Here is a 47,487-nt window from a genome sequence, read left to right as displayed (position 1 = left end):
CGGCCGCACGGTCGGTGACGAGCTCGGCGTGGCTTACCTGCGTGTAGCCGATGTCAGGACCGCGCCGCGTCAGCGTTGAGGTCCGGGCTCATGGCGATGTCGGCTTGCGGCCCCAACAGACAGCGGTGGCGAATGCCAGCTCGAAGAACTCCGGCCGGTCCAGGAGGCGCAGGGCTTCGTCGACCGCCGGCCGGGCCCGGGGCATGTGCTCAAGGATGCGGGGGCGCAGCTGAGCGAGGGTGTGCGACCAGCATCGCGCCGATGCGTTGCGGCCTCCGGTCGCCGGGACGTGCACCGAGGCCGATACTCCGGTGAGGCCGTGCGCCAGCAGGGGCGCGGGAAAGGTCCGCGGCCATCTCGCGTCCGTGCCGATGGTCGCGGCCAGCGTCGATTCGATCGCGTGCATGGCGTCGCGGAACGCCGGGGTGCCGCCGGAGGCGATCGGGAAGCTCGCGATCGACTCGATCACCAGCAGGCCCCCAGGTCGCAGGGACCGGCACAACTTGGCCAGGACCGCATCGCGTTCGGGCAGGTGCTCCAGCACGAACCTGGCATGGACGAGGTCGAATGCCGACTCTGGCAACGGGTCCAAGACGATGTCGTGCTCGGTGACGTGCAGGGCGGGCACGCCGATCGCCCGCAACCATCGGGTGTCGATGTCGGTCGCCAGGACGCTGCCGTCGGGCACCTGCCCGGCCAGCCACGCCGCGATCGTGCCGGCGCCGGCGCCGACTTCCAGACAGTCCCAGTCCGGGCCGAGCCCGAGATCCTGCAGTATCCGGATGGTCGTGGCATCGGCCACCTCGGCCATGGCGACGAGTCGTTCCCGCTCACCGTGCCACTCCGGGCTGAGAACCGATTCACCGTAGCGCTCAGGTGCCGTCATGACCGCAATTCAACCCCATGAGCAGCGGACCGAAGGCAACAGCCAAGCGTGCACCACCACCGCCAGAACGCGTGCGCGGGCTGGACGAACGTTGTCGCAGTTGGTAACCGCGCAATTGTGGCGTCAGGTGGCCCGGCTTGCAGGCAAGACGTGGACTTTCGGAAAGCCGGGGATCTGCACGCGGTAGAACTGAGAACGTGGGCAAGGTCAGCTGCGAGCGGCGCCTGGATCTTGACGCGGGGGCGTGCGGCCGGATCTGTCGTCGATTACGGTCTCATCTGTCGCCGTCGTGAACCCCTACGCCAGCACCGCGAACCACGACGGCGAGCCGGGAGAGCTTCGCCATGGCGAAGTACGAGCCTTTGACCGCCTTCCTCCTGCGACAGGGTGGAGGCACGATCCGGATGTCGTTCCAGCGGCTTGAGGCGATCATCGGCGCGTCGTTGCCGCCGAGTGCGCGGTCTGACCGCACCTGGTGGGGCAACACCTTCAACCGAACCCGTGTCCAGGCGCATGCGTGGTTGAACGCCGGGTGGAAGGTCGACCGCGTCGACCTGGCGCAGGAGTCGGTGACCTTCAGGCGTGGCCGGTCGTGATCGAACGCCGCAGCAGCCGGGCGATCCACGCGTTGCGGGCCTCGGCGGCCTGTCTGGCCATGGGTGACTGCGGGACCAGTTGGTCCCAGCCGTGCGTGCCGCCGGGCCACACGTGCAGTTCGGCGACGCCGCCGTCGGCCCAGATCCGGGTGGCGAAGGCGACGTCCTCGTCCCGGAAGACCTCGGCCGAGCCCACGTCGATGAACGTCGCCGGCAGGCCCCCGAGGCTGGTCGCCCGGGCCGGGGCGGCGTAGATCGGCACGTCCGCGGTGCCGTGCCGGTCGCCGAGCAGCGCGGTCCAGCCGGTGCGGATGCTGCCGCGGTCCCACGCGCCGACGCCGTCGAACTGTCGCATCGACACGGTTCGGTCCCGGTCGTCGAGCATGGGGCAGATCAGCATCTGCCCGAGCGGCGGCGGTCCCCCGCGGTCGCGGGCCAGCAGTGCCACGCCGGCCGCCAGGCCACCCCCGGCGCTGGCGCCGACGAGCACGATGCGGGCCGGGTCGATGCCGAGCTCGGCGGCGTGCCCGGCGATCCAGAGCAGCGCCGCGTAACAGTCCTCCACCGGAATCGGGTCCGGGTGTTCGGGGGCGAGCCGGTACTCGACGGTCACCGCCACCACACCGTGCTCGACCACCCAGGGCAGCACGGCCGACATGCCGGCGAAGCGGTCGCCGAGCATCATGCCGCCACCGTGGATGTGCAGTACCGCTGGCGCCGATTTGTCCACAGTGGACCCGCGGAACACCGACACCTGCAGCGCCGCGCCCTGATAGCCGGCGATGGTCAGGTCCCGGCGGTCGACCGGGAACGCCGAGAGGTCCTCCGGGACGGCGTTCGCGCGACGCCCGGCGATCTGGTCCGCGGTCATCGGGACCAGGGTGCCGTCGGCGCGCATCCGCTCGAGGACCGCGTCGACGGCAGGGTCGAAGGGGGGCCGCCGGAGCGGAGCCGGCGTCATCGGTCGGTCACCTCGGCGAACCTGCTGGTGATCCAGGCCGGATCGGTGATCGCGGTGCCGACGACCACGGCGGCGGCGCCCGCGTCCAGGGCCTGCCGGACGTGTTCGGGCCGGTGGTAGCGCCCTTCGGCGACAACCGGCACGGCGGGCAGCTCGGCGGTCAGTTCGCGCACGAGGGCGATGTCGGGCCCGGTCAGCTGCGTGCTGTACGAGGTGTACCCCGACAGCGTGGTGGCGATGAGGTCGGCGCCGCAGGCGGCCGCCGCGACCCCTTCGGCCACTGTGGACACATCGGCCATGACGAGGCCGCCGGCGTCGTGCACCGCCCGGACGGTGTCCTGCAGGGACGCGCCGTCCGGCCGGGGACGGGCCGTGGCGTCGGTGGCCACGACGCCCGCCCCGGCGGCCAGCACCTCCAGGGCGTCAGCGACGGTCGGGGTGATGAACACGCCGCTGTCGCCGCGCTTCGTCAGCCCGACGACCGGCACCGTGACGGCGTCGGCGACGGCGCGGATGTCGGCCAGGCCGCCGACCCCGCCGCACCGCACGGCGGTGGCGCCGCCGAGCACGGCGGCCTCGGCGAGCCGGCGGATCGTGGCCGTGTCCCGCAGCGGATGCGCGGGACCGGCCTGGCAGGACACGACGAGTCCACCGCGGATCGCCGTCATGAGGTCGGTGAGGTTCATGGTTGCTCCTGTATTTTCAGTGATGCCCGGCCACGGCCGTGCGGGCCAGGTGCGCCGCCCCCAGCAGGACGGTGTCGGCGCCGGTGGCCGGCACCAGGACGGGCACGGAGCGCAGCGGTGGGAGCGCCTCCTCGCGGAACGCCTCGCCGACGGCACCGCTGAACTCGGCGACGTTGAGCGCGACCCCGCCGCCGAGGGTCACCGCGTCGACGTCCACGGCGGCGACCAGGCCGGCCAGGGCCCGGCCGAGCGGGCGTCCCGCGCCGCGGACCACGCTGTCCGCGGCGCGGTCGCCCGCGCGCAGCCGCGCCACGACCTCGGTGAGCGGCAGCACGTCGACGCCCAGCTGCCGCGCGTACACCGCGGCGATGGCCGGGCCCGCCACCGCCGCCTCGAGGTGGTCCAGGCGCCCGCAGCCGCACGGGATCGCGCCGTGCGCGGGGACGAGCAGGTGCGCCAGCTCGCCGGCGCTGGCGTGCGGGCCCGCGACTGCGGCGCCGTGGCGCAGCAGGGCGCCGCCGACGCCGGTGCCGATCGAGACGTGCAGGACGTCCCGGAACGGCGCGATCGCGGGGTCCCGCGCCACGCCCATGGCGGCCACGCGCACGTCGTTGGCGACGGCGGTCAGCAGCCCCGTCCGGGCGGACAGCTCGGCGCCGACCGCGGTCCCGGCCCAGCCGGGCACGATGTCGGTGGCCGAGCGCACCGTCCCGGTTGCCGGGTCGATGACGCCGGGGGCGCCGACGCCGGCGGCGCCCACCTCGATCCCGCGCCGCTCGGCGTGCTCGAGCAGCCCCCGGACGAGCCGCGCGGCGGCGTCGAGGATCGCCGGGCCGCCGCTGGGCGTGCCGACCTGGACGCGTTCCAGGACCCGGTCGGTGTCCTCGACCAGCCCCGCGAAGATCTTCGTGCCGCCGATGTCGACCGCGATCCACGCACGGCGCCGGGCAGCGGTGCCCCCGGTCACAGCAGTCCCGTCGCCACCAGCGTGCGCCGCACTGCGTCGATCTCGGCGGCGTCGAGCTGGATCTGCGGCGGTGCCGTGACCGCATGGTCGATGACACCGCGCAGCTGCAGGGCCGCCTTGAACGCGCCCAGCGCCGAGGAGCCGCGGCCCATCCGCGCCGACGAGCCCACGTGCACGATCCGCATCAGCCGCAGCAGCCGCTCCTGCTCCCGGGCCGCGAGGTCCCACTCGCCCGCGACGGCGTGCCGGTAGAGCGTCGCGTAGCCGTGCGGATCGACGTTGCCCAGGCCGGGGACCACCCCGTCGGCGCCCATCCGCAGCGCGTTGTCGACGGTGAGCTCCGAACCGGTGAGCACGCTGAAGGTCGACAGGCCGGCGTCGTTGCGCGCGGTCAGCAGGTCCCGCAGCCCGGCGTCGTCGCCGGTGGAGTCCTTGAGCCCGGCGAGGACGCCCTCGGCGGCGAGCCGCAGCACCATCTGCGGGTCGAGCCTGGTGTGCACGGATACCGGCAGGTCGTAGGCGTACACCGGGGTCTGGCACTGCTCGGCGATGCGTCGCAGGTGCAGTTCGACCTCCGCCGGATGGGTCCGCGTGTAGAACGGTGCGGTGACGACGATGCCGGCGCAGCCCGCGCGCACGGCCCGGTGCGCGTGGTCGAGCACCCGCAGGGTTGTCATGTCGATGGCCCCCACCAGCACCGGCACCTGCCCGGCGACGTGCCGCACGACCGCGTCGACGACCGTGGCGCGGTGCCGGTCCGGCAGGAACGCCACCTCGCTGGAGGAGCCGAGCACGAACAGCCCGTCCACGCCGCCGGCCAGCTGGAAGTCGACCAGGCGCAGCAGCGACGGGACGTCCACCTCCAGGTCCGGGGTGAGCGGGGTGCACACCGGCGGCACCACGCCGGTCAGTCCCCTGGGCACCGCGGGTGCCGCGGCGGTCGTGGAGGTGACGGTGCTGGTCATACGTGCTCCTCAGTGGATCGATCCGGGCCGGACACCGATTCGGCGGCGCGGTCCAGATCCGAGTAGTCGGTGACAGGGTGGTAGCAGCGGTACCGCTGGGCCGGGTCGGCGCTGTCCTCGGCGTACGGCGGCATCGCGGTGGCGCACGTGTCGGTGGCGCGCCAGCACCGGGTGCGGAACGGACATCCCGACGGCGGACGCACCGCGGACGGGACCGGGCCGGTCAGCGGGATCGGGCGCATCGGTCGCAGCAGTCCGGGTGTGGCGGAGAACAGCGCCTGCGTGTACGGGTGCCGCCCCCGCTCGATGTGCGCGACCGGCAACTCCTCGACCACCCGGCCGAGGTACATGGTGACGATCCGGTCCGACACCCGCCGGACCGTCTGCAGGTCGTGCGACACGAACACCATGGCGAGCCCGAGCCGCTCGCGCAGATCCATGAGCAGGTTGAGGATCTGCGCCCGCACCGACACGTCCAGCGCCGAGGTGGGTTCGTCCGCGACGAGCAGCTCCGGCTCCAGGGCGAGGGCCCGGGCGATCGCCACCCGCTGCCGCTGCCCGCCGGACAGGTGCGCGGGCAGCGCGTCGCGCGCCGAGGACGGCAGGCCGACGAGGTGCAGCAGCTCCCCGACCCGCTGCAGCCGCTCCCGCGGGCTGCGCCACCGCTGCACGTCCAGCGGATCGGCGATGATCCGTTCGACGGGCAGGCGGCGGTTGAGCGACGTCGACGGGTCCTGGAAGACCATGCCGACGGTCCGGCCGATGTGCCGGCGGCGCTCGGTGGTGCTCAGCCGCCAGATGTCGCGGCCGCCGAGCAGGACCGTGCCCTCGGTCGGCCGCTGCAGGCCGACGAGCACCTTCACCAGGGTCGACTTGCCGCAGCCGGACTCGCCGACGACGCCGACCGTCTCGCCGGGCGCGACGGTGATGTCCGCGCCGGTGAGGGCGTGCACCCGGTCCCGGTTGAGCAGCGAGCCACCGGGCGCCCGGTGTTCGACGCTGACCTCGCGCAGCTCCGCCAGGCTCCCCAGGTTCACGGGGGACGGTGCAGTCATTGGACAGCCACCTTCACATCGTTGTCGCGTGGTGCCGGGTGGTGGCAGGCCGCCAGGTGACCGTTGAGCTCGGCGAGCACCGGGCGCTGCCGTTCGCAGCGGTCCGTCGCGCTCGGGCAGCGGTCAGCGAAGCGGCAGCCGGCCGGGAAGTCCGCGGGCGACGGCACCGTGCCGCTGATCTGCACCAGCCTCGGTGCCTGCGACTCCAGCGACAGCACCGAGCCCAGCAGCCCGCGGGTGTAGTGGTGGGCCGGTGCGGCCAGGACCGCCGCGGTGGCGCCGTGCTCGACGATGTGTCCGCCGTACATCACCGCGATCCGGTCGCAGACGTCGCTGACCAGTGCCAGGTCGTGCGAGACGAGGACGAGTGCGAACCCGAGCTCGGCGCGCAACCGCAGCAGCAGCTCGATGACCTGCGCCTGGACCGTGACGTCCAGCGCCGTGGTCGGCTCGTCCGCGACGACCAGCTTCGGGTCGCGGGCCAGCGCCATCGCGATGACGACGCGTTGCCGCTGCCCGCCGGACAGCTCGTGCGGGTAGGACGACAGCGTCCGGGCGGGATCCAGCCCGACGAGCGTCATCAGCTCCGGCGCGGTCCGGGTGCCGCCGCGGCGGATGATCTGCTTGAGCTGCGCCCGGACGGTCATCGACGGGTTGAGCGCCGACAACGCGTCCTGGTAGATCATCGCGACCTGCCGGCCGGTCACCGCCCGCCGGGCGGCGCCGCGCAGGGTGAGCAGGTCGCTGCCGGCGAAGTCGATCCGGCCGCCGACCCGGGCGCCGCGCGGCTGCAGGCCCATCACCGTCAACGCGGTGAGCGACTTGCCGCAGCCGGACTCGCCGATGAGTCCGAGCACCTCACCGGGGCGCACGTCGAAGCTGACCCCGTCCACGATGTCGACGCCGTTGTGGCTGCCGGGGAAGCCGACCCGAAGGTCGCGCACGGACAGCACGGGCGCCGCGGTGATCGGCGGACGGGCCGTGGCGGCGATCCTGGCCGCCGCCTGGGCCAGGCCCGGCAGGGCGACCGGCGTGCGGTCCCCGGCGACCGGCCGGTCCAGCGGCTCGCCGGACCCGCTGCGGCGGCGGCCGGCCGGCGCCGCCCAGGCGTCGGAGATGCCCTCGGCCAGGATGTTCAGGCTCAGCACCGTGAGCAGGATCAGCAGGCCGGGGAAGAACGTGGCCCACCAGCCCTTGCTGGCCAGCATCTGCTGCCCGTAGGCGATGACGCTGCCCCAGGACGACGGACCCGCCTCCGGTTGCAGACCGCCGCCGATGAACGACAGCGACGCCTCGAAGACGATCGCGTTGGCCACCATGATCGTGGCGTACACCAGGATCGGCGCCGCGCAGTTGCGGGCGACGTGCCGCACGACGATGTGCCAGCGCCCGGCGCCGATCACCCGCTCGGCGGCGACGTAGTCCTCGTGGTACTGGGCGGCGACGTTGGCCCGCACCAGCCGCGCGATCTGCGGGGTGAAGACGAACCCGATGGCGCCCACCAGCACCGGCAGGCTGTCGTTGCCGTACGCGACGACCAGGATCGCGGCGAGCACGATGGTGGGGAACGCCATCACGACGTCCAGCACCCGCATGATGATCTCGTCGACGGCGCGGCGGCTGGTGGCCGCGACCGCGCCCAGGATCGCGCCGGCGAGCAACGCCAGCCCGGCGGAGCAGAAGCCGACGATCAGCGAGCGCCGGGTGCCGGCGACCAGGCGGGAGAAGATGTCCCGGCCGAGCCGGTCGACGCCGAACCAGAAGTCGCCGTTCGGACCGGTCGACGGTGCGGCGAGGGCGACCTGCGTGGGGTCGTGCCGGATGAGCCAGGGCGCGGCGATCCCGACCGCGACGACCACCAGCAGCAGGCCGAGGCAGATCTTCGCCGGCAGCGGCAGCCGGCGGACGCCGGAGCCGACGGCGTGGACAGCACGCGCGATCAACTGTGCGCTCCTCGGAGTCGGGGGTTCGCCGCCAGGTACAGCAGGTCGACGACGAGATTCACGATGACGAAGCCGACCGCGATGACGATCACCAGTCCCCGCGCCAGCCCGATGTCGTTCTGCTGCACCGCGCTCATGATCTGCGTGCCCATGCCCGGCAGCGTGAAGATGGCCTCGATGATGATCGCGCCGCCGATCAGGTAGCCGACCTGCAGACCGAGGACGGTCATGGGAGTGAGCAGGGCGTTGCGCAGCACGTTGCGGCCGACCACCACGATCGGTGGCAGCCCGGCGCCGATCGCGGTGCGCACGTAGTCCTTGTCGAGTTCCTCCACCATCGAGGTGCGCACGACCCTGGCCAGTGCGCACCCGACCGGCACGGCCAGCGCGACGGCGGGCAGGACCATGTGCTGCAGCCACCCGCCGAACGACTCCGACGGTGCCACGTAGTGCCCGCTCGGCAGCGATCCGCCGCCGATCGTCGACAGCTGCTGGATGAGCAGGATCGCCAGCCAGAACGACGGGATCGAGATGCCCGCCATCGACAGCAGCCGGGTGAGCTGGTCGGGCCAGCGGTCCCGGTAGAGCGCCCCGGTCAGGCCCAGCGCGAGCGCCACCACGATCGCGCCGAGGACGCCGAGGAAGGTCAGCTGCAACGTGACCGGCAGCGCCTCGGAGATCACCGAGCTGATGGGCACGTTGAGGGAGAACGTGTTGCCGAGGTCGCCGTGCAGCAGCGACCACAGGTAGTCCAGGTAGCGCACCAGCAGCGGCCGGTCCAGGCCGTTGGCCTTGTTGAACGCGTCGATCTGCTCCGCCGTGGCCTGATTGCCCAGCACGGAGATCGCCGCGTTGTTCGGTGACAGCGCCATGACCAGAAAGATGAACAGGATGATGCCGAGCATCAGCGGGACGAGCGCCGAGAGCCGGCGCAGGACGATGCCGAGGATTGCGTTCACCCGCCGCTCCTTCCGTTGTCGGGGTGTGTCGCCGGGACCGCGGCCGGATCGGCAGCACCGCTCCGGCCGGCGTCCGATGGCGTTCGCTCGGGCCTCAGGGGGCGGGGGTTCACGCCCGCGACGCGTTGAGGAAGTACAGGCCGGTGGTTGAGGCGCCCTGGAAGTTCTTGAGCTTCTTGGGGTCGTGCGCGGTCACCATCTTGACGTGGAACACCGGGTACAGCGGGACCTCGTCGGCGATGATGTCCAGCGCCTGCTTCCAGATCGCCTTCTGCTCGGCGCCGGAGGCCTTCGCGGCCGACTCGATGAGCTGTGCGCACTGCTTGGCCGCGTCGTTGGTCCAGCGGTGCCGGTCCTTGGTCCACGTCTGGTTGAGGTAGAACCAGCGCAGCAGCAGGTCCACGTCCGGGCCGAAGGTCGTCGGGTCGCCGGAGGCGGCGAGGACGCGGAAGTTCGGGCCCGGCACGACGGTGCCGTAGATCGCCGAGGACGGCATGGTGTTGAGCGTCGCGTTCACGCCGATCGCCTTCCAGGCGTCGATGAGGATCGGGGCGCTGTCCTTGATGAACGCGGCGTCGGTGGTGTGCAGCTCGAACGACAGGTTGCTCGCGCCCGCCGCCGCGAGGAGGCTCTTGGCCTTGTCCGGGTCGTAGGTGTAGACGGTGCCGGCCTGCTGGTAGCCGGCGTTGCCCGCGTCGAGGTAGCTCGTCGCCGCCGTGCCGTACCCCTGCAGCGCGGTCTTGATGACCTTGTCCTTGTCGATGGCGTAGTGCAGCGCCTGACGCACCCGCTTGTCGCTGAACGGCGCGGCCGTGCAGTTGAACATCAGGAACATGTGGTTGAACGCCTGCTTCTCCTCGACCTTGCGGTCGCCGCCGCTGAGCGCCTTGACGTCGAGGTAGGGCACCGCCTCGATCGCCTGGGAGGACCCGCCCCGCAGGTCGTTGAGGCGGGCGGTGCCGTCCGGGCTGGTCCGCAGCGTGATCTTCTCGACCTTCGCCGGGCGCGGGCCGTTGTAGCTGGTGTTGATGCCCAGCACGACACCGGCGGTGGCGTTGGCGCTGACCACCGTGAAGGGGCCGGAGCCGATCGGGGCGGTGTCGAACGCCTTGGACGCCGCAGCGTTGCCGGTCTTCGCCTTCGGCACGATCTTGATGACCGCGATCCGCTGCGGGAACAGGCTGAACGGGTGCTTGAGGGCGAACTCGACGGTGCGCGGGTCCTTGGCGGTGACCTTGTCGACGAAGGTGATGAAGCCCGCCATGAGCGCCTTGTTCGCCGGGTCCATCGCCCGCTGGAACGACCAGGCCACGTCATCGGCGGTGACCGGCGTGCCGTCGGAGAACTTCGCGCCCTCGCGCAGCGGCACGGTCCAGGTCAGACCGTCCGCGCTCGGCGTCGGCTGGGCGCCGGCCAGGGCCGGGTACGGCTCCCGCGTGATCGGGTCGAGGTCGATCAGCGCCTCGAAGACGTGCTGGTTGACCGCCGTGGCCACCGCGCTGGAGGCGTTCATCGGGTCGAAGGCGCTGGACAGGGTGAAGGCGAGCGTGGCCTCGATCGTCTTGCCGGCCGGGCCGCTGTCGGCGCCGCTCGCGGTGTCGCCGTCACCGTCGCCGCAGGCACCGAGTCCGGCGGTGATCGCGGTGGCCGCGCCGAGGATGCCGGTGTACCGCAGAAGGTCGCGCCGGGACACGCCTTCGAAGCTGTTCTTCATGCCTACTCCCGAGGTTGTAAGACATCGTATGTCTGATCAATGTAGGCGGTACGCTAGAAGCCTGTCAGGGCTGAGTCAAGGCCGTGACGAGAACCATCTGTAACGGATGCGCATCATCGAATCCGGCGATGAGTTTCAGTGCCGTCCGCCCACTCGGCGACCGTCGGCAATGACGCAACATGCCTGGTAGCCGCACGTGCCGCCGCCTCGCGCACCGGGCGCCCGCAGACACGACGGTACCGCGCGACGCGCCCGACCGACGGGGCCAGCGTCACGCTGCGTGTTCTCGCCCCCCGAGCCACGGGCGACGGGCGACGGGCCACGGCACGTCCCCACACCGGCACAGCACCGGCGCGGCGACCGCCGCGGTCAGCCCGGATCGGCGGCGGCGATCCGCCGGCGGACCGGCGCGTAGTGCTGCACCACGGCGGCGGCGAACGCGTCCACGTCACGCCGGCGGGCGGCCTCGACCATGGCCCGGTGCGCGGCCATCGCCTCGGCGTCCTCCTGCGGGCTGGACATGCCCAGATACGGTGCCACGATGGCGTGCACGTCCCAGAACGCGGTGGTGAGCTGACTGACGAGCTGGTTGCCCAGCGGCTCCATGAGCAGCCGGTGGAACTGGCGATCGGCCTTGATCTGCGGCGCACTGCCGGGCGCGCACCGCTCCAGCTCCGCCGCCGCACGCTCGAGGCTGGCCACGTGCGCCTCGTCGAGCCGGTCGATGATCCGCCCTGCCATGCCCTCCTCGAACAGCTGCCGGACGTCGACGAGATCTCGCAGCGCGCGCACGTCGTCCCCGGGGCTGAGCAGGCCGCGAAACGTCAGGCTCTCCACCAGCGAGGACAGCGACAACCGCCCGACGAAGGTGCCCGAGCCGTGCCGGACCTCGACGATGTCCAGTGCGGAGAGCGTCTTGATCGCCTCACGGAGGCTGGACCGGCTCGCGTTGAGCGCGTCGCACAGCTCCGTCTCGGTCGGCAGGGAGTCACCCGGTCTGAGCCGGTTGTCGATGATGTACGTCTTGATGCGGTCCGTCACCGCCTGCCGCAGCAGGGTGCGGTCCGGACGAACCGGTTTGATGTCAGAGCGCATGAACAGGTGACCCTCCTCGACTCGTACCGGAGGGCATCCCCGCCACGACATCAGACATCATACGCCCGACATTCGGTGGGCCGGGGCGAGAGATTTCGCACGTCGGCGCCTCGACCTCAGCCCACTCGATCACACACGGTGACGGACGTCCGACGTCCGACGCTTGGTAGCATGGCCGACACCCCTGGCAACGGACGATCGGAAACGCAATGCGCACGGACATCAAGCCGGCACGCGCCAGCCGCGCGCTCCTGCAGCACGCGGTCACCGAGCAGATCAAGACGTACATCATCGAGAACCGCCTCAAGCCAGGCGACTCGCTGCCGACCGAGGCGGTGCTCAGCGAGGCGCTCAACGCGAGCCGGTCCAGCCTGCGCGAGGCGATCAAGACGCTCGCCGCGCTCGACATCGTCGAGGTCCGCCACGGCTTCGGCATGTTCGTCGGCCGGCTGTCGCTGTCGTCGCTGGTGGAGAGCCTGACGTTTCGCGGTCTGCTCAGCCCCGAGGACGACTTCCGGGTCCTGCTCGACCTGGTGGAGGTCCGGCAGCTGTTCGAGCAGGGCATGGCGAGCCAGATCATCGAGCGGCTCGACACCGGGCAGCTGTCCGAACTCGAGCGCCTCGTGGATCAGCTCGAGGGGTGCACCACCGGCGAGTCGCTCGTGGAGACCGACCGGGCGTTTCACAACCTGCTGATGGAGCCCCTGGAAAACCAGCTGATCACCCAGCTCAATGGCGCGTTCTGGGACGTCTACACGATCGTCGCGCCGTACCTGGGCGTCGCCAACCGCGAGGAGAAGGCCGACACCGTCGCGGCGCACCGGGCCATGGTCGACGCGGCCCGCGAGCGCGACGCGGCCGCATTCACCGCCGCCGTGGTGGCGCACTACGCGCCGGTCCGGCAACGGATCGCCGCCGCGACCCGGGCGGCCACGGAGCCCGCCGAGCACTGAGCACACCGCTCGACCAGGACCGACCGAGAGGCCGCCGGAACCATCCGGCGGCCTCTCGGCATCCCGGCGCGGGCCACCCATCGACGTCCCTTGACGGCGGATCCACCTCACCCTATGGTCATCGGACATCGTATGTCCGATGACCAGCCTCAGTGGTCATGCCCCCGAAGGAGCCGATGTGCCACATCCGAGAGGTTTGATCCGAGCCGCGACGGCGGTGCTCGCGGCGCTGACCTGCACCGCCCTGCTACCGGCCGCCTCCGCCCAGGCCGCCGCACCCGCCGGCGTCATCGCAGTCCCCGGCGCCGACTGCGCCGCCAGCCGGTTGACGCTGAACCTCGTCAACAGCAGCACCACCGACCAGACCTACACGGTCGCCTGGCCCGGCCGCACCGGCTCACCGTGGACGCGCACGGTCCCCGCCGGTGGCACCTACCTGCACTACTGGACCCTCGCCGCGGGCACCGCGTACGAGCTGCACACCACCACCCCGACCGGGCTGGACACCACAGCCGCCGGGATCTTCCACTGCGGCACCGGCATGTCCGCGCTGACCAGCATGGACTGCACCGCCGGCCGGCTGCAGCTCGTGCTGGAGAACCGGACGACCGCCGCGAAGACGTTCACCACCACGTGGCCGGGGCGCACCAACTCCCCGTGGACCACGACCGTGGCGGCAGGCGGCAACGCGCTGCTGTACTGGACCGTCGCGCCCGGCACCGCGTACGCCCTGCGCACGACCGCGGCCGGGTTCGACCTGACGAACCAGGGCACCGCCACCTGCGGTCTGGCCGCCGCCGCACCGCAGATGAACGCCGTCACCGTGCTCACCACCCAGAGCGTGATCCTCGGCCTCAACGGGCCGGGCGGCACCTACGACGGCACCGTGGCCTCGGTCCGGATCCCCGGCATGGCGGTGACGAACAACGGCACCGTGATCGCCGTGGCCGACGCCCGCGTCAACGGCAGCTACGACCTCGGCGGCGGCGACAACAACATCCAGATCGCGATGATGCGCAGCACCGACGGCGGCGCAAGCTTCGAACAGCCGCGCATCATCCACCACGCACCGACCACGAGCGAGGGCGTCGGTGACCCCAGCGTGCTCGTCGACCGCACCACCGGCGCCGTCTACGTCTTCTTCACCTACTCGCCGCGGCCCGGGATCAGCTACTGGTCGGCCGGATCGGGCGTCAACACCGCCACCGACCCCGACAGCCTGCACCTGCGCTACATCAAGAGCACCGATCACGGCGCGACGTGGGGCGCACCCGTCGAGCTCAACCCACAGGCCAAGGACACGGCCTGGAAGCAGGTCTTCTTCTCCTCCGGCCACGGCATCCAGACCAGTTCGGGACGGCTGATCCAGCCCATCTCGTACCGTGACGCCGGCGGCGTCAGCAACGCCGGCAACGTGTACAGCGACGATCACGGCGCCACGTGGCAGCGCGGCGGCTCGGCCGGCGCCGCCATCAACGAGAGCAAGGCCGTCGAACGCAGCACCGGCGCAGTGGTGCAGAACATGCGCCACGACAGCGTCCGCAGCCGCTACTACGCAACGTCCACCGACGGCGGCGCCACGTTCGGCCCGGCCACGGCGAGCAGCCTGCTGCCCGACCCGGGCTGCAACGCCGACGAGCTGAGCTACCTGCGCCCCGCCGACCTGGGCACCAACGGCGCACCGACCCGCACGAGCACCACGCTGTTCAGCAACAACGCGAGCACGAGCGCCCGCAACAACCTCACCGTCCGGCTGTCCACCGACAACGGCGCGAGCTGGCCGGCCCGGGCGCTGCTCAAGCCCGGCGGCGCCGGCTACTCCACGATGGCGGTGCTGGCCAACGGTCAGGTCGCCAACCTGTACGAGATCGGCAACACCGGCGGCATCGTCTTCACCCGGTTCTCCCTGGACTGGGTGCGCGGCGCCTGAACCACCACGCACCGCCGCAGGGGAGCGTCCATTGTGGACGCTCCCCTGCGGTCAGAATGTCGCGATCGGGTTGACCGGGCTGCCGGACGTGCCGGCCAGGCGGACCGGCGCGACGGCGAGCTGGAAGTCCCACTGGCCGAGCTCGGCCGCCGTCGCCGCGCACGCCTCCAGGTCACAGTTGTCGAGCAGCCACAGACCCATCGCGACGAGACCCACGGCGTGCACCGGCATCAGCACGTCGTCGTACCCCGACGGCTGCACGTCCTGCGGGGTGTCGGCGCCGATCAGCGCGACCTGCCGTTCATGCAGCCACGGCAGGCAGGACGCGTGCCAGCCGGCCTGCGTGAAACCGCCGGTCACACCCGCCTCGTGCCGGGCGCGGCCGTAGCCGGTCCGCAGGAGCACCGCGTCGCCGGGTCGCACCCGTACACCCTGGCGACGCTCGGCCTCCTCGAGATCGTCGGGGAACACGCCCTGCCCCGGCTCCAGCCACGGCACATCGCGCACCCCAGCGACGTCCAGCAGGACACCACGCGTGACGATCCCGTTCGCCGCCGCCGTCACCGCCGCCCACGCCGATCCCGTTGCGGCGTCCACCAACGAGTGCGGCCGCCCGTTGTACGTCGCGCCGTCCCAGAAGATGTGGCACGGCGAGTCGACGTGCGTGATGGTGTTGCCGTGGAACGTGATGCCGAGCCGCTCGGTCGAGAAGCCCCAGCGCCGGTCGTTGCGGAACCCCGGCGACGGCATGTGCTCAGCACCCGGCATGTCGGCGGCGCACGGGCACGTCGTCGTCGCGCGCTCCATCTCCTGCGGCGCCGCAACCTCCCATGCGCACGACACGCTCCGGCCGTGCCGCACCGCCCGCGCCGCCGCCACCCGGACGTCGTCGGTGATGTGGTTCAGCGTGCCGAGTTCGTCGTCGTCGCCCCACCGTCCCCAGTTCGACAGGGTGTCGAAGTATCCGAGCACCTCGTCCTGGGTGGGCATCGGTCGCCCTGCCGTCATTGCAGCATCGACTCCTCCGGTAGCGCGCTTCGAGGCATCGCAGGCACGGTATCCCGCCCCGTGCCTTCGACGCGCCAGGACCCGCTGGACCGGCGTCACACCCGGGGCTGTTTGTGGATTCGGACGCGGTGGTGGTGTGGTGCGGGTCGGCTGGTGGCCGCGACGCGGCACTGTTGGAGATCACTGATGCGCGGTGGACGGCTCCTGTCGTGTCGCCGGTGCGGTGGGGGCGGATGGTGACGAACCGGCCGGCCGGTCGAGCCGGTCCCGCACCCGCTGGGTTTCGGGGGCGTCGAGGTCGCCGTACGCGGCGAGCGCCTGCCGCCAGTGGTGGGCTGCCGTGGCCGGGTCGGCGGTGGCTTCGTGGGCATCGCCGAGACCGGTGTGGGCGCGGGCCTGGCTGAAGGGGCTACCGATCTCGACCGCCAGCGTGAGCGCCTCGCGGTGGCGGTCGGCCGCCTCGGTGGCCCGGCCCAGCCGGAGGGCGGCCGCACCGAGGGCGTTGAGCGCGGACGCGGTGGCGGCGCGGTCGCCGGTCTCGCGCAGGATGGCGAGCGCGGCGCCCGCCTCGCGGTACGCCGGCTCGTCGTCGCCGGCCTCGTGGTGGGCCCGGGCGATGTTGACCAACGCGATCGCCTCGCCGGTGCGGTTGCCGAGCTCGCGGTGGATCGCCAGCGCCTCACGGAGATGGTCGAGGGCCGCCGTAGGGTCACCGCTCTCGACGTACGCGACGCCGATGTTGCCCAGGACGCGGGCCTGCGTGGCCCGGCCACCGGCGGCCCGGGCGGAGGCGAGCGCCTCGGCCAGCAGGGCGAGCAGCTCCTCGTAGCGACCCTGCCGCTGGTAGATGACGCCCATGTTGTTGAGCGCGACGCTGACGGCGTTCTGATCGCCGGTCTGCCGCGCGATCCGCACCGCGTGCCGCATCTGGGTCAGCGCCTCGTCGTGGCGGCCCCGCTGGGCCAGCGCCCAGCCGAGCAGGTCGCGCCCGCGTGACTCGCCGAGGCGGTCGCCGGCCTCGTGGGCGATCGCGACCGCGCGGCGCAGTTGCTGGGCCGCCGTCTCGAAGTCGCCGAGGCGGTTGTGGCCGTTGCCGAGGTGCAGCATGATCCGCGCCTCCCACACCCGGTCGCCGGTCGCCCGGGCCGCCGGCAGCGCCTGCTCGGCGAGGGCGAGCATCGCCTCCGTGCGGCTCGTGACGTCGAGGTGGCGCCACACGGTGGCGGCGAGGTGCACGGCGTGTCCCGGCCAGCCAGCCGACCTCCGCGGTCAAGGTCTGGACCGGGGCCTACGGCGCCGAGTCCCTCAGCTACTTCGGCGACGACAGCAGCGCACCGGACACCCTCTTCACGCTCAGCGAACACCCGGGCTACCGCGGGGTGATCGCGATCCAGGCGGCCGACTTCGACTGATCGCCGCCGGTCAGGACGGGGCGGTGCTGATGACCGACCCGTCCTGACCGCGCGACGGTGGCGGTCGGCTCCGGCGATTCGGGTGCAGGCTCAGCACCCCGATGCGTGAGCAGGGACGTTCGCTGTTCGAGCGGAGGAGGTGGGATTCGAACCCACGGCGCCCGGTCGGGGCGCCCGCCATTTCCAGTGGCGGTTCCGAAGCCAGCCGGCTCCTCCAAATACGAGCGTCCCGTCGGCGCGAGTTGAACGCGCTGTCTCCTCGTTATCAGCGAGGTGCCTCTACCGCTTCGGCCTCGACGGGGTGCCGGGAGGGGCGACCGTGAAGGACGCCCCTCCCGTGGTGCGATGACGACCGGATTCGAACCGGCGACCTCTGCCGTGACAAGGCAGCGCTCTGGGCCTGACTGAGCTACGCCACCATGGGGTGGAACGAAAAACCGCCCGGTCCCTGTGCGGGGCGGGCGGCGTCGAGGGGTGGGGTTTCTACCCTCGGCGCCGTCGCGGCTGATCGCTGATGGAGTCAATGGACAGCACGGTGGAGCTGGCCGGCAACTGCCGGGCCTCCGTGGCGATCCAATTCCTCATGCCGTCGACGATACGAGCCGCACGCCATCGGCGAAACCGGTTTTCCGCCCTGCGCGGCGGGCCAGGCGCGCATACCCTCGAAAGAGGGCAAACCGAAAGAGGGCAAACCGGCGAAGGTGGGGTTGACGTGGCGCGGTTCGTGACGATCGGGTACGGCGATCAGGCGGGGTACGACCGCACCGACCCAGCGGTCCGCGAGGAGGCCCACAAACAGGATGCCCAGCTGGTCGCCGCGGGGGCCACGGCCGGGCGGGCCGGCCCGCCGGTGCAGGTGCGCAACCACGACGCCGCCGGGGTGAACGTGCAGCGCGGGCAGTACATGTCGGCCGGGTTGCCCATCGCCGGGTTCGGGATCATCGAGGCGGAGACCATCGACGAGGCCGTCGAACTGGCGTCGCGGATGCCGTGTGCGGTCGCTCAGGGTGTCGTCGAGGTCTGGCCGCTGTTGGAGTAGTTGGCCGAACGGCCGACCTCTGAGTAGACGGCCGGTACTGGATCGAGAACGTCCCTTTTGGTATGATGGTCGTGAATGTCTCCTATCGTCGGTGCGGAAACGCTGGCCGATCGATCGGAGACGTTCGTGTGTTACGACGCTGATGCCCGCCCGCCACAAGGCGACGGCAACACTGAGGTCGAGGCAGGGCCCGTCACCCTCGAGTCCGCCGACGGCGCGCGCTTCGCCGGATACCTGGCGACACCGAGAGACGGCAACGGGCCCGGGGTGCTCGTCCTGCCGGACAACCGCGGTCTGTCCGGCTTCTACGAGCAGCTGACGGCGCAGCTCGCCCGGCACGGGTACACCGCGCTCGCGATCGACTACTTCGGTCGCACCGCCGGGCTCGACCCCGCCGCCCGGGGCGCCGGCTGGGGTGAGATGGCGGACCTGATGCCGCACCTGATGAGGCTCCGCGAGGAAGAACTGTTCGCCGACTTCACCGCCGGAATCGATTACCTGCGGAACAGTGCGGAGCGGGTGGTGTCGCTCGGGTTCTGTCTCGGCGGCCGGTTCGCGTTCCTCACCGCCGCGGCGCGGTTCGGGCTGGCCGGCGCGATCGGCCTCTACGGGATGCCCGGTGCGCTGCTCGGCCGGCCCGGGCCGACGCAGCGGGCCGCCGAGCTCACGGCGCCGATCCTGGCCATGTTCGGCGGCGCGGACGAGGGCATCGGCACGGCCGAGGTCGACGCGTTCGACGCGGCGCTGACCGCGCACGGCGTGCCGCACGAGGTCGTGGTGTATCCGGGCGCACCGCACGGCTTCTTCGACGAGCAGCTCCCCGGGCACGCCGCCGCACAGGACGACGCCTGGCGGCGGATCCTGGCCTTCATCGAAGCGGGACAGGCCGCGGATGGAGGGCCGCGTGCAACGCCGGGCCGAACACCCGCCGCACCCGGGCGGCCGGCAGCGCCGCGATCGAGCGGACCGGGTGCAGGTAGCGGGTGAAGATGAGCCCGCCGATGACGCCGACGGCGGCGGTGGCCCGGTCGGTGGCGTCGGGGCCGCCGAGAAATTCAGCGATGCGGACGCGTAGGTCACAGTCGAGGTAGTCGCGCAGCACCCGCATCGTGGCGTCGTCCAGGGCGGCGACCCGGTGCTCGGACGGGTCGGTGGCGTCCCACAGGGCGGTGACGGCGCGCAGCAGCCGGTCGGCGAGGCCGGCGGGGTCGCCGCGCAGCGCCGCGTCCAGGGCGGTCGGCTCCACGCACAGCAGGTCCAGCGACGAGCTGAACAGGCCCTGCTTGGAGCCGAAGTGGTAGCTGATGAGCGCCTGGTCGACCCCGGCCGCGGCGGCGACCGCGCGGACGGTCGTGCCCCGGTAGCCGTGCTGGAGGAACAGCTCGCGGGCGGCCGCCGCGATGCGGGCCCGGGTGTCGGGCCGGCCGCGGGGCCGGCCCCGGGTTTTATTCAGCACGGTTGAATATTGCGCCGGTGCGGCGGCATCGTCAACGGCATGCGTACCGTCATCTTCGGCGCGACCGGTCCCACCGGCCGCCACCTCGTCGACCAGGCCATCACCGCCGGGCACCACGTCACCGCCGTCGGCCGCCGGCCCGACGCCCTCCCGCCGCGCCCCGGCCTCACCGTCGTCACCGGCGACGTCCTGGACCCCGGCACTGCCGAGCGGGCCGTCGCCGGCGCCGACGCGGTGCTGTCCAGCCTCGGCACACCGCTGACCCGGCAGCCCGTGTCGGTGTACTCGCGCAGCGCGGCGAACATCGTCGCGGCGATGCACCGGCACGGCGTGAAACGGCTCCTGGCGGTGAGTTCCAGCGTCATGGACCCCGCCTGGCGGCCCACCGGCGAGACGTTCTTCAACACCGTCATGGACCCGCTGTTCAACCGCCGGATGGGTCGCACCGTCCACGACGACATGCGCCGCATGGAGGCCCTGGTGCGCGACAGCGACCTGGACTGGACCCTGGTGCGACCGTCGGGGCTGTTCGACCATCCGGCCGTCACCCGGTACACCACCGAAAACGATGTCGCCGACGGGCTGTTCACGGCTCGTGCGGACCTCGCCGCGAGCATGGTGGCGCACCTCGATGACGAGCGGTTCGTCCGGCGGGCGATGGCCGTCATCACGACCGAGGTGCGACCCAGCATCCTCGGCCTGATCTGGCGCGAGGCCGTCAAGAAGTGACGAACGAGTCGAGCGCCTGCCGGATCAGGGTCCGCATGGTGTCGCTGCCGGTGTGACCGGAGTCCTCCACGACCGTCAGCTCCGCGTCGGGCCAGCGCTGCGCGAGGTGCCAGGCCGTCTCCAGGGGGCTGCTGATGTCGAAGCGGCCGTGCAGCAGTACACCTCGAATCCCGGCGAGCCGATCGGCGTCGCGGAGCAGGGCGCCCTCCTCCAGCCACGCGGCGTGCGCGAAGTAGTGGGTGCAGATGCGGACCATGGCCAGCTTCGCGTCGTCCGGGCGGCCGCTGTACGCGTCGGGCACACCGTTCGGTTCGAGCGAGATCGCGGTGTCCTCCCAGGTGCACCAGGCCTCGGCGGTCGCGGCGCGCACGGCGGGGTCGGGCGAGTTCATCAGCCGGGCGTAGGCGGCGAGGAGGTCGCCGTCGCCCGGCGCGGCGAAGTCGCGGAACGCGGCCCACTGCGCGGGGAAGAACCGCCCGACGCCCTCGTAGAGCCAATTGATCTCGCGGCGGCGGGTCGAGGTCACCCCGTCGATGACGATGCCCGCGACATGCAGAGGGTGGCGTTCGGCGTACGCCAGGATCAGCGTCGAACCCCACGACCCGCCGAACAGCAGCCAGCGGTCGATGCCGAGGTGCTCGCGCAGCCGCTCCATGTCGGCGACGAGGTGGTCGGTGGTGTTGTGGCGCAGGTCCGCGTCCAGGCTCGACGCGTGCGGGGTGCTGCGGCCGCAGTTGCGCTGATCGAACTGCACGATCCGGTAGCGGTCCGGGTCGAAGTAGCGCCGGGTGCGCGGGCTGCAGCCGGAGCCGGGCCCGCCGTGCACGACCACGGCCGGCAGGCCGGCCGGGTTGCCGGCGACGTCCCAGTGCACGAGGTTGCCGTCGCCGACGTCGAGCATGCCCTCGTCGTGAGGGTCGATGAGCGGATACATGCCCGCAGAATACAACAGCGCTGTTATATTAGTGCTGTGACATTCCTCGGCAGCCGGCTGCGGCACCTCCTGGAACTGCTCGACGGCGACGTCGCCACCGTCTACGCCGACCTCGGCCTGCCCGACATCCGGCCCCGGTTCGCGCCGGTCGTGCGCACCCTCGCCGCACAGGGCCCGCACACGATCCGCGACCTGGCGGCGGCGATCGGCGTCACCCACTCCGCGGCCAGCCAGACCGTCGCCGAAATGGCCAAGCAGGACCTCGTCCGGCTGGAACCGGGCAGCGACGCCCGGCAGCGCATCGTGCACCTCACCGACCGCGCGCAGCGGCTGCGGCCCGCCATCGAGGCGGAGATGGCCGCCACCGACGCGGCCGCCGAGGCGCTCGACGCGGAGCTGCCATATCCCCTGAGCCGCCTGGTCGAGGAGGCCATCACCACCCTCGAACACCGCCCGATGCGCGATCGGATCGGGCCGGTGGTGGTAGGCAGGGAGGTGTGACAGCCGACTACCCGAAGATGATCGTGCCGGTCGACCACACCGAGCCGGTGCCGCGCCGGGTGCGCGCCATGCTCAACGGCCGGACCGTCCTGGACACCACCCGCGCCGTGTACCTGTGGGAATGGCCGAACTACCCGCAGTACTACATCCCCGCCGCCGACCTCGACCCCGCTCTTGTTGTGGACGAGGACCACGTGCAGCAGCTCAAACGCGGCAGCGCCCGCCGCATCGGCCTGCGCGTCGGCGACCAGGACCGGCCCGCCGCCGGCCGGATCTACACCGACGGCCCGGTCGAGGGGCTGGCCCGGCTCGAATGGGACGCCGTGGACGCCTGGTTCGAGGAGGACGAGGAGGTGTTCGTCCACCCCCGCAACCCCTACAGCAGGGTCGACGCGCTGCGCTCCACCCGCACCGTGCGGGTCTCCCTCGACGGGGTCACGCTCGCCGAGTCGGCGTCGCCGGTCATGGTCTTCGAGACCGGCCTGCCGACCCGCTACTACCTCAACCGCACCGACGTCGACTTCACCCACCTGGAGGCGTCACCGACGCGGACCTCGTGCCCGTACAAGGGACGCACCACCGACTACTGGTCCGTGCGGATCGGCGAGGCCGTGCACCAGGACCTCGCCTGGGCCTACACCTTCCCGACCGGGGCACTGCTGCCGATCGCGGGCCTGGTCAGCTTCTACAACGAGAAGGTCGACATACACCTGGACGGCCGGTTGCTCGACCGCCCGGTCACGCACTTCAGTTAACCGCCGCCGCCGGAGGTCAACCGCCGCCGCTGCCGCTGGAGGCGGCCGCGGCCTGGGCCTGCCACATGGTGACGATCACGCCGAGGACGAAGACCTGCACGGGCAGTGGCACGCCCGGCAGGTCGACGGCGACGTCACTGCCCCAGAAGCTCACCTTCCGCACCGAGCCGACCTTCCGCCCGCCGGCGTAGAGGTCCTGCGCCTGGCTCCACACGGAGGCCCGCTGGAACTGGTACGTCACCCCGCCGGCCGTCACGCTCCACCGCTTGCGCCCGACCCGGTCCGCGGCGGCGACGACCCCACCGGCCTTGTCCAGCATCGAGAACCGGCTGCCCCACGCGTTGCCACGCACCTCGAACGCATGCCCGGCCACCTCGAGTCTCCCGCCGCTGCGCCACAGCGACCCTTCCCACCGGGCGATCACATGCCCGTCCTGGGTCACCTCGTAGCGGCTCCGCCAGACACTGGCCCGCTTCGCGGTCAACATGCCCCGAGGGTAGCCCGCTGCGTCGATGTTGCGGGGGTCCCGGCCCGATGGGGCATCAGGTGGGGTATCAGTATGAAGTGAGACGCATCTTCACCGCGGCGTTCATCGACCGTGTGCCCCGCGACCACAGCCAGTCCGACGGCGCGTTCCGCCGGCGCCGAATCGTGGCCGCGGTGACCCTCGTCGTCGGCGCGGTGCTGCTCGGGATCTCGCTGTCGATCCGGCCCGGCGACGCCCTGTTCTACCCGATGACCCTCGCCGTCGCCGCGACCTGGGTCGCCGGGGCGCTGCTGTCCGGCCCGCTGCACCTCGGGCACATCCTCTTCCGCGACACGTTGCGCCGGCCAGTCGCCACCCCGATCCTCACCGGCCTGCTCGCCGGCGCCGTCTTCGTCGCCGGTGCCCTGGTCGTGCGGGAGATCCCGCCGCTGCGCGCGTACACCGACGACGTGCTCGACCACGCCAGGTACGGCTCGATCGTCCTCATCACCGTCGTCACCCTCGCCAACGGCGCCGCCGAGGAGCTGTTCTTCCGCGGCGCCCTGTTCGCCGCGATCGGCCGGGCGTTGCCGGTGAGCATCTCCACCGCCGTCTACGCGATCGCCACCGTCGCCACCGGCAACCCGATGCTCGTCTTCGCCGCCGTCCTCCTCGGCGTGGTGCTGGGCCTGCAACGCCGCGCGTCCGGCGGCGTCCTCGCCCCCGTCCTCACCCACGTGACCTGGTCGACGGTGATGCTGTTCGCGCTGCCCCCGCTCATCGCGAACTGACGGACGGCCGGGCGGTAAGGTACGGCCATGATCGACTGGTCGGACGTGCCGGGGCAGCTCGCCCGGCTGGCCGCGCACCCCGGCACGACGTTCGGGGCCGACGCGCACCGGTGGCGGCTCGAGCCGCCGCTGACCCCCGCCGAACTGGCCGCGCTCGAAGCGCAGGTGCGGGTGGAGCTGCCGGCCGCGTACCGCGCGTTCCTGCTGCAGGCCGGCCGGGGCGGCGCCGGCCCCGGCTACGGGTTGTTCCCACCGCGGCTCACCGGCGGCGCGTGGCAGTGGCCCGGCGACGACGACGCGGAGCTCACCGACGTGATGATCCTGGCCGAGCCGTTCCCGCACGAGAAGGCGTTCACCCCCGCCGCGTGGCTGCCGGAGCCGCCGGACGAGGCGGACTACCCGACCGACGAGGAGTTCAGCGCGGCTGAGGAACGCTACGAGGAGCTATGCCAGGCCGCCGAACCCGAGTATCACCCCGGCCTGCTCTACCTGTGCCACCAGGGCTGTGCGTACCGGGAGGCGCTCGTCGTCAGCGGCCCGGCCCGCGGCCAGATGTGGGCCGACGACACTGCCGGCGACGGCCCCATCCGGCCGCTGCTCGACGGGGACGGCAACCGGATCGACTTCGCACAGTGGTACCGGCGCTGGCTGGACACCGCCTCGGAAGGGCTCACCAACTGACGCCGGGTCAGTGCGGGGCGAGGACGCAGAACTCGTGGCCGTCCGGGTCGGTCAGGCACGTCCACGGCACGTCGCCCTGGCCGAGGTCGAGATCGGCGGCGCCGAGCGCGCGTAGCCGGGCCACCTCCGCCACCTGGTCGTCACCCGGATACGGCAGCAGGTCGAGATGGACCCGGTCCGGCCCGGTCTTCCCGCCAGGCACGCGCAGGAACTCCAGATACGAGCCGACGCCCTTGACGGAGCGCAGCGCCGCGAGCTCGTCGGTCACCTCCTGCACGGTCCAGTCCGTCGCCGCGCCCCAGAACCGGGCCATGGCCCTCGAATCCACGCAGTCGACCACCACCGCGGCGATCGGCCCGGTGTCCCGGTAGCGCTCCCGGGGCTCCAGCACGCAGAACTCGTTGCCCTCCGGGTCGGCGAGGACCGTCCACGGCACGTCGCCCTGTCCCACGTCGGCGGGCGTCGCACCGAGCGCCCGGAGCCGCTCGACCAGCTCGGCCTGATGGGCGGCGGAGGTGGTGGCGAGGTCGAGGTGCACCCGGTTCTTCGCCGGCGTCTTGGGCTCCGGGACGGCCACGACGTCGATGCCGACGTAGACCGGGTCCGGCCAGACGAAGTCGCCGGGCGGCCCGACGTAGGTGGTCTGCCCGCTGGTGGCGGTCCAGCCGAGCGCCGCCGCCCAGAACCGGCCGACCGCCACGTGGTCAAGGGCCTTGATGTTCACCATGACAGGGCGCAACGCCATGCCGCCGATCCTATGGGAACCGCCCTCCTGGTCAGGACGAGCCACCCACCAGGTGAAGGCGGTGTGGTTGTCCGGCAGCCACGCGCGCCGCGCCGCCGGCCATTGTCGCAACGGTCGGGATTGGCGTCGCGGCCCGTCGCCTCAGGAATTCCATCGGTACGTTGTCACGGTGATGTCGGGATCCGGTGGTTGCGTGGCCAGCCTGGCGAGATTGACCTTGGGAAATGGTTCGAGCAGCTGCGGGAACCGGACCATCAGGTCGGCGATCAGGGGCCCGTCGAGGTGTCGGATCGAGCCAACCCGCAAGGTCCAGTCGATCACCGTGCGCCACCCACCGAGGGTCAGGTCGTCCCTCCGGCTGGACGCGGCCCGCCAGACGATCCGGACCGCCTGCTTAATCTCGTCGTCGGTCGCGCCGTCTGCGGACGCCGGAAGATCGAGGTTCATGTGCGGTCCGACCATGAAGGCCAGCGCCGCCGTCCTGACCGTGTCAGCCCACGAAGTTCCGTAGATCGGGTAGGTCTTGCCGAGTGCCGCGGCCAGCCCGTACCTGACGACCAGCTCGAGCTCAGTGTCGCCGATCAGCAGTGCCTCGACGATCTCGAGTGGCAAGGCGTTGGCGTGATCGAGCGTCGAACGCACACCGGCGTCGCTCAAGGCGAGCGTGGTGACGGTCGACTCCCAGCTTTCGTCGTCCAGTGCGGCTTTCCATAGCCCGACCGTGCTCCGCCACGCCTCGGCGGACGCGAGCGGGGCACGGGAGTCCGGGAAGAGCTCCGGCAACGGCACGTCGAGGCCGCCGGCGATCGCGGTGCGCAGCAGGACCAAGTTGGCGGAATAGGCGGCCAGTTCACGGGCACGGTCGACCGGGCGAGGGCGGTAGCCGGTGAAACGGTCCGCCCGCTGAACCGACCGGTAGTCGGCCAGCAGGGCGTTGAGCAGCTGTGGAATGTTGCAACGGTCCGCTTCCGGCAGCGTGGCGAACAGATCACGGACGAAGGCGAGGGTAGGCCGACGCACAGCCAGGGCCTCGTGGCTCAGCAGCGCGAACAGCAGGGTGTCGTCGGGTTCGTGCGGCGCGAAGCGACCTGTGAAGGCGCGTTCGGCGGTCTCGGCCAGCACGTCGACGACGCGGCGAGCGATCAGGTACTCACCGAAGGTTGCGTGCAGGAACTCATACGCTCGGCGGGCCTCGTCGCGGGTGACGGCCTCGGCGACGTGGACGAAGAAGAACTCGCCGAGCAGCCTTTGCCCGGGCGTGCGGTCGCCGAGCACGTCGGTGTCGGCCATGCGCAGCGCCACGAGGTCGGCGGCCAGCTCCGCGCCGGTGACCTCCTGCCGACCCCGGTTGAACATGGCGAAGGCGGCGACCGAGAGCCGGTCGAGCCGCTCTCGCACCGCTGCGGCCCGATGCTGCGGCGGCGGGGGCTGCGGGCGGTTGCCGACCTCACGCCATGCGAAGGACTCGAACAGGCGCCGGTACAGCTCCGTAGCCGACACGCCCGCCTCAAGGACGGGCACCGTGGGATCGGCGGCGTACAGCGCGAGCATGAGCAGCAGCAGAGGCTGGCGGGCCAGCTCGGGATGCAGCAGCGCTCTCGCCGGCGGCAGCGGGCGCAGCGCGCCGGCCGTGACTGCCTCGGCGTTCGTGGCGTTCCAGACATCGAGCCACGCCGCGACTTGGGAGTTGGCGAAGTCGTCGAGCTTGATGACTGTGGTCCCGGCCGGGATGTCGATGCGGTCGGCCACGACGGTCCGCGAGGTCACGATGACGACCGCCGGGCGGTCCTGGCTGGCCTCGTTGCGCTGGAAATCGGCGACGTCGTCGAGGTAGGCCGTGCGGTCGTCCGGGGTTGCCTGCAGCAGCTCGTCGAGGCCGTCGAGTAGCACCACCCGGACCGTGTCGCGGCTCTGCTCGACCAGCGGTCGCCACCGCACCGCCTCGTTGGTGGCGGCGGCTAGTGCGGCATCGATCTGGGCGAGGATGCGGCCGTTGGCCGGCACGGCGCGCAGCGGCACACGCACGACGGTGTACCGGTCGGGCGGCAGCCGCGCAGCAAGAACCTTGGTGAGCAGCGACTTGCCTGCGCCGGGGTGGCCGAGCAGCAGCAGCGGCCCCTCGATGGCGGCCGCAGTGAGCAGGTGGGCGGTGAGGCAGAGGTCCAGGCCAGCCTCCACCGGCCGGGTCTTCCACCAGTTCTCGTCGGCGGGGCGGGCCGCGCGGCCCGCGAGGCAGATTCGGTATCGCGGGTTGAGGTACACGTCCCGGATGAGTGGGAACCGAAGTCCCGGTGGGCCGGTGGCCGACCGCGGGTGCATGACGGCCTGGTCGAGGACGGCCGCGTTGGAACGGTGCAGCACCCGGCGCAGGTCCGGCGGCCCGGCGAGCGGGCCCGCACAAAGCCGCAGCAGCGCCTCCAACCTGGCCATGGCCTGGGTGTTGGTCGCCATCGCCGCGCCGACGCCATCCGGTGCGTCTTGCGTCCGGGTTTGGGCCTCCTGGCCGAGGCTGGCCCAGATCAGGAACTCGGGCACGGTGGTGGCCAGCCGGAGGTAGGACGCCTGGTAGTGGCGCAACGCAGCCTCGGAGAGCTGGCGCGCCGCAGTCTCGTCCTTGACGCCCAGAAGGTCGCGGGACAGCCGGGCGTACCACCGCTCGACGCGGAGCCGGTGCTCCGAGAAGCCGCCGGCGGACGGCGCCGGCACATCCTCCTGCAGCAGCCGTTCGACGCCGGCGGGTTGGTGCGGCCTCGGCCGGCCCGGCTTGGTCTCCCGATCGGCGACCTCGAAGAATGCTGCGTAGACAAGCGCCGTATGGGCGGCGACGACGAGCTCAGCCCGCCCGTAGGTGTCGGCGCTGGCCAGCCGGCTCGGTACGCGGTCGAGGTCGGCGTGCAGCAGGGCGACGACCTCGGCGGTCGGTCGGCTCCCGGCCCACAGCACGTCGAACACCGCAGCGCCGAGCCGCGGCGGGTCGGCGGCGATCGCCCCGTCCAGGGCCTGGTCGAGGAGGTGCAGCCGTTGGGGGTCGGCGTGGCCCAGCGCCCGCAGCGCACTGCGAAGGTCCATCGGCGGCTCACGACGCATTGACCGATTCTGGCTCGACTGTTGCCGGAGCGGGCTCCCTCGAACAGGTATGTATCCGGCAGCCAGGATCAGCCTCCCAGGCCCTTCCGCAGCGTGGAAGCTCCGTCGAACGGCTCGATCCACGGCAGCCGACGGTCCCGCAGCTGCCGTTCGAGGTAAGGGACCGTGCCGGAGCGACGAGGCGCACACCCGGGACTATAAATAGGCCTCTCAGGGAACGGTGTAGCCGCCCGCCGCCGGGTCGTCCACGGGGCGTGGCTCGGCCGCCGTCCAGGGCTGCGACCCTGATAACACGGGGCGGGTGGCCGGTCGCAGGAACCGCTCGCTACGAGGGTCGGCAAGCCCGGCGAACTCGCCGAGGGTCGCCGCGATGCCAGCCACGACGGTCACGAGCAACAGCGTGCCGATCAGCTTGAGGTCGCTGCCGAGGAAGAAGTCGTTGCGCAGGCCGGCGGCGGTGATGCGGGTGGCCTGGTACAAAGACAGCACTTGCAGGGGCAGCAGCAGCGACCCGGCGATCCGGGCGATGTGCGCCCCGTTCGGCCAGCCGCGCCCAGCGGCCCACGCCGCGAGGCACGCGCCGCCGGCCGCGGCAGCGATCGCGCCAGTGCCGGCCAGCAGGATGAGATCGGCAATGCTGGCGAAGCCCGCCAGCCCACCGGTCGCCTGGCCGTTGCTGATCAGGAGGACGGGCCCGGCAAGAGTGAACACGGCGCCTCATCGACCGCCTGCTACCAGGTCAGCGTGGTGACCACCGGTCGGCGCAGGGTGAAACGTTCACGCCACCGCCCCGGACAACGGCTGGCGTTTGACACGTACTGGCTGCTCAAGCGGCTTGGCTGGTTTCGAAAAAACTGGGGCCGTCGCGCGGCGGACGGGGGTGGCCGCGTCGAGGAAAGTGGGCTGACTCCATGAAGGGAAGTCCACATGAACCACGTTGCAACACATCGCAGGCACCGCGGGAGGCTGCTCATCGGTGGCGCGTGCGCCGTCGTGCTCGTCGCCGCCTCGGTCGCGCTGACCGGCACCGCCAACGCCGAGGCCGACCGGACCGTCACATCGAACACCACCGGCACCCACAACGGGTACTTCTTCTCGTACTGGAAGGACAACGGCAACGTCACCATGACGCTGGGCGCCGGTGGCTCGTACAGCGTCCAGTGGGCCAGCGGCACCAACAACACCGTCGTCGGCAAGGGCTGGAAACCCGGCTCCAGTCACACCGTGAACTACTCCGGCACGTTCAACGTCAACGGTAACGGTTACCTGGCGCTGTACGGATGGACCACGAACCCGCTCATCGAGTATTACGTCGTGGAGAACTTCGGCAACTACAACCCGAGCACCGGCGCCCAGCGGCTGGGTTCGGTCACCACCGACGGCAGCACCTACGACATCTACCGCACCCAGCGGGTCAACCAGCCCTCCATCATCGGCACCGCGACGTTCTACCAGTACTGGAGCGTGCGGCAACAGAAGCGGACCGGCGGCACCATCACCACCGCCAACCACTTCAACGCGTGGGCGGGCCTCGGGCTGAACCTCGGCGCCCACGACTACCAGATCCTCGCCACCGAGGGCTACCAGAGCAGCGGCAGCTCCAGCATCACGGTCACCGAGGGACCTGGCCCCGGCCCCACCACGTCCTCGCCGCGGCCGAGCTCGCCGGGCCCGTCGAGCCCACCGCCCGGCGGCGGCACCGCGGCGTGCCAGGTGACCAACACCGTCAACGCCTGGAACACCGGGCTGACGGACAACATCACCATCACGAACACCGGCACGACGGCCATCAACGGCTGGTCGCTGCGGTTCACCCTCGCTTCCGGACAGACGATCACGTCGGGCTGGAACGCCACGTATTCGCCGAGCAGTGGCCAGGTGACCGCGACCAACGCCAGCTACAACGGCTCGATCGCGCCGGGCGCCTCGACCACGATCGGCTTCCAGGCCAACCACACCGGCAACACCGGCGCGCCGAGCGCCTTCACGCTCAACGGCGCCGCCTGCCGCTGATCGACGACGGTCGCGCCGGTCTCCGGAGACCTACCGGAGCCGGCGCGACAGCACCGAGCCCCGCGTGCTGCTCGCGTCTGACTTCTAACGCAACGCTCTCCCCGGCACGGCGGAGGCCGCGTAGATCCGCACGAGGTCGTGGAACCGGTGCCGGCCGGCGGCGTCGGGCGGCGGGAGCAGACCGGCGTAAACGATTTCTTCGAGCGCTGCCTGCGCCGCCGCGACGGTCACGTCAGCCAGGTCGGCGGCGCGGTGGGCGTCGAAGTCGCGGGTGGGCGCCGCGGCCAGGTCGCGGCTGAGGGCGAGGGCGGGTCCGGACAGCCGGGCGAAGGACGGCGCCAGGGCCGCCTCGACCGACAGGTCGCCGGCCGACAGGGTGGACAGCCGGCGGTCCTCGTCGGCGAGCCGGTCGGCCAGGTGCGCCATGGTCCAGCCGGGCCGGCTGGCGAGCCGGTTCCCGGCGATGCGCAGCGCGAGCGGCAGGTGCCCGCACAGCTCCGCGACGGTGACGGTGGCCCGCGACGCGGCGGTCCCGGTGATCGCCGACAGCAGCGCAACAGCCGCTCCGGTCTCCAGCGGTGGCAGCGGTACGTGCACCGCAGCGCCGGTGTGCGGCAGCGGGCAACGGCTCGTCACCAGCACAGCGGCCCCGTCGGCGAGCGGCAGCAGCGGCGCCAGGTGCCGGTCGTCGGCAACGTCGTCGAGCACGACCAGCCGGCGCGGCACCGTGTCGGAGCTGCCCGCCCGCCGCAGGCGCGAGCTCAGTTCCGGGACGGTGCCGCGGCAGTCCAGGAACAACACGTCGCCGGGGTGCCGGGCCGCCGCGTGGACCGCCAGGGCGGTCTTGCCGACCCCGGGTGGCCCGTGCACAACCACCCGCGCCCCGTCCCGCAGGCAGCGCAGCAGCAGGTCGACCTCGGCCGCGCGGCCGGTGAAGTCCGGCACGTCGCGGGGCAGCACCCCCGAACCGTCCGGCGCCGACCGGACCGCACCGGCCGCCGCGGCCAGGGCGGACCGGTCCGCGGCGCCGAGCCGCAACGCGTCCGCGAGTGCGTCGAGGGTGCGCTGCTGCGCGGCACTCTGCCCGCGCTCCATGTCACTGATCGCGCGGACACTGACGCCGGAGGCGGCGGCCAGCTCACGCAGCGTCGCGCGGGCGGCCTTCCGGTGGGCGCGGATCAGGGCGGCGAGGGAAGGCACAGTCACGTCGTCTCCCGTGGCAGTGGTCGGTCCCTGCAACCCTGCCACCCCGGAAGCGTCCGACGCCTGAGTACGACAACTGCATCTGGGCACTGCAGTCGTCGTACTCAGGCGCGCGGCGGTCATCGGGCGTGCCGCAGCCCCCAGTCCAGCGCGGTGTCGGCGATCTCTTCCCAGCCGGGTTCGGCGCAGGTCCAATGGGAGCGGCCGGGGAACTCGATGTAGTCGGTGATGGTGCCCTCGCCCTTGTAGTGGTGGGCGTTGGACCGGTTCACCGACGGCGGCATGATGTGGTCCGCGCCACCGGCGATGAACAGCAGCGGCGGCCGGTCCGGGTTGTGGAAGTTGACCCACGTCTCCTGGTGGCCGGGCTTGAAGTTGGCGATCAGCCCGTAGGTCCACACCCAGCTGCCGGGCGCGGGGATGGCGTAGCGCTCGTAGGCGGCGTTCGAGTCCGCCTCGGACAATGTGTTGGTGAACGCGTAGTGCCACTGCTCGGCGGTGAACCCGGCCGCCCGGTGCCGCTTCGCGGGGTTGTTGAGGATCGGGAACAGCGACCTGATCTGCGACGGCGGGGTGACCCGGATGCCTTCCGGCGGGGCCGAGTCGATGACCACGCCGGCCGCGCCGTGACCGCGGTCCAGCAGCAGCTGGGTGAGGGTGCCGCCGAACGAGTGCCCGATGATGACCGGCGGCTCCGGCAGCGCGGTGATGATCTTCTCCAGGTGCGCGACCGTCTCCGGGACCGTCGCGGTGGCGATCGGGGTCGGGTCGGCGCGTAACGCCTCCACCTCCACCTCGAAGCCGGGGTACGCCGGGGTGATGACGGTGTGCCCCTTCGACTCGTAGTAGGGCACCCAGTGCTCCCAGCTGCGCGGGGTCACCCACAGCCCGTGGACCAGAACGATCGTGCTCATGCCGCCACCTCCGCTTCGCTCCGGCGTCGGCCTGAGCTCAACCTGCCAAGCTGATTCGCGGCTCCTCCGCTTCGCTCCGGACCGCTCATGCGTCGTGCTCCTTCAGGAACGCGAGCAGGTCGGCGCCGAGCTGCTCCTTGTGGGTGTCGGTGATGCCGTGCGGCGCGCCCGCGTACACGATCAGCTCGGCGCCCTTGATGAGGGCGGCGGAGCGTTTCCCGCCGACGTCGAACGGCACGACCTGGTCTGCGTCGCCGTGGATGACCAGCGTCGGCACGTCGAAGGCGGCGAGGTCGTCGCGGAAGTCGGTGGCCGAGAACGCGGCGACGCACTCGTAGGCGTTGCGGTGCCCGGACGCCATCGACTGCAGCCAGAACGCGTCCTGGATGCCCTGCGACGCGTCACCGCCGAAGAACGGCCCGGCGGCCAGGTCCTTGTAGGTCTGCGACCGGTCGTGCAGCGAACCCGCCCGGATCCCGTCGAACACCTCGATCGGCACACCATCCGGGTTGTCCGGTGTCAGCAGCATGAACGGCGGCACTGCCGACACCAGCGCCGCCTGCGCGACCCTGCCGGTGCCGTGCCGTCCGATGTAGCGGGCCACCTCGCCACCGCCGGTGGAGAACCCGACCAGCGTCGCGTCGCGCAGGTCCAGGGTGTCCAGGAGCGTGGCGAGGTCGTCGGCGTAGGTGTCCATCTCGTTGCCGTGCCAGGTCTGCGTCGACCGGCCGTGCCCGCGCCGGTCGTGCGCGACGACCCGGTAACCGTTTTCGGCCAGGAACAGCGCCTGCGCCTCCCAGCTGTCGGAGTTCAGCGGCCAGCCGTGCGACAGCACGACCGGGCGGCCGCTGCCCCAGTCCTTGTAGAAGATGGACGCGCCATCGGTGGTGGTCACATATGGCATGGTCAGGCTCCCTTGCAGGTGGTGCGGGCGGCGAGGGCGATCAGGTCAGCGGTGACCCGCGGCTGGGAGATCATGGCGACGTGCGAGGCGCGGATCTCCACGGTCCGCGCGCCGGCCCGCTGCGCCATGAACCGCTGCGCGGCGGCCGGGATGAGGTTGTCGTCGCGGGCGATCAGGTACCAGGACGGCACGGACCGCCACGCCGGCGGGCCGGACGGCTGCTGCAGCGTGCCCACCTCGCCGGGACGCTGCGTGGCCCACATGAGCTGGGTCGTGGCCGCCGGCAGGTCGCCGGCGAACACCTCCCGGAACACGTCGGCCTTCACGTAACCGTCGACGCCGCCGGGGAACGGGCGGAAGTCCAGCTGCGGCTGGCCGAGCTTCGTGCCGGGGAACTTCGTCTGCAGGTCGTAGACGGTGTCACCGGCGTCGGGCGCGAACGCCGCGACGTAGACGAGCGCCTTGATGTTGGGGTTGCCGGTCGCCGCGTTGGTGATGACGACGCCGCCGTAGGAGTGCCCGACCAGCACGATCGGGCCGGGCACGGTGGCCAGGACGGCGGCGAGGTAGGCGGCGTCGGACGTGACGGCGCGCAGCGGGTTCGCCGGTGCGAGCACCGGGTAGCCGTCGCGGGCGAGCCGGCGGATCACCTCGTTCCAGCCGGACGCGTCGGCGAACGCCCCGTGCACCAGCACGATCGTGGGCCTGGCGCCCTGCGCCGCCGAAGTGGTCTGCGCCGCCGCTGGGCCGGCGGCCGCGGTGGTGAGGACGCCGGCGGCGACCGCGGCCGCCGATCCGGCCAGCACTGTTCGTCGGGGTATGTGGGACATCGTTCCTCCGGAAACTGTCGATCAGGTCGTGACCTCATGCAACCAGCGGCGGATCCGGCGAACCATGCGGAAGATTAGGCAGAACTCAGCGCCGCCAGCCCGGCCCGGGCACGCTGCAGCCAGCGGGCCAGGTTGCCGCGATCCTCCAGCAGCTGCGTGGCCGCGCCGAGCGCGTCGCGTGCGGTGGCGGTGTCTCCGAGCGCCGCGCACGCCTCGCCGTACGCGACCTGCACCTGACCGGTGATGCTCGGCTCCCCGAACGTCTCGGCCAGCGGCAGGGCCGCCCGCGCGGCTTCGACGGTTTCCGGCCAGCGACCGGCGTCGGCGTACGTCGTGCTCAGGTGGACCCACGCGGTCAGCCGCGCGATCTGCGCCGGCGCGGCGGCGAGCGGGCGCCGGTCCAGCTCGGTCAGGGCCGCCCGGAGCTGCGCGACGGCGGCGTCGGATCGGCCCGCGTCCCGCAGGCACAGGCCGACGGAAATCATGGTCTGCACGTACATGTCGTCGTCGCCGGCCTCATCGGCGAGCGCAAGTGAACGCTCCAGCATTGCGATCGCCTCGTCGTGGCGACCGGCGTGGCGGACCGGGTCGGCGGCGTAGGCCAGGGCGTTCGCCTGTTCCTTGACGTCGCCGAGTTCGACCGCCATCCGATAGGCGTCCATGGCGATTGCGGCGCTCTCCTCGTAGCGGGCGTCGCACGTGCCGTACGCCCAGGCCAGGTAGTTGATGTGGGTGACCTCCTGGTGGCGGTCGGGCAGCAGCGCCGCCGACTCCCGCGACAGGGTGTAGACGACCCGCCACGGTTCGACGCTGTACGTGCGGTCGGAGTACCAGTGCAGCGCCTCCGCGACGTCGACGACCCGCTGGTGCGCGCCGCCGGCCGCGGCCCCGCGCATCGCCTCGACCCAGCCGTCGAACTCCACCTGCAGCCACGTCTGCGCCAGCTCGGCCGTGTCGAGCGGGACCGGCCCGGACCACGCGTCGGGCGGCCCGCCATACGCCGGCTCGAACCAGCGGCCGGCCGCGATCGCGGTGTCCAGGTACCAGTCGCGCAGGCGCCGGGCGGTGTCGCCGCTGACCTCCGCGGGCTCCTCGGTGCGCAGCCGGTCGGTGGCGAACAACCGGATCAGGTCGTGGAAGCGGTACCGTTCCGCGCCCTCCGGCTGCAGCAGCCCCAGGTCGAGCAGCTCCTCCAGCTGGTCCTCGGCGGTGAACACGTCGCACCCGGCCAGGACCGCGGCGGCCGCGGGGGCGAACGAAACCGTCGGCACCTGCGCGAGCCGCCGGAACGTGGTCCGGGCGGGCCCGGCGAGCTGCGCGTAGGACACGGCGAACGCGGCCTCGACGCCGCTGCCGGATGCGCTGAGCGTGGCCAGCCGGCGGTTCGCGTCGGACAGCTCGGCGACCAGGTCGGCCATCGAACCGCGGCCGGCCAGCCGGGTCCCGGCGATGTGCAACGCGAGCGGGAGGTGCCCGCACAACTGGGCGAGGGTGGCGGTGGCTTCCGCCGTACCCCCGCCACCGCCGACGGACTCCAACAGCGCCGCCGATTCCTCCGGCCGCAGCGAGGCGATCGGGTGGCGCCGCACCGCTTCCAACCCGCCCAGCGCCCGCCGGCTGGTGACCAGCACACAGTTGGCGCCGCCGCCGGGAAGCAGCCCGCGGACCTGCGCCTCGCCGCCGGCGTTGTCGAGGATGAGCAGGCACCGGCGCCCCGCGAGGAGGGCCCGCAGCTGCCCGGCCCGCTCGTCCTCGTCGCGGGCGACCTGCCGGGAGTGCACCCCGAGGGCCTTGAGCAGCACTGTCAGGGCGTCGCCGGTGGTGACCGGCTCGGGTTCGGTACCCCGCAGGTCCAGGTAGTAGCAGCCGTCGGGGAACCGGTCGCGGTGCTGCTCGGCGACCCGGATGGCCAGGGCCGTCTTGCCGACGCCGGGCGGCCCGTACAGGACGGTCACCTTCGCTGAGCCGGCCGCGACCCGCCGGCCGATGACGGCCAGTTCGGCGTCCCGCCCGACGAAGTGCACGCTGCGCCGGGGCAGCTCGCAGCTGCGCGGCCGACCGGCGGTGACGGTCGTCTCGCGGCCGGAACGGCCCAGCTCGGTGAACGCCTCCGTGTCGGCGGGGGCGAGGCCGAGCCCGGCGGCGAGCGCGGCGACGGTCCTGGGCTGGGGTGCCCGGCTGCGGCCCCGTTCGGTGTCGCTGATCGCGCGGACGCTGACCCCCGACGCCTCGGCCAGGGCCTCGATGGTCAGCCCGGCCCGCACCCGCAGGTCCCGGAGCCGCGGCCCGAACTCGCTGCGCTGCACGGCACCGACGCTATCGACGCCCGGGCGGGCGGCCTCGGCTGTCGGCGCAGGATCATCGGCTCACAGTGCACGGGCATCGGCGCCGGAGCGCCGCCACTGGCTGGGCAGCATCCCGTAGCGGGCCTTGAACCGGCGGGTGAAGTGCGTCGCGTCGCGGAACCCCCACCGCCAGGCGATGGCGGCGACCGACCGGTGCCGGCTCTGCGGCAGCAGCAGCTCGTGCCGCGCCCCCTGCAGCCGCTCCGCGATGATCCACTGTTCCAGGCTGAGCTCGGCGTCGGCGCAGACCTGATACAGGTGCCGCAGCGACACGTTGTGCGCGGCCGCGATCATCGCCGGGTTCAGGTCCGGGTCGGCGAGGTGCTGGCGGGCGAACGCCCGGACCCGCGTGAGCAGCGTCTCGGCGAGGACCTCGCGGGTGTTGCGCTCGGCCCGGCCGGCCGAGGCCAGCAGCGCCCGGACCAGGTCGACGCTCGCCGTGGCGACGGCGCTCGCGGCGGGGTCCGCGACGATGCGCGCCGGGTCCTGCGTCAGGTGCGCGATGTGGTCGGTGACGAGCCGGCAGAACGGGCTGGTGTGGATCTGCGGGGCCGCCCGCCGCACCACGTCCACCGGGAGACCGAGCTGGTCGAACGGGATCTGGATGCACCCCGCGGCACCGTCCCCGGACCACGAGTAGTCGTAGGCGCCGGACAGGTCGACCGCCAGCAGCTCACCGGACGGCACCACCCGCTGCTGCCGCCGCTGCTCGAACCGCCCCTGCGACCGCAGCTGCACCGACAGCGCGATGACCGGCATCGCGTCCTGTTTGGCCAGCTTGTCCGTGCGCAGCAGCCGGATCCCGGAGGAGCGGTGCGTGAAGATGGTGGCGTTGCCGAGGCCCCACACCTCCATCCGGGCGTGCACCGGCCCGGCCGGGTCCTCGTGGATGACGTGGCAGGGCGCGGAGGCGTACATCATGGCGGTGTGGACCGCTTCCACCCGTTCCGGTGGGGCCAGGTCCGCTGTGTCCAGGACGTATGCCACGGCGCCTCCTCTGCTGTGTGACCAGCCCAGTGTGCACAGGGGCCGGCTACGCGGGTCCGGGCGCCTCGAACGACAGGTCGGCCTCGATGCCGTAGTGGTCGGAGAGGAACAGGTCACGGCCGTCGGCGACGCGGACCGCGTCCTGCAGGACGGTGCGCGCCCGCGCGGTCACCGGCCGGTCCGGGGCCGGGCGGAGCAGGACCTGGTCGAGGGCCGGCGGCAACGGCCACCGCGGCGTCGGCCGATACGTCGTGGACGTGTCGCCGGCGAGGACGTCGCGCAGCCCGGCCGCGGCGGCGAACCGGGTGAACACCGGCGAGTCCCGGGGCACGTTGAAGTCCCCGACGACGACCGCGGGCAGCGCCGGTTCGAAGCCGGTGATGAGCCGCGCCAGGCAGTCCAGTTCGCCGCGGATGATGGCGGTGTACCGGTTGCCCTCCGACCAGTCGTCGTCGCGGTTGGCGGACAGGTGGGTGTTGACGACCGCGAGGGGTCCCGCCGGGGTGTCCACGACGGCGAGCTGCGCGCCCTTGCGCATGAGCAGCTCGGTGCGCAGCGGCCGGGTCATGGGGAACCGCGCGAACCGGTGCCGCCGGATCGGCCACGTCGACATCAGCAGCAGGCCGCCGGCGAGCAGGGTCAGGCCGGTGCCGGCCCGGTTCTGGTAGCCGGGCGTGACCCGGCGCAGCAGCCGCGCGCTGCCGCGGTGCAGCACCTCCTGCAGGCACACGATGTCGTAGCCGGACCGCTCCAGCACCGGGCCGAGCGCGCGCAGCCGGGCCGGGACGTCGTCGCGGATGAGCGCGTTGAGGGTGAGCAGCCGCACCTCGGTCATCGGGGTATTCCACCACCTCGCCCTTACTTGCACTACTGGAAAGTGATCGCCTATGGTTTCCAATATGGAAAGTGATGAGGTCCGGGAGCAGTTGGCGCTCGTACAGCGGGCGGAGGCCGCGCCGTACATCGACTACCCGCCGACGCCGTGGTGGTACTCCCCCGCGATCGGCGCGTGGGTGGCGGGCATGATCGGCGCCTTCACCTGGTGGCGGTCGGACGCCGTGCTGTTCCTCGGGACCCTCGCCGCGCTGATCGCGCTGGAGCTGGTGTTCCTGACCTGGATGCGCCGCCGGCACGGCGCCCTGCCGATGCCCGGACGCGGCACCCCGCCGCACGAGATCACGGCCGCCTGGCGCGGCTACGCGGTCGCGCTGCCGGTCGTCGCCCTCGCCGTCGCGCTCACCTGGTGGCTGGCCGGGGTCCCGATCGCGGCCGGCGTCGCGTTCGTGCTCGTCACCGCCGGGCTCGCGGTCTACGAGCGGCGCTACGCGGCAGCGGCCGCGAAGGTCAGGTCCCGGCTCGCATGATCGACGGCATCGACCCGGTCATCCACGTGCCGAAGCGCCTCGCCGCGATGGCGATCCTGGCCAACGCCCCGTCCGCTTCGTTCCGGTTCCTCCGCGATCATCTCCAGATCAGCGAGTCCGACCTGTCGAAGCAGATGGCGACCCTCGAGGCCGCCGGCTACGTGCAGGCGACGAAGGCCGGGCACGGGCGCGGCGGCAGCACCACGTTCCGGATGACGCCCGCCGGCGAGTCCGCGTACCGGACGCACTGCGCGGCGCTGCGTGCCCTGCTCGACGGGCCCGGCCCCACCCAGGACCTGTAGTCTGTGCCGCCGGCGGATCACGGGGCGGGGAACGGGCAGCATGGACGAGATGTTCTGGGAGCGGGTCGCGCAGCGACGGGCCCGTAGCGCCGCCCGGCCACGGTGGCAGAAGGTGCTGATCGCCCTCGCGCCCCCGGTGCTCGTGCTGGCCTGCTACGCGAACTTCCGGGCCGGCGCCACCCCGGCCGCGCAGAAACCGGCCGCCGTCCAGTCGGCCTGCGGCTACGTCGAACCGTCCGCGGTCTCGGCCCTCTTCGACGCACCCGACGCCTCGCTCGGCGAGACCCCGCCCCAGCGCCAGGCCGCGACGACGGTGCACACCTGCGTGATCACGGCGCCGTCCGGGCTGCGGCTGCAACTGGACCTCGCCGTGCGGCAGGGCGCCGTCAACGACGACGCCCTGCTGGCGATGGCTCTGACGCACCAGACGGTCTATCAGGCCGAGGGCGTCGACGGGGTGCTCACCGCGGCGAAGCGGTCCGGCAACGTCACCTACGTCGTGACGCTCACCGGCTCAACGGCCGGCACGACACCACTGCCCGAGGACAAGCTCATCACCCTGTCGGACCTGGTCACCGGCAACCTCTAGACGCACCGGCGCCTCAGGTGCCCGGCAGGCTCTGGACGTAGGTGTTCCAGTAAATGGGAGGGGTCAGCGGCCAGCACGGCGCCAGGTCGACGCCGGTGTGGCTGTCGCCGAACTTCGAGACCGTGTGCAGGCAGAGGGGAACTGGTTTCGACGGCGTAGATATTCATCGGACCCTTGCCGAAAGCTTGTCGTCCAGCTCGGAGGGCGTTGTCGGACCAGCTCGGGAAAGCTGCGGTTCCCGCGACGCCGGCCGCCGCTGACGACGGCCGGCGTCACACGGGGTCAGGTGCAGGTGGTGCCGTTGACGGTGAACACCGCCGGGTTTGCGTTGGTGCCGGTGTACGAGCCGTTGAAGCCGAGGCTGACGGTGCCGCCGGCGGGGACCGCGCCGTTCCAGGTCTCATTGGTGACGGTCACCGTCGAACCCGTCTGCGACCAGCGGCCCGACCAGCCCTGCGTGACGCGCTGGTTGCCGGGGAACGTGAACGCCAGCGTCCACGAGGTCCACGCGGTCGTCCCGCCGTTGGTGATGGTGACGCTGCCGGTGAACCCGGTGTCCCAACCGTTCGTCGAGTACGCGACCCGGCAGCCGCCCGCGTTGGCCGGCAAGGTCCGCGCCGTGGCCGCGGCGGAGAACCCGGAGAACTGCCCAGCGGTGTCCTTGGCGCGGACCATGAGCACGTAATCGGTTGCGGGGGTCAGCCCGGTCAGCGTGATCGACGGCCCGGTGCTGCTGGCGAGGATCGACAACGCGTCGCCCTGCTGGCGGACGACCTCGTAGCCGGCGACGCCGTGGTCGTCGGTGGCGGCGGGCCACGTCAACGTCAGGCCGGTGGCCGTCACCGCCGACGCGACCGGGGTCCCGGGCGCCGACGGGCGGTTGTCCGCGGGCGGGTCGGCGGTGGTGACCGTGACCGGCGCCGACGCGGCGGACGTGAGCCCGGCGCCGTTGCGGGCGGCCACCGTGAACGTGTACGCGGTCGCGGCCGTCAACCCGGTCAGTGACGCCGACGCGGTGGTGGGCGTCGCGACGACCGTCGACGTGCCCCCGGACACGCGCCGAACCTCGTAACCGGTGACGCCGCTCTCCGCGTCCGTGGACGCCGCCCAGGTCAGCCGCAGCGTGGTCGCGGCCACGTCGGAGGCGACCGGGGTGCCCGGGACGCTCGGCGCGGTCGTGTCCTGCGGCGGGACCGTGCCGGTGTGCTCGGCGGCCCAGCTCGCCAGCGAGGCGAGGGCCGAGTTCCAGTTGACCGCGACCTCGTTCACCGAGTACGCGCCGATGTCGTCGACGAAACACTTCTGCGCCTTGCAGCCGGCCAGCTGCGCCTGCGCGACCGGGTCCTGCAGGCCGCTGTTCGGGCCGCCGGACAGCGACCCGGGCGGCGCGGTCGGCAGCGACGCGTCGGACTGGTTGGCCCAGAACCGGTGGTGCACGTTGCGGACCGCCTTCTCGCCGTAGCCGGCGATGTAGGACTGGTTCAGCGGGTTGCGGCCCAGCAGGTAGTCGAGGGCCTGGAACGCGCCGGTGCGGTACTTGGCGAGCCCGGTGAAGTCGTGGGCGAGGCCGAGCACCGCCGCGTTGTTGGCGATCTGCCCGTCGGAGCCCCAGTTGTACGTGGTGCCGCCGTTCGGCGCCGGGTAGCCCTGCCCCGCCATCTGGCTCAGCAGCCCGTCGGCGAACGACGCGAACTTCGCCCGGGTCGCGGCGACGTCCGCGGCCGGCAGGTCGTTCGGGATCAGCGCGAGCGTGGTGTCACCGAGGCCCGCGACCCAGCCCCAGTCGTAGCCGCGCTGGTTGAAGCCGGCACCCTTGTACAGCGCCGAGCCGGTCACGTCGGCGCGGTAGGACGCGGTCCCGGTCGTCGTGTACAGCTCCGCCGCCGCCCAGTAGAACTCGTCGGTGACGACCGCGTCGTCGTACGCGCCGCCGCCGGTGCTGTCGCTGCCGCTGGCGAGCCGGTTCGGGTTCGCCTTCGCCGCCGCGTACGCCTTCTGCGCCGCGGTGAGCGCGCGGGCGGAGAACGCCGGGTCGATGGTGCGCCAGATCCGGGCCGCCTGCGCGGCGACGGCGGCGACGTTGAGCGTCGCGGCGGTGCTCACCGGCGACAGCAGCCGCCGCTGCGGGTCGGCCTCCGGGCGCATCGGCAGCCCGGTCCAGTTCTCGTCATGGATCTTGTGGTGGACCATGCCCGCGTCGGTGCGCCCGTCCGGCACCTGCATCCGCAGCAGGAACTCGACCTCCCAGCGGGCCTCGTCCAGCACGTCGGGCACGCCGTTGGCGCGCTCCGGGATGGCGAGGGTGCCGTCGCCGAGCGCCGCCCGGTCGGTGCTGCGCTCATACAGGTTCAGCAGCTGCCACGCGGCGATGCCGCCGTTGACGACGTACTTGCCCTGGTCGCCGGCGTCGTACCAGCCGCCGCGCACGTCGAGGGAGTACCCGCAGGAGGTGCGGCACGGCACCGAGGTGTCACCCTGGTTCGGCGCGACGCCGACGTGCCCGGCGGGGCGGGCGTAGCGGCTGCCGACGTACTGCGACTCGATCGCGATGCCGCTGCGCTGGTGGTAGAAGAACGCCAGGGAGTCGTACCGCAGCTGCTTCACCGGCGCGGCGGAGATGTCGAACGGGTAGCTGTCCGCCCCACCGGCCGACAGCACGTAACCGTTGCCGGGCGTGTCGTAGGCGGAGAAGTCCACCACGTGCACACTGTCACCGGACAGGGCATCGGCGCCCTTCACCGTCGTCTGTCCAGCTGCGACGGTCGCACCGGCACTGTTGCGCAACGTCCACCCGATCGGCGCGCTGGCCGAACTGACGACGGTCGCCTGCTTCGGCAACCCCGGCACGTAGGCGACCTGGTTGACCTTGACCGGCGATCCGGGGTCCGGCGCGGCGACTGCCGGCGGCACGGCCGAGGCGGGCCCCAGGGCCAACCCCAGCAGTGCGCCGGCGGCGGCGATCGCCACGGTTCGGCGTGAGCTCATCGACATTTCCTCCTGCGGCAAAGGTGCCGGCACTGGCGGGCGCCGGCGTGCCGGACCGTAGGCGGACCCTCGACACGCTGTAAAGCGCACTCGACGTCACGGACCCGTCAGCGTGCGCCGGCCATGTAACTTACGGCGCATGCGGCTCGCGACCTTCAACGTCGAGAACCTGTTCAACCGGGCCAAGGCCCTCGATCAGCGCACCTGGGCGCTCGGGCGGCCGATCCTGGAGGCGTTCCAGCGGGTGTGCGAGCTGCTCGAGGAGCCGGTGTACACCGACGAGGTCAAGCACGACATCCTGCGCGAGCTGAACCGGCTGGGGCTGCGCAACGGCGACACCGCGAAGTTCGCGCGGCTGCGGCAGAACCGGGGGCGCCTCCTGGTGCGCCGGCGCACCGGGCGGGTCGAGGTCGTCGCCGGCGGGCGGGCCGACTGGATCGGCTGGGTGGAGCTGACCACCGACCGGGTCGACGAGCTGGCGCTGCTGAACACCGCCCGGGTCATCCTCGACGTCGGTGCCGACATCCTCGGCGTCATCGAGGCGGAGAGCCGCCTGGCGTTGAAACGGTTCGCCGACGGCGGTCTCAACGGCGTCTACGAGCACTTCATGGTGGTCGACGGCAACGACGAGCGCGGCATCGACGTCGGCGTCATGTCCACTGTGGACTACCCGCCGGTCGGGCAGCGGACCCATGTCGACGACACCGACGAGCACGGCCGGATCTTCAGCCGCGACTGCCCCGAGTATCACTTCCGGCTCCCCGGCGGGCAGACCCTCGTCGTCCTGGTCAACCACCTCAAGAGCAAGGGCTACGGCGGGAAGGTCGCCTCCGACGCGCGCCGCCGCCGGCAGGCCGCCCGGGTGGCGGACATCTACCGGGCCCAGGACACCCCGCTGGTCGCCGTCGTCGGCGACCTCAACGACACCCCCGCCAGCGATCCCCTGGCCCCACTGCTGCGCGACACCGACCTGCGCGACATCAGCACCCACCCGGGCTTCGACGACGGCGGACGGCCCGGCACGTACGGGTACTGCACGGCCCCGAACAAGCTGGACTACGTGCTGCTGTCCCCCGCCCTGTTCGCCGCCGCGACGGGCGGCGGCATCCTGCGCAAGGGCGTGTGGGGCGGCCGCCGCGGCGCGCTGTGGCCGATCTACGAGACGATGACGAAGCCGGTCCACGCGGGCTCCGACCACGCCGCCATCTACGCCGACATCGACCTGACCCGAATCCCCTGACCGGCACAGCGTTCCTGGCACCGCTCGACGGCTGGGTCATCCAGCAGCCTGGTTGTCCTGCCACACCGATACGCGTCGCACGATGATGCCGCCGAGGATCGCGGCCAGGACGCCGGCGCCACCGGTGATCACAGCAAGGAACGCCGGGGTGTACACGGTGGTCACGGTCGTGTCTGCCCCCGCGGGGACGTACACGGTCGTGTCGGTGACGCTGATGAAGGTGACCAACAGCGCCATCCACCACGTGCTGACGAGCTGGACCGAGGACCACGCCCGCTCCGGGTAGCTGCGCCGGTAGACCTCCTTGACCACCTGACCGGGCACGACGAGGTTCGCCACGGGGACGAACCAGCCGGCGATCACCCAGGCCTTGTGCCACTCGAGGGGGTTGTTGCGCCGGCCGAAGTTGTCGTGGGCACGGTAGAGCCAGACGATGAACACGGTCAGGCTGAGCACCCGGGCGACGGTGACGGCCTGCAGACCCAGCTCGCCCTCGATGGACCAGCCGAAGCTGAACGCGGTCCGTTGCGCGACGATCCTGCCGGTGACGTCCGGCGGGCCGAGCAGGTTCCGGACGGCGAAGAAGGCATGCGCGAGACCGGCTATCGACAGTGCGGCGACGGTCACCCAACTGAGCGCCTGCAACCGGTGGCTTGCGGCGGTACGCGTCTCGCTCATGCGCTCTCCCTCGGCCGCCGTAGGGCGGGGTATCGACCACCGCTGTTTCGGCGGCCACCGGTATCTTTCCGGGACGCCGTCCCGGGCAGGAAGGGACAGCAGTCCCGCGGGCACCGGGACGTTCGTTGCGGTTCTGTGGGCCACGGTTGTCCTCAAACTCGTCGCGGTGACCGGAGCTCCTCACCCGTTCGGGCGACCAACAACCGGTGAAAGATCTGCGAACAACGCGCTCTTGGTAGCGGATCTATTGCTTTGCGTGACAACCTTGAAGTCGCGAAGATCAATGGGGGTCACCGACGCTGCGGCACGAGGAAGGAGGGGAGATGAGCGCGACCGCGGCCGCGATGAGCCTTGCCTCCGGTGAGCCTCCGATCAACTTCGCGGCGCACCAGCTGCGGGCCGGCAACATCGCCGGGGCGCGCGACGACTTCGAGCAGATGCTGGCGATGCTGCTCGCGGCGATCTATCCGGGTGCCCGGGCGATCACCGCCAACCCCGGCGACTGGGGTATCGACATCCTGCTCGGTGAGCTGTCGGGGCTCGTCATCATCTGGCAGTCGAAGTACTTCTGGCCCGTGGTCGGCCGTTCGCAGCAGGGGCAGATCCGCGAGTCGTTCGACTCCGCCGTCGCCGCGGCCGCCCGCAACGGGTACCGGCTGAGCCAGTGGGTGCTGTGCGTCCCGGCGAGCATGGACGCGCAGACCGCGCAGTGGTGGGACAACTGGCGGGCCCGGCGGCAGCGCGAGACCGGCGTCGCGATCGAGCTGTGGCACGAGAACGTGTTGCGCAACCATCTCGTCCGGCCGGACTGCGCGCACGTGCGGCGGCACTTCTACGACCCGTACGTGCCGGCGCAGGTGCAGCGGGTGCCGGTGCGGGACCTCGCCGAGGACGACGCGGCGGCGCTGGACGAGGCGCTGTTCGTGCGGCAGCTGCGGGCGGCCGGGCACACCGAGGTCGGCGCGGCGAAGCGGGAGTACTTCAACGCCGATCTGCTCGCACGGGAGGTCCTCGACAAGCGCATCCCGGTCGAGGTCGCGGCGCTGAGCGAGGCCGACGGTGTCGTGCACGGCATCTGGGAGGCGCGGTTCAACGCGATGACCGTCGCCGCAGACCCGCGCCTGCCCGGGTTGCACGCCGACGTGATGCGGGAGATCCGCGAGTCCGGGGTGTTCCCGGCGCCGCTGCGGGCCGGTCCGGTGCACCGGTGCGGGCTGATGCACCGCGTGGTGGAGGACCGGCGGGCCGGCTGGGTCAGGCACTGGCGGGAGGTCGCATGACACCCGATGACGTCGCGGTGTTCCGGCAGGCGCGGCTGCTGCTGGCGCTGCAGTGCGCCGGGGAGCCCCTGGACGCCGAACATCTGGGCGTCTACGACTTCCTCACCGCGCACCCGTTGCTGCTGGCCAGGGACGAGGACGACCCCGACCGCACCGCGCTGCGCCTCGCCGGGTTCGACGACCGGGCCATCGGCTACGCCAGCCCGGCGCAGCGGTTCGTCACCGCGCAACTGCACCTGTCCGGCGACCTCGCCGCGCTGGTGGGTCGCGGACTGGTCCGGGTCACGGCCACCGGCCGGGTGACCTATCAGCTGACCCCGGAGGGCGTGAGCATGGCCGCTCGATTCACTGCGATGTACGCTCAGCAGTACCGCACAGCGGCGCGCATCATCGTCCGCCGCCTCCGGCGCCTGAGCACGCGGAGGCTGCGCGAGGGCCTGCGACGGTGGCTCGTTCCGGCTCCTTCGTCCGCGCTGAAGGACCTGACATGATCGGTTTGCGAGCACACGGCATCCGGCTCAGGCGGCTGCGCCTGCACAGCGGCGACCGGACCTATGACGTGGACTTCCGGGCCCCCGACGACGCGCCGCGCCCGCTGTCCGTGCTCGCCGGGGCGTTCAGCACCGGCAAGACCACGATCCTCGAGTTCGTCGACTACTGCCTCGGCGCCTCCGACCATCCGCGCCACCCGGAGATCATGCCGAAGGTGCGGGCCGCCACGCTCGAGGTCGAGCTGTCCGGCTCGCCGTATCTCATCGAGCGGGCGGTCGGCGAGCCGTCGATGTATGCCTATGTCCGGGCCGGCCGCCTCGACGAGCCGGGCGCCACCCCACCGGTACGCCGGCCGCTGCGACCGGCAAGTCACCCGGAGAGCCTGTCCACCCTGCTGCTGTCGCACTGCAAACTCGAGGGCGTCCGGCTGCGCGACACCCTGCATCAGCACCAGCCCGACGGGGTGGACACCGACCCGTTGAGCTTCCGGGACCTGATGTGGCTGTGCTTCCTGCCCAACGAACGCCTCGACGACAAGGACCTGTTGTTCCGCAGCGTGCCGATGAAGCACCTGAAGCTGCGGCAGGTCGTCGACGTGGTCTTCGACGTCCACGACGACCATTCCGTGGAGATCGGCCGGCGGATCCGTGCCGTGGAGTCCGAGCTGTCCGCGGCCCGGACGGCGTACCGGGCGGCGGAGCAGATCGTCGACGAGCAGCACGCCGGCGACCGGGAGCACCTGGAAGCCCTGCACCGCACCGCGAAGGACGAGCTCGCCGCGTGTGCCCAGGCGCTCGCCGCGCTGGACGCGCAGGCCCGCGCGGACACCATGTTCGCCGACGACCTGCGCGAACGGCACCGCAGTGCGGCCGTGGCGGCCCGCCACGCGGCGACCGAACTGCGGGACCGGGAGACACAGCTGCCGCGGATGCTGACCCTGCACGGCAGCTACGCCGATGACGTCGCCAAGTGGACGATGCTGGCCGAGGCCGACCATCTCTTCGAGCCGATGCGGGTGTCCGCGTGCCCGTCGTGCCTGGCGCCCCT

The 47,487-nt window shown here is 72.0% G+C and carries 45 protein-coding genes and 3 tRNA genes (1 of these 48 cut by a window edge); 18 read left to right on the top strand and 30 right to left on the bottom strand.

Annotation, left to right across the window (positions count from 1 at the left end; genetic code table 11):
• Positions 1-88: 88 nt before the first annotated feature.
• Complete coding sequence (locus tag ACFPIJ_RS08835) at positions 89-886, bottom strand: class I SAM-dependent methyltransferase (protein ID WP_380114174.1); 798 nt, start codon at positions 884-886, stop codon at positions 89-91.
• A 344-nt stretch (positions 887-1,230) separates the two neighbouring features.
• On the opposite strand from ACFPIJ_RS08835, the gene ACFPIJ_RS08830 reads away from it, so the two are divergent.
• Entirely contained in the window at positions 1,231-1,482 is a 252-nt protein-coding gene (locus tag ACFPIJ_RS08830) for a DUF7662 domain-containing protein (RefSeq protein WP_380114173.1), read from the top strand.
• Here ACFPIJ_RS08830 and ACFPIJ_RS08825 read toward each other — a convergent pair.
• From ACFPIJ_RS08825 to ACFPIJ_RS08785, 9 genes are all read right to left on the bottom strand, one after another.
• Positions 1,463-2,443 carry an alpha/beta hydrolase gene (locus tag ACFPIJ_RS08825; RefSeq protein ID WP_380114172.1) on the bottom strand — a complete coding sequence of 327 codons (981 nt, stop codon included), beginning with the start codon at positions 2,441-2,443 and terminating at the stop codon, positions 1,463-1,465. The genes ACFPIJ_RS08830 and ACFPIJ_RS08825 overlap by 20 nt on opposite strands.
• On the bottom strand, positions 2,440-3,129 hold the full coding sequence (locus ACFPIJ_RS08820; RefSeq protein ID WP_380114171.1) for an N-acetylmannosamine-6-phosphate 2-epimerase: 690 nt from the start codon (positions 3,127-3,129) through the stop codon (positions 2,440-2,442). Before ACFPIJ_RS08820 ends, ACFPIJ_RS08825 begins: the two co-directional genes overlap by 4 nt.
• Positions 3,130-3,145: 16 nt before the next feature.
• Positions 3,146-4,096 (bottom strand): ROK family protein, encoded by a 951-nt coding sequence (locus ACFPIJ_RS08815; RefSeq protein ID WP_380114170.1) that lies wholly within the window; start codon positions 4,094-4,096, stop codon positions 3,146-3,148.
• Positions 4,093-5,061, bottom strand: coding sequence for a dihydrodipicolinate synthase family protein (locus ACFPIJ_RS08810; RefSeq protein WP_380114169.1), 969 nt, complete (start codon positions 5,059-5,061; stop codon positions 4,093-4,095). The genes ACFPIJ_RS08815 and ACFPIJ_RS08810 overlap by 4 nt, the downstream gene beginning before the upstream one ends.
• A complete protein-coding gene (locus tag ACFPIJ_RS08805; RefSeq protein WP_380114168.1) occupies positions 5,058-6,116 on the bottom strand; it encodes an oligopeptide/dipeptide ABC transporter ATP-binding protein in 1,059 nt (352 codons plus the stop codon). The genes ACFPIJ_RS08810 and ACFPIJ_RS08805 overlap by 4 nt, the downstream gene beginning before the upstream one ends.
• A complete protein-coding gene (locus ACFPIJ_RS08800; RefSeq protein ID WP_380114167.1) occupies positions 6,113-8,059 on the bottom strand; it encodes a dipeptide/oligopeptide/nickel ABC transporter permease/ATP-binding protein in 1,947 nt (648 codons plus the stop codon). Before ACFPIJ_RS08800 ends, ACFPIJ_RS08805 begins: the two co-directional genes overlap by 4 nt.
• A complete protein-coding gene (locus ACFPIJ_RS08795) occupies positions 8,056-9,018 on the bottom strand; it encodes an ABC transporter permease (RefSeq protein WP_380114166.1) in 963 nt (320 codons plus the stop codon). Before ACFPIJ_RS08795 ends, ACFPIJ_RS08800 begins: the two co-directional genes overlap by 4 nt.
• A gap of 109 nt (positions 9,019-9,127) precedes the next feature.
• Positions 9,128-10,732, bottom strand: a complete 1,605-nt coding sequence (locus ACFPIJ_RS08790) for an ABC transporter substrate-binding protein (protein ID WP_380114165.1) — start codon at positions 10,730-10,732, stop codon at positions 9,128-9,130.
• 369 nt (positions 10,733-11,101) lie between these two features.
• Positions 11,102-11,827, bottom strand: a complete 726-nt coding sequence (locus tag ACFPIJ_RS08785) for a FadR/GntR family transcriptional regulator (protein WP_380114164.1) — start codon at positions 11,825-11,827, stop codon at positions 11,102-11,104.
• A gap of 209 nt (positions 11,828-12,036) precedes the next feature.
• Here ACFPIJ_RS08785 and ACFPIJ_RS08780 point away from each other — a divergent pair, with 209 nt between their 5' ends.
• Together ACFPIJ_RS08780 and ACFPIJ_RS08775 are read left to right on the top strand one after the other, a co-directional pair.
• The gene (locus tag ACFPIJ_RS08780; protein ID WP_380114163.1) at positions 12,037-12,780 is read left to right on the top strand and encodes a FadR/GntR family transcriptional regulator; all 744 of its coding nucleotides are present in this window, start codon (positions 12,037-12,039) and stop codon (positions 12,778-12,780) included.
• 178 nt (positions 12,781-12,958) lie between these two features.
• Entirely contained in the window at positions 12,959-14,710 is a 1,752-nt protein-coding gene (locus tag ACFPIJ_RS08775) for an exo-alpha-sialidase (RefSeq protein ID WP_380114162.1), read from the top strand.
• Positions 14,711-14,761: 51 nt separating this feature from the next.
• On the opposite strand, the gene ACFPIJ_RS08770 is transcribed toward ACFPIJ_RS08775, so the two are convergent.
• The 5 genes from ACFPIJ_RS08770 to ACFPIJ_RS08750 form a co-directional block, all read right to left on the bottom strand.
• Positions 14,762-15,718: a cyclase family protein gene (locus ACFPIJ_RS08770; RefSeq protein ID WP_380114161.1), complete on the bottom strand. Its 957-nt coding sequence runs from the start codon at positions 15,716-15,718 to the stop codon at positions 14,762-14,764.
• Positions 15,719-15,898: 180 nt separating this feature from the next.
• Positions 15,899-16,954, bottom strand: coding sequence for a tetratricopeptide repeat protein (locus tag ACFPIJ_RS08765; RefSeq protein ID WP_380114160.1), 1,056 nt, complete (start codon positions 16,952-16,954; stop codon positions 15,899-15,901).
• Positions 16,955-17,261: 307 nt separating this feature from the next.
• Positions 17,262-17,346: transfer RNA gene (locus ACFPIJ_RS08760), tRNA-OTHER, on the bottom strand.
• An 11-nt stretch (positions 17,347-17,357) separates the two neighbouring features.
• Positions 17,358-17,431, bottom strand: a tRNA-Ile gene (locus ACFPIJ_RS08755).
• Between the two features lie 42 nt (positions 17,432-17,473).
• Positions 17,474-17,549 (bottom strand) — tRNA-Asp (locus ACFPIJ_RS08750).
• 293 nt (positions 17,550-17,842) lie between these two features.
• On the opposite strand from ACFPIJ_RS08750, the gene ACFPIJ_RS08745 reads away from it, so the two are divergent.
• Both ACFPIJ_RS08745 and ACFPIJ_RS08740 read left to right on the top strand, forming a co-directional pair.
• Complete coding sequence (locus ACFPIJ_RS08745; protein WP_380114159.1) at positions 17,843-18,169, top strand: YciI family protein; 327 nt, start codon at positions 17,843-17,845, stop codon at positions 18,167-18,169.
• Positions 18,170-18,244: 75 nt separating this feature from the next.
• Complete coding sequence (locus ACFPIJ_RS08740; RefSeq protein ID WP_380114158.1) at positions 18,245-19,156, top strand: dienelactone hydrolase family protein; 912 nt, start codon at positions 18,245-18,247, stop codon at positions 19,154-19,156.
• Here ACFPIJ_RS08740 and ACFPIJ_RS08735 read toward each other — a convergent pair.
• Positions 19,038-19,625 carry a TetR family transcriptional regulator gene (locus tag ACFPIJ_RS08735; protein ID WP_380114157.1) on the bottom strand — a complete coding sequence of 196 codons (588 nt, stop codon included), beginning with the start codon at positions 19,623-19,625 and terminating at the stop codon, positions 19,038-19,040. The genes ACFPIJ_RS08740 and ACFPIJ_RS08735 overlap by 119 nt on opposite strands.
• A 39-nt stretch (positions 19,626-19,664) precedes the next feature.
• On the opposite strand from ACFPIJ_RS08735, the gene ACFPIJ_RS08730 reads away from it, so the two are divergent.
• Positions 19,665-20,354 (top strand): NAD(P)-dependent oxidoreductase, encoded by a 690-nt coding sequence (locus ACFPIJ_RS08730; protein WP_380114156.1) that lies wholly within the window; start codon positions 19,665-19,667, stop codon positions 20,352-20,354.
• Here the strand turns inward: ACFPIJ_RS08730 and pip are convergent.
• Positions 20,344-21,288: a prolyl aminopeptidase gene (gene pip / locus ACFPIJ_RS08725; RefSeq protein ID WP_380114155.1), complete on the bottom strand. Its 945-nt coding sequence runs from the start codon at positions 21,286-21,288 to the stop codon at positions 20,344-20,346. The genes ACFPIJ_RS08730 and pip overlap by 11 nt on opposite strands.
• A gap of 36 nt (positions 21,289-21,324) precedes the next feature.
• Between pip and ACFPIJ_RS08720 the strand changes: the two genes are divergently transcribed.
• Together ACFPIJ_RS08720 and ACFPIJ_RS08715 are read left to right on the top strand one after the other, a co-directional pair.
• Positions 21,325-21,789 carry a MarR family winged helix-turn-helix transcriptional regulator gene (locus ACFPIJ_RS08720; RefSeq protein WP_380114154.1) on the top strand — a complete coding sequence of 155 codons (465 nt, stop codon included), beginning with the start codon at positions 21,325-21,327 and terminating at the stop codon, positions 21,787-21,789.
• Complete coding sequence (locus ACFPIJ_RS08715; RefSeq protein WP_380114153.1) at positions 21,786-22,544, top strand: DUF427 domain-containing protein; 759 nt, start codon at positions 21,786-21,788, stop codon at positions 22,542-22,544. The genes ACFPIJ_RS08720 and ACFPIJ_RS08715 overlap by 4 nt, the downstream gene beginning before the upstream one ends.
• Positions 22,545-22,560: 16 nt before the next feature.
• On the opposite strand, the gene ACFPIJ_RS08710 is transcribed toward ACFPIJ_RS08715, so the two are convergent.
• On the bottom strand, positions 22,561-23,031 hold the full coding sequence (locus tag ACFPIJ_RS08710) for a hypothetical protein (protein ID WP_380114152.1): 471 nt from the start codon (positions 23,029-23,031) through the stop codon (positions 22,561-22,563).
• A gap of 77 nt (positions 23,032-23,108) precedes the next feature.
• On the opposite strand from ACFPIJ_RS08710, the gene ACFPIJ_RS08705 reads away from it, so the two are divergent.
• Both ACFPIJ_RS08705 and ACFPIJ_RS08700 read left to right on the top strand, forming a co-directional pair.
• Complete coding sequence (locus tag ACFPIJ_RS08705; RefSeq protein ID WP_380114151.1) at positions 23,109-23,801, top strand: CPBP family intramembrane glutamic endopeptidase; 693 nt, start codon at positions 23,109-23,111, stop codon at positions 23,799-23,801.
• 27 nt (positions 23,802-23,828) lie between these two features.
• Positions 23,829-24,482: an SMI1/KNR4 family protein gene (locus ACFPIJ_RS08700; RefSeq protein ID WP_380114150.1), complete on the top strand. Its 654-nt coding sequence runs from the start codon at positions 23,829-23,831 to the stop codon at positions 24,480-24,482.
• Positions 24,483-24,489: 7 nt separating this feature from the next.
• Here ACFPIJ_RS08700 and ACFPIJ_RS08695 read toward each other — a convergent pair whose 3' ends face one another.
• The 3 genes from ACFPIJ_RS08695 to ACFPIJ_RS08685 form a co-directional block, all read right to left on the bottom strand.
• Positions 24,490-25,227, bottom strand: a complete 738-nt coding sequence (locus tag ACFPIJ_RS08695) for a VOC family protein (RefSeq protein ID WP_380114149.1) — start codon at positions 25,225-25,227, stop codon at positions 24,490-24,492.
• 141 nt (positions 25,228-25,368) lie between these two features.
• Entirely contained in the window at positions 25,369-28,314 is a 2,946-nt protein-coding gene (locus tag ACFPIJ_RS08690) for an NACHT domain-containing protein (RefSeq protein ID WP_380114148.1), read from the bottom strand.
• 210 nt (positions 28,315-28,524) lie between these two features.
• On the bottom strand, positions 28,525-29,025 hold the full coding sequence (locus ACFPIJ_RS08685; RefSeq protein WP_380114147.1) for a hypothetical protein: 501 nt from the start codon (positions 29,023-29,025) through the stop codon (positions 28,525-28,527).
• 216 nt (positions 29,026-29,241) lie between these two features.
• On the opposite strand from ACFPIJ_RS08685, the gene ACFPIJ_RS08680 reads away from it, so the two are divergent.
• The gene (locus tag ACFPIJ_RS08680) at positions 29,242-30,327 is read left to right on the top strand and encodes a glycoside hydrolase family 11 protein (protein WP_380114146.1); all 1,086 of its coding nucleotides are present in this window, start codon (positions 29,242-29,244) and stop codon (positions 30,325-30,327) included.
• An 84-nt stretch (positions 30,328-30,411) separates the two neighbouring features.
• On the opposite strand, the gene ACFPIJ_RS08675 is transcribed toward ACFPIJ_RS08680, so the two are convergent.
• The 7 genes from ACFPIJ_RS08675 to ACFPIJ_RS08645 all read right to left on the bottom strand — a co-directional run bounded on the left by ACFPIJ_RS08675 (position 30,412) and on the right by ACFPIJ_RS08645 (position 38,345).
• Positions 30,412-31,533, bottom strand: a complete 1,122-nt coding sequence (locus tag ACFPIJ_RS08675; protein ID WP_380114145.1) for a helix-turn-helix domain-containing protein — start codon at positions 31,531-31,533, stop codon at positions 30,412-30,414.
• A 116-nt stretch (positions 31,534-31,649) separates the two neighbouring features.
• Positions 31,650-32,444 (bottom strand): alpha/beta hydrolase, encoded by a 795-nt coding sequence (locus ACFPIJ_RS08670; protein ID WP_380114144.1) that lies wholly within the window; start codon positions 32,442-32,444, stop codon positions 31,650-31,652.
• Positions 32,445-32,529: 85 nt separating this feature from the next.
• Positions 32,530-33,348: an alpha/beta fold hydrolase gene (locus ACFPIJ_RS08665; protein WP_380114143.1), complete on the bottom strand. Its 819-nt coding sequence runs from the start codon at positions 33,346-33,348 to the stop codon at positions 32,530-32,532.
• Positions 33,349-33,350: 2 nt separating this feature from the next.
• A complete protein-coding gene (locus tag ACFPIJ_RS08660) occupies positions 33,351-34,178 on the bottom strand; it encodes an alpha/beta fold hydrolase (protein WP_380114142.1) in 828 nt (275 codons plus the stop codon).
• A gap of 74 nt (positions 34,179-34,252) precedes the next feature.
• On the bottom strand, positions 34,253-36,484 hold the full coding sequence (locus ACFPIJ_RS08655) for a tetratricopeptide repeat protein (RefSeq protein ID WP_380114141.1): 2,232 nt from the start codon (positions 36,482-36,484) through the stop codon (positions 34,253-34,255).
• 60 nt (positions 36,485-36,544) lie between these two features.
• Entirely contained in the window at positions 36,545-37,510 is a 966-nt protein-coding gene (locus ACFPIJ_RS08650; RefSeq protein WP_380114140.1) for a helix-turn-helix domain-containing protein, read from the bottom strand.
• A 46-nt stretch (positions 37,511-37,556) separates the two neighbouring features.
• Positions 37,557-38,345, bottom strand: coding sequence for an endonuclease/exonuclease/phosphatase family protein (locus tag ACFPIJ_RS08645; protein WP_380114139.1), 789 nt, complete (start codon positions 38,343-38,345; stop codon positions 37,557-37,559).
• 64 nt (positions 38,346-38,409) lie between these two features.
• Between ACFPIJ_RS08645 and ACFPIJ_RS08640 the strand changes: the two genes are divergently transcribed.
• The 3 genes from ACFPIJ_RS08640 to ACFPIJ_RS08630 are packed head-to-tail and all read left to right on the top strand — an operon-like array spanning position 38,410 to position 39,765.
• Positions 38,410-38,874, top strand: coding sequence for a hypothetical protein (locus tag ACFPIJ_RS08640; protein ID WP_380114138.1), 465 nt, complete (start codon positions 38,410-38,412; stop codon positions 38,872-38,874).
• Positions 38,871-39,176, top strand: a complete 306-nt coding sequence (locus ACFPIJ_RS08635; protein ID WP_380114137.1) for a winged helix-turn-helix domain-containing protein — start codon at positions 38,871-38,873, stop codon at positions 39,174-39,176. Before ACFPIJ_RS08640 ends, ACFPIJ_RS08635 begins: the two co-directional genes overlap by 4 nt.
• A gap of 40 nt (positions 39,177-39,216) precedes the next feature.
• Positions 39,217-39,765, top strand: a complete 549-nt coding sequence (locus ACFPIJ_RS08630) for a hypothetical protein (RefSeq protein ID WP_380114136.1) — start codon at positions 39,217-39,219, stop codon at positions 39,763-39,765.
• Positions 39,766-40,047: 282 nt separating this feature from the next.
• Here ACFPIJ_RS08630 and ACFPIJ_RS08625 read toward each other — a convergent pair whose 3' ends face one another.
• Complete coding sequence (locus ACFPIJ_RS08625; RefSeq protein ID WP_380114135.1) at positions 40,048-42,750, bottom strand: glycoside hydrolase family 9 protein; 2,703 nt, start codon at positions 42,748-42,750, stop codon at positions 40,048-40,050.
• 139 nt (positions 42,751-42,889) lie between these two features.
• Here ACFPIJ_RS08625 and ACFPIJ_RS08620 point away from each other — a divergent pair, with 139 nt between their 5' ends.
• Entirely contained in the window at positions 42,890-43,990 is a 1,101-nt protein-coding gene (locus ACFPIJ_RS08620) for an endonuclease/exonuclease/phosphatase family protein (protein ID WP_380114134.1), read from the top strand.
• Positions 43,991-44,026: 36 nt separating this feature from the next.
• On the opposite strand, the gene ACFPIJ_RS08615 is transcribed toward ACFPIJ_RS08620, so the two are convergent.
• Positions 44,027-44,668: a DUF4328 domain-containing protein gene (locus ACFPIJ_RS08615; RefSeq protein WP_380114133.1), complete on the bottom strand. Its 642-nt coding sequence runs from the start codon at positions 44,666-44,668 to the stop codon at positions 44,027-44,029.
• Between the two features lie 323 nt (positions 44,669-44,991).
• Here ACFPIJ_RS08615 and ACFPIJ_RS08610 point away from each other — a divergent pair, with 323 nt between their 5' ends.
• The 3 genes in view from ACFPIJ_RS08610 to ACFPIJ_RS08600 are tightly spaced (each overlapping or abutting the next) and all read left to right on the top strand, a layout consistent with a single transcriptional unit that may run on beyond the window.
• Positions 44,992-45,948 carry a hypothetical protein gene (locus ACFPIJ_RS08610; protein ID WP_380114132.1) on the top strand — a complete coding sequence of 319 codons (957 nt, stop codon included), beginning with the start codon at positions 44,992-44,994 and terminating at the stop codon, positions 45,946-45,948.
• Entirely contained in the window at positions 45,945-46,439 is a 495-nt protein-coding gene (locus ACFPIJ_RS08605; RefSeq protein ID WP_380114131.1) for a hypothetical protein, read from the top strand. The genes ACFPIJ_RS08610 and ACFPIJ_RS08605 overlap by 4 nt, the downstream gene beginning before the upstream one ends.
• A protein-coding gene (locus ACFPIJ_RS08600; RefSeq protein WP_380114130.1) for a DNA recombination protein RecN crosses the window boundary here: on the top strand, positions 46,436-47,487 show its 5' portion. The gene runs 889 nt beyond the window's last position; the window shows 1,052 of its 1,941 coding nt (coding positions 1-1,052); it begins with the start codon at positions 46,436-46,438; the stop codon falls past the right edge of the window. The genes ACFPIJ_RS08605 and ACFPIJ_RS08600 overlap by 4 nt, the downstream gene beginning before the upstream one ends.

This window comes from Dactylosporangium cerinum (assembly GCF_042653625.1).
Taxonomy (GTDB): Bacteria; Actinomycetota; Actinomycetes; order Mycobacteriales; family Micromonosporaceae; genus Dactylosporangium; species Dactylosporangium cerinum.
This window is presented reverse-complemented; position numbering and strand designations above follow the sequence as displayed.

What these genes read in the sequence shown, in the direction of transcription:
- ACFPIJ_RS08635 (WP_380114137.1), top strand. Translation starts at nt 38,871, where the DNA reads ATGATCGACGGCATCGACCCGGTCATCCACGTGCCGAAGCGCCTCGCC.
- ACFPIJ_RS08825 (WP_380114172.1), bottom strand. Translation starts at nt 2,443, where the DNA reads ATGACGCCGGCTCCGCTCCGGCGGCCCCCCTTCGACCCTGCCGTCGAC.
- ACFPIJ_RS08830 (WP_380114173.1), top strand. Translation starts at nt 1,231, where the DNA reads ATGGCGAAGTACGAGCCTTTGACCGCCTTCCTCCTGCGACAGGGTGGA.
- ACFPIJ_RS08700 (WP_380114150.1), top strand. Translation starts at nt 23,829, where the DNA reads ATGATCGACTGGTCGGACGTGCCGGGGCAGCTCGCCCGGCTGGCCGCG.
- ACFPIJ_RS08630 (WP_380114136.1), top strand. Translation starts at nt 39,217, where the DNA reads ATGGACGAGATGTTCTGGGAGCGGGTCGCGCAGCGACGGGCCCGTAGC.
- ACFPIJ_RS08810 (WP_380114169.1), bottom strand. Translation starts at nt 5,061, where the DNA reads ATGACCAGCACCGTCACCTCCACGACCGCCGCGGCACCCGCGGTGCCC.
- ACFPIJ_RS08790 (WP_380114165.1), bottom strand. Translation starts at nt 10,732, where the DNA reads ATGAAGAACAGCTTCGAAGGCGTGTCCCGGCGCGACCTTCTGCGGTAC.
- ACFPIJ_RS08820 (WP_380114171.1), bottom strand. Translation starts at nt 3,129, where the DNA reads ATGAACCTCACCGACCTCATGACGGCGATCCGCGGTGGACTCGTCGTG.
- ACFPIJ_RS08645 (WP_380114139.1), bottom strand. Translation starts at nt 38,345, where the DNA reads ATGACCGAGGTGCGGCTGCTCACCCTCAACGCGCTCATCCGCGACGAC.
- ACFPIJ_RS08615 (WP_380114133.1), bottom strand. Translation starts at nt 44,668, where the DNA reads ATGAGCGAGACGCGTACCGCCGCAAGCCACCGGTTGCAGGCGCTCAGT.
- ACFPIJ_RS08695 (WP_380114149.1), bottom strand. Translation starts at nt 25,227, where the DNA reads ATGGCGTTGCGCCCTGTCATGGTGAACATCAAGGCCCTTGACCACGTG.
- ACFPIJ_RS08610 (WP_380114132.1), top strand. Translation starts at nt 44,992, where the DNA reads ATGAGCGCGACCGCGGCCGCGATGAGCCTTGCCTCCGGTGAGCCTCCG.
- ACFPIJ_RS08785 (WP_380114164.1), bottom strand. Translation starts at nt 11,827, where the DNA reads ATGCGCTCTGACATCAAACCGGTTCGTCCGGACCGCACCCTGCTGCGG.
- ACFPIJ_RS08620 (WP_380114134.1), top strand. Translation starts at nt 42,890, where the DNA reads ATGCGGCTCGCGACCTTCAACGTCGAGAACCTGTTCAACCGGGCCAAG.
- ACFPIJ_RS08740 (WP_380114158.1), top strand. Translation starts at nt 18,245, where the DNA reads ATGTCTCCTATCGTCGGTGCGGAAACGCTGGCCGATCGATCGGAGACG.
- ACFPIJ_RS08835 (WP_380114174.1), bottom strand. Translation starts at nt 886, where the DNA reads ATGACGGCACCTGAGCGCTACGGTGAATCGGTTCTCAGCCCGGAGTGG.
- ACFPIJ_RS08730 (WP_380114156.1), top strand. Translation starts at nt 19,665, where the DNA reads ATGCGTACCGTCATCTTCGGCGCGACCGGTCCCACCGGCCGCCACCTC.
- ACFPIJ_RS08770 (WP_380114161.1), bottom strand. Translation starts at nt 15,718, where the DNA reads ATGACGGCAGGGCGACCGATGCCCACCCAGGACGAGGTGCTCGGATAC.
- pip (WP_380114155.1), bottom strand. Translation starts at nt 21,288, where the DNA reads ATGTATCCGCTCATCGACCCTCACGACGAGGGCATGCTCGACGTCGGC.
- ACFPIJ_RS08665 (WP_380114143.1), bottom strand. Translation starts at nt 33,348, where the DNA reads ATGCCATATGTGACCACCACCGATGGCGCGTCCATCTTCTACAAGGAC.
- ACFPIJ_RS08805 (WP_380114168.1), bottom strand. Translation starts at nt 6,116, where the DNA reads ATGACTGCACCGTCCCCCGTGAACCTGGGGAGCCTGGCGGAGCTGCGC.
- ACFPIJ_RS08660 (WP_380114142.1), bottom strand. Translation starts at nt 34,178, where the DNA reads ATGTCCCACATACCCCGACGAACAGTGCTGGCCGGATCGGCGGCCGCG.
- ACFPIJ_RS08690 (WP_380114148.1), bottom strand. Translation starts at nt 28,314, where the DNA reads ATGCGTCGTGAGCCGCCGATGGACCTTCGCAGTGCGCTGCGGGCGCTG.
- ACFPIJ_RS08680 (WP_380114146.1), top strand. Translation starts at nt 29,242, where the DNA reads ATGAACCACGTTGCAACACATCGCAGGCACCGCGGGAGGCTGCTCATC.
- ACFPIJ_RS08780 (WP_380114163.1), top strand. Translation starts at nt 12,037, where the DNA reads ATGCGCACGGACATCAAGCCGGCACGCGCCAGCCGCGCGCTCCTGCAG.
- ACFPIJ_RS08710 (WP_380114152.1), bottom strand. Translation starts at nt 23,031, where the DNA reads ATGTTGACCGCGAAGCGGGCCAGTGTCTGGCGGAGCCGCTACGAGGTG.
- ACFPIJ_RS08640 (WP_380114138.1), top strand. Translation starts at nt 38,410, where the DNA reads ATGGAAAGTGATGAGGTCCGGGAGCAGTTGGCGCTCGTACAGCGGGCG.
- ACFPIJ_RS08625 (WP_380114135.1), bottom strand. Translation starts at nt 42,750, where the DNA reads ATGAGCTCACGCCGAACCGTGGCGATCGCCGCCGCCGGCGCACTGCTG.
- ACFPIJ_RS08605 (WP_380114131.1), top strand. Translation starts at nt 45,945, where the DNA reads ATGACACCCGATGACGTCGCGGTGTTCCGGCAGGCGCGGCTGCTGCTG.
- ACFPIJ_RS08670 (WP_380114144.1), bottom strand. Translation starts at nt 32,444, where the DNA reads ATGAGCACGATCGTTCTGGTCCACGGGCTGTGGGTGACCCCGCGCAGC.